The organism is Polaromonas sp. P1_G1 (genome assembly GCF_056405595.1).
The window spans coordinates 1-57,671 of record NZ_JBFUBU010000003.1 but is presented as its reverse complement, the minus strand read 5'-3'; the positions used below and the strand labels follow the sequence as shown (position 1 = coordinate 57,671).

Here is a 57,671-nt window from a genome sequence, read left to right as displayed (position 1 = left end):
GTCACCGCAGGCGTCGCGGCCGGCTGCACCGTCTTCGGCTACAGCCCGCCCGAAATGGGCCATGACGCGCCCGGTGCACTCAAGGCCAGCGGCGCGACACATGTTTTTACCGACATGGCCGACCTGGCGGCTTTACTGAGTTGATGGGCTGAGAATCTGTTTCAGGATTATTTTTAGCCGGCATGTCGATTCCGGCCCGCCCCGTTCGTCGTAGAGGTGTCAGCAAGCAAAAACCTCCATCACCGAAAGGAAACCCCATGAAATACCTCTGCCTCGCCAACTACAAACCCGCCGACATGGCTGCCCTGTCGCCGGCCGACCGCAAGGCGCTGGTCAGCCAGTGCCCCGCCAAGGATGCCGAACTCAAGGCCACCGGGCACCTGCGCCTGAGCGCTTCGCTGGACGGGCCCGCCATACGCCTGCAGCCGCGCGGCGGCAAGACCACGGTGGCCGACGGCCCCTTTGCCGAGGCAAAAGAGCTGGTCGGCGGCTTTTTCATCATCGAAGCCGACAGCCGGGACGAAGCCGTACGCATCGCCTCGCTGCACCCGGCCGCCACGCTGGGCGAAGACGTGGGCTGGAACATCGATATCCACCCCATCGGTTTTTTTGAGCAGTACGCCGGCAAGGCCTGAGCCTCGCTGCCGGAACGGCCGGACGGCCTGCTACAGGCTTCGCCCGTTGCCGGGGCCTGCCGGACGCCGCAGGCCCCGCATCGAGGCCGTATCCACCAATCTGAGCGGCTGCGCTAAAGCGACTCAAGGCGTCAGGTGATGGAAAGAGGCTTCACCTGGATCTCTTCCTGCGCAGTCCGTCCACATGCTGAATATTCATCAAGGACTCTCGCAGCGCGAGGGGCCTGGTTTTCAAGCAGGCGCTCGCCATCAGCACGCAAAGTCGATGCCCCCGTGATCGAGACCGCGCTCGGCCGCGCATCGAATCCTTTTGCATTCTGACTATCCAGCATCACAGGCAGCGCAGATGTGGACATCCGGTCACAACATTGTCCGCGTGCGGAATGTGTTTGTGCGAAAGGTCGGGAGCACACAGTTTTAGGCCCAAGAATGGCCCCAGAGAGGCAGAACCGCATCGCACAACTGCCCGCCGCTCTGGGATCCATGTTCTTAATCTCAAAGGTTTTTATGAAGCGCTCTCTCCAACAAAAGGGTTTCACCTTGATCGAGCTGATGATCGTCGTGGCGATCATTGGCATTCTGGCTGCGGTGGCCTTGCCGGCTTATCAGGACTATATGGTCAAGGCTCGTGTATCCGAAGGCTTGGTCCTTGCATCCGACGCGAAGCTCGTCGTCGCCGAAAACGCATCAAACGGCTCGCCGTTCGCGACAGGGTTTGTTGCGCCCACCGCGACCAACAATGTTACGGGTATAGCCATCGGAGCGACCGGCGCTATTACGATCACTTATGCGGCAAGGGCTGGCAACGGCACAATACTTCTGATTCCTTTCACGGGAACTGTGGCCGCACCCGTCGCGCTGACGTCGGGCACGATCCCGCCAACCCAAGTCAACTGGATATGTAAGGCGGCAGGGGCCGCCGTTTTTCTGGGAACCAATCCTGGTACGGTGATGGCGAGACATGCGCCGGCCGACTGCCGGGTGTAAATCGAACACGGGCGTTCGGCGCCCTGCTCCCAGAGGCGCCAAGGGCGCCTCTTTTTATTTGCAGACACGCGTCTAAAGAGAAGGCAGTCATTTGTGGCGCAACAGGTCCGGTAAGCCGGGTTTTAAACTCGTGGCGGCCGTGTTGCACCTACGCGGCGCATTGGAGTCCGGGACGAGGCCTGAGGGGTTCCACCTTAGAAGTCGTTGCGGCATTGTCAAAAAATCTCATCCTGCTAAGCTGGCTCCCCCGACTTTTCAACAAAGATTGCGAGACAACCATGCCCGGACTCCTTCCCAACGTTGACCCCGACGGCCTGCTCGAATTCTCCGTCGTCTACACCGACCGCGCGCTCAACCACATGTCGCGCAGCTTCCAGGGCGTGATGAGCGACATCTCCGCCATCCTCAAAGAGGTCTACCACGCGCATTCGGTCGCGCTGGTGCCCGGCAGCGGCACCTACGGCATGGAGGCCGTCGCCCGCCAGTTCGCCGCCGGCAAACATGTCATGGTGGTGCGAAACGGCTGGTTCAGCTACCGCTGGACGCAGATTTTTGAGATGGGCAACATCCCCGCCTCGCACACCGTGCTCAAGGCCCGCAAGACAGCCGCCGGCGCCCAGGCGCCATGGGTGCCCGCACCGGTGGCAGACGTCGTTGCCGCCATCGCCAAAGAAAAGCCCGCCCTGGTCTTTGCCCCGCACGTCGAAACCGCCTCCGGCATGATGCTGCCCGACAGCTACCTCCAAGCCGTCGCCGCCGCCGTGCATGCGGTGGGCGGTCTGTTTGTGCTCGACTGCATCGCCTCCGGCGCCATGTGGGTCGACATGAAAGCCACCGGCGTCGACGTGCTGATCTCCGCCCCGCAAAAAGGCTGGAGCAGCTCACCCTGCTGCGCCATGGTCATGCTCAGCGAACGCGCCCGCACCGTGATTGAAACCACCCAGAGCTCGAGCTTCGCCTGCGACCTGAAGAAGTGGCTCCAAATCATGGAAACCTACGAAAACGGCGGCCACGCCTATCACGCGACGCTGCCGACAGACGCCCTCACACGCCTGCGCGCCACCATGAAGGAGACGCAAGCGTATGGTTTTGCGAAAGTGAAAGCCGARCAGCAGGAACTGGGCAGCAAGGTGCGCGCCCTGTTCGAAAGCCGCGGCCTGCCCAGCGTAGCCGCCGAGGGCTTCAAGGCGCCAGGCGTGGTCGTCAGCTACACCACCGATCCCGACATCCAGTCAGGCAAGAAGTTTTTGAATGAGGGGCTGCAAACCGCCGCCGGCGTACCGTTGCAGTGCGACGAGGGCGCGGACTTCAAGACTTTCCGCGTGGGGCTGTTTGGGCTGGAGAAGTGGCATAACGTGGATCGGACCGTGGCGAGTTTGGCGGGGGCTTTGGAGCGGATTGGGGTGAGTTCGGTTGTGGCTGAGACCGTTGCGGGCTGATCATTTCATGGAAAAATTTAAATATAAGTATGACGATCTTTTTAATCCAGTACTTCAAGCTCTGCATCAATTAGATGGTTCCGGTTCGAACGATGAAATCGAAGAAAAACTCGTATCGATCCTCAATTTGAATAACGATCAAATAGAGGACATTCACAGGGGTAATACGACAAAGCTCTCGTACCGTGCTGCCTGGGCTAGAAATTATTTAAAACGTCTCGGCCTAATTGAGAACTCTGCTCGCGCCGTTTGGGTCTTAACGCCAGAGGGTCGTAGAACTAAGAATATTGATCGTGCGGAAGCAAAGCGAATAGTTCGAACTCTTTCAGGCGCTCGAAAACTGGACGACGTTGATCAGCGCGATGGTGCTGATGTCACTGGTGAAATCGCCGAAATTAGCTGGGCCGATGAGCTCGTCGAGGTGTTAAAGAAGTTGGAGCCCGCTGCATTTGAGCGACTCAGCCAACGTCTCTTACGAGAGTTGGGTTTTAACAATGTTGAAGTTACCGGAAAGAGCGGGGATGGTGGAATAGACGGGGTCGGCGTCATCAAACTTGGTGGAGTTCTTTCTTTTCACGTTGTCTTCCAATGCAAGCGCTATGCCGGTACTGTTTCTTCTGCTGCAATTAGAGATTTTCGAGGGGCCATGATTGGACGCGCAGACAAAGGCTTGTTGATCACGACAGGAACGTTTTCTCGGGACGCTAGACAAGAGGCGCAAAGGGATGGAGCCCCTCCGATTGATCTAATAGACGGTAACTCTATGGCGGAGAATCTGAAAAACCTAGGATTGGGCGTAAAAATCGAGCTGATTGAGAACGTCACTGTTAATCATGAGTGGTTCATCGGCATCTGAATGTCCTCAGGCAATCTATTGCTGAAAAAATTCTTGTAGCTTCGCACCTTTAGGCATACTTGTTTAAAAGTGCCGAACGAGCGCGAACCTCTGGAGCGATTGTGTACAAGATATTCTCAGTACCTGAAGATGCTGCGGAACTCCCTGAGCAGCTTGGAACGAAGTACAAATTTTGGTTTCATGACCCTCACTTTGAGCCCAATCACGGATTGACCCTCTTTAAAGAAGGGCGACCCGAGACGGGAGAAAACTGGGCAGAGAAAGTGGCCTGCGAACTCGCGGAGTTAATAGGAGTTCCACGCGCACAATATGAGTTTGCTACCTTTAAGAGCATGCAGGGCGTTCTTTCAAGAGCCTTAATTGATTTCACAACCGGTGCGCGCTTGATTCACGGCAATGAGGTTTTGTCGTCTTACTCAACTGGATATGGGACACATGAGGTCAAGCCCTATCAGCGGCGGGAGCACACTCTGCGGCGAGTTCTTGGATACTTCAGAGCCAGTGCGGAGTCCGTCGGCATTCCATTTGGATTTGCGAAGGACGGATCTATTCAGACATCTTTGGATGTGTTTATTGGGTATGTCATGTTTGATGCATGGATAGCCAATCAGGATAGACATGATCAAAACTGGGGGCTTCTGAGAACAGCGGATGGTAATAACTTCCTGGCACCGACCTACGATCATGGTTCAAGCATGGGAAGGAATGAACGAGATGAAAAGCGCTCACTCATGTTAAACACAAGGGATAGGGGGCAGCATATAAGTCACTATGTGACTACTGCGAGGTCTTCCTTTTATCCTCATACGTCAACGGGCAAGATAAGGTCTCTTTCTACTTTGGATGCATTTATTCAAGCTGCGAGGCAAAACCCGACGGCAGCGAATGGTTGGCGACATCGTCTTTCCAATGTAAAGCCGGATGACATTGTTGGAATATTTGAAAGAATCCCAGAACATTTGATGACACGCGTGGCACGAGAATTTACGATTGAATTGCTGAATTTGAATCAGCATCGAATCCTGAAAAGTGAGATTTAGAAATGGATAGTTTGTACGTGGGCTGGCAAAACGAGGACACCCGTGAGTGGGTGCCGGTCGCCAAACTTAGCAAGAGTGAAGATGCATACACCTTGCAGTACACGCGCGGAGCCAAACGATCTAAGAGTTTTGTCGGTCTTGGGCGTATGGGCGATCTTGATAAAACATACTTATCCAAGGAGTTATTTCCTTTCTTTAAAAACAGGTTAATTAGCAGGTCGCGACCTGAATATTCAGACTATCTGCGGTGGCTCGGTCTGCAAAGTTTGGATGATGATCCGATGACTATGCTTGCGGTAACGGGGGGGGTGCGTGCGACCGATTCGCTAGAACTGATTCCTTCACCAAGACAGGACGGCGATAGGTTGGTGATGGACTTCTTTCCTAGAGGTGTTAATTATTTGCCTGGGGATGTCCTAAAGATCATTGATCGCTTGGCCGCTGGCACACGGCTGTATCTGATGAAGGATGTTCAGAATGAGCATGATCTCAACGCGTTCGCTTTGAGAATTGACGAGCCAAGGGTAATGATTGGATACTTCGCGCGCTATTACTGCCGTGGGCTTAGTCGATTGCTTGAGCAGCACGGCAGCGATGTGCGGGTTCACATTAAGCAGGTAAACGAGGACGCCCCGACGGGAATGCGATTCTTATGTACGCTATCTGCCAGCTCGAGTGTCGCTTCTTTTTTTCTGGAAGCCGAAGATGATTTCTTGCCTTGGAGTGCCGATGACGTGGATAGTGCGAATAAGTCGGCAATTAGGCGCGCGGTTCAGGCACTAAAGGATAGTTAATTACCCATCCGCTACTGCAGGGGCGGTGAATGCTCCATTTTTTCTTACTTTCAAGGCTGTCGTATCCCAGAATCCTTAGGAAGAATCGCCGGTCTTCTTTCAAGAACGGAGCGGAAGGCGATCCTATTCGACGAACTGCTTTCAAATCGAAATTTCCACTGCTCGAGGGCCAAAGCCGGTCCCGGGATGCGGCGTGATATCCAATTCGAGGGTGGTATACCGCTTGGGAACACGCTTGACTTTTTCGGGGGCTGGGCAATCGTCGCGTTTAGCTGGAATCAACGAGCTAATAAGTGGAGTGTCGATACCGTAAAACTGACGACGGATCTGGTTGCCGATTATTTCTCCCAAGACGGGGGGTACCGCGTTACCTATTTGTGTCTGTAAGTCCCTGTAGTTTCCCTCCCATATGTGCCCAGCGGGAAAAGTCTGAAGCGCCGCAAGCTCTGCTATTGAAAGCCGCCGATTGGCCCAATGGAATGGGCCGGTTGCTGGGCCTGGGCTTGCTTGAATAGTCCATGATGGGAGGTTCTTTGCCAGTTTCAGAAGAAAAGTCCAATAGCGTCTTCGCCAGCCGAACAGTGCTTGCCCGCCTCCTCTTTCTGTGTGCCAAAGATAGTTATTTCCCTCTGGAATCGAAGGAAGTAATCCGGCCCACTTGCCAGTCATGTCGAGTGCTGGCGCATACGCAGCATCCGCAAGGTGACCGATAGCATCCCATGCTGTGCGCCAAGTTGTATCGTTTGAAGTTGCAATGTCAGGGGAGAAATGAGTGGGCGTCGGTTGCTTGAAGTTTTTCCCGCTTCGCTCGGCAATCAAGAATATTCTCTCTCTGCTCTGTGGTGCGCCGAAGTCGACCGCGTTTATGCGAATGATGTTGGGTCGATACTTAGCTCCGCTCTGCGCATTGATTTCCTTAAGTCGTCGTTGTACAAAAGAAGCTCCCGCATAGCGTCCCTTTGTTGCGAAACCTACAACGTTCTCTAATACGAAAACCTCCGGGAGAAAATGTTCTACTGCATCAAGCATTGCATGCAATGTGCGAGCACGCGGATCCCGCAGTCGTAAACTTTTCCCATCGTTCCATAGTGCGGCTTTTGAGAAGGGCTGGCAGGGAGGGCCACCAAACAACAAGCCAACATCTCCTTCATCCAGGCCAGATTGCTCAGAGATTTCTGTCATTGACAACGAGTGAATGTCAGCTGGCTCTGCCAATATCACCGCAGGTTGATTTAGGCGGAGCGTATGTCTCGCAGTCGTGTCGAGCTCGATGCAAAGCTTTGATCGAAATCCAGCTTGATTTAAGCCGATATCCAGCCCCCCAGCTCCAGTGAACAGTGAAAGTGAGGGGATCCAGGGCTTGGCCTTCTTATTTGTTTTAATTTCCACCAATTCAATGTCCTACTGATGCGAGGCTCGTTACCTGCCTTGGGGCGTAAATAGTTAATTTGTGACCTTCAATCTCGAAGGTACTGAGCACCTCACTGCACAGCTCTCGAAGAGACTTCCATAGCATCGCAGATTGATAGTTTTCTAGATCTGCCGGCACGTTATCCAGCAGTGACTTTGCACAAACGACTATGAGGCGTTCTTGTGTGCGGGAAAAGGCCACGTTTGCTCGGTTCAAGTCTAGGATAAACGAAGCATGTCGGGTTATGGAGGATGTGTCGCTCGCAGTGGCGGAAACGATGACAATTGGGCATTCACCCCCTTGCATTTTTTCCACCGTATCAATTCTCCTGATCTCGGGTCTGTTTGCTAGTCTAGTTCGCAACAAGCCTCGCTGGGCTCTGTGAGGTGTCATGACGACGACACTGTCGTCAGCGAACTCCTGCCTACTATCTAAAATCTGTTCAATGATCTCCACCTCCAGCGGATTCGCCTTGGCCGAGCTATCTTCATTGTGAACCACAAGGTGTAGCCGCGCATCGCCGGACCAGATGGCGTTCCACGGGGAGTGGTCATTTTTTTGATCTGATTGAACCAGTCGACCACCACCACCCTGTAAAGAAATCTTGTCTTTTGCATAGACTGGACTGATCAGATGTCTAACGATATCGGGTAGGCGAAACGTGAAGTTAAGTGATGACATAGTGACTTGAGAGTCCGAAGTTGGTCTCCCTTCTTTTATGCTTCGCACCGCCTCATATGCGCTTACGTAGGGTTGGTAGACAGTCACTGGATAACGATCCTCCTCCTCCCAATTGTGAGAAACAATCGGAGCTAGCTGCCGGTGATCTCCCGATAGCATAATTTGTCCAAGCGGGCTAACGACGGTGGTTAGTGAGAGAAAGTGTGCGAGCACCATCATGCTCGCTTCATCCACCACGAGGAGGCGGCATTGAAATGCGCCGACTGTTCTTCCGAAGGCTGCACTCTCATCCAAATTCTTCGCAAGTTTTAGTATGGCCGTAGTAGTCCCGCCCAAAATGACCACACCTTGTTTCCGAGCTGCACCAAGAAGCCGAACTGCGCTTCCCGAATTTAGAGGGGTAATACCTGGGCTTGATTCCTCCTGCGGATCTACGCGAAACTGCGAAATTTTGCTAACTCGCTTGCCGACCTCCCCGAAACTTTTTGCTAGAACGGGCTGAAGACTTTTAATGCGCTCCATAAGTTCATCTACCGCTGTGTGAGTCTGAGCTGCGACTATTACGATGTCTTCAGTTTTGAGTTGAGTCCAGCAACGAGAAAGAATACTTATAGCGGTGGTTTGGGTTTTTCCTGTGCCTGGGGGGCCTTGAAGCAATTGAACTCGCGCGCCCCTTCCTGCTGAAATTGCGCGTTTCTGATCGGACGCAAGTTCATTCCCATCTGCCGTACGAAATGCACCGAGAATAGTTGCTAGATTTTGAGTTTCTACTGGATCCAGAGATGCGAAAGGCACCACTCTGGGGTTTGTAGTATCAAACCATTGGTAGGTATGGTGGGCCGGTATTTGGGTAAGCCTCGCATCAACTCTAGGGGCAACAAAATCTGTCACGCTGTCGTCTAGTGTCGCGAAGTCGAAGTAAAGGTCTCTCGCGGGACGACTCCCAACTACATACCTGCTCGCCTGGCCAGGGATTGGGCTTAGCCGCACCGTCCCGTTTTCCCAATCAATCTCCTCAACCCTACAAGTCGAACCACCACGTAGGAGTTGGGCTATGGTTTGCCCTTGTTCTGCATCGCCAGAGTGCGGTGAGAGGCGAACAAAGTCTGACCCGTTGTAAACATTTCTAAGATTATCTAGATCGGTCGAGTATGTGTTGGTATCAATCACGGCATTTAGTTTGGTTCCGTCATGATTCGCGTGAACGTTACGTAGGGGCAATGTCGTACCTTTGGAAACTCGATCTGCTGCGGGTACAAGGTGTGTAGCAAGCCATTCTGCTAGTTTGATGTGATAGTCCAATCGGAGAAAATCTAAAGCTGCCTCCGCAGGTGTAGTGATGCCTAAGGTGAACTGGCGCAGTTTGCCAATATCCAATTTTGGCTTGTTGATCTCGGGGTTTTCTGGAATAAACCACTCGATCCATCTCATCGCGTGAACGCGGGCTGAGAGCAGATTCTCTAGGTAATTTGGTTGAGCGGTCTCGTAATACCGTTGCAATTGATTCCGCTGCTGTGCATCTAACCCAGGTGTATCTGCAGGCGTTAACGTTCTCCAAGCTGCTCGCCAATAAGGTGCACTCAACGAATCGAAAAAGCGGCTTCGAATTTCGAAAGAGTGAGTGGATGCTGTGGTTTTTTTGTCTTTTGCCCATCCACCAGAAGCGTCTAAGTCGAGCTTAGTTTTAAAGTCAAAAATATCCTGCCGGAATAACCAGTCGAGCGGGACAGGTTCACGGTTGACGACTCTCGTCCAATGAAATCGCTGACCAAACCAAGTCAGGGAAGTAACAACCGAGAGGCCTCGGCCTGTCCATCCCAACGCCATACTTCTGTCGACATCTTCTCCCACGCTTGAGAAAATTAGCTGATCTATGGGCTCTCTGCATCCCATCAATTCTTGTAGGCTCCGCAGCATGCGCGTGTCAGCGCGTAGACATGCTTCCACAAGCTGCGACATCTCTGAGCGTGACCATACATAAATATGTATGGAGGCGCTTTTTCCGGGAGAGATTTCGGCGACCGCGTTTATGAGTGCATCAAAAAAACTTTGCAGCAGCTCGCCTTCTTGACCGGTTGCAACCTCGTGATTTGAGGACCATGGCGCGCCTCGAGTCCTAATTACGTCTCTGTAGTCTTGAAGTGGCCGCTGCTCATAGACTGGGCGTCCTGTTCCATCCACCTGATCGGTTTTTCTTCGCTCTGCAAGACCCGCTTCAGGGCGCCACCTGCCCTCGATTTCTGTGAATGGCGTTAGTAATTGCCAATCGCTTATCGTCACATGTGCAGCGAGAGAACCTATCCGGTTCTCTACGTAGTCGTAGTGCACGCCTAAGTACACGCGCACCAACTGATCGCCGTCAATTTCATACGCTGGGGCTTGACTGCGTACCTTCCACGGGAGTCGAGTAACCGGATAATCATCGGGATTTGCAGGACCTCCGGGCAATGTCGTAACTCTGGTACGGGCTAAAGCCTGCAATAAGCTTAGGTTTGCCGAGAACCCTAATGTGTTTCGGATATCTAGAGCTTGCTGAGAGTCGAGGCTTAGTTGCTCAAGGGCATACAGATCGTCGATTCCGTTTGCGCGAAGCACGCGAGCGGTTGATGGTTCGACACCAATAAGTTCCAAAGCTCTCGTTCTTCCCGCCTCTGGTAAGCAAACGACATTGAATTTGCAATGGTCGCACTTCGACTCTATGGCGTAAGAGAGCCTTTCGAGCTTGGCATCCAAGATGCCAGCAATTTGTCCGCCCGTTGCAAGTAGCCGGCGTACATCCGAGAACTCGACTTCTAACTCCAACGCGGGTAGCGAACGTACCGGCTGGATCTCCTCAGTTCCTTCGTCGATTCTTGCAACGACGGCTTCTAGCGAATATTCGTTAAGCTCGTGTCCGCCAACGACAATCTTGGCATTTGTTAGCCATTCGAACGCCAAGAGTAAGTAGGTCGCTGCTTGTATTCGTTGGTATGTCTTGTCTCTACGAGATGCTTTGCACTCCACAAACCTTAGACGAGGCTTTCCGTCGATCCATTCCAAGATTAAAAAGTCGATTCTGCCTATTACTTGAAAAGCGCCCAAGACACCGCTGATCTCAACTTCTCGCGCAAATATGGGTTGTTCTGGGGAAACGTCTTTCAAGGCGTTTAGGAACTCTGACCACGGCGTTTGAGGTTTTGTGGTGCCGGCGTCCCTTCTGCTTCTGAAGTCGGTTAAGTCAGCGAGGCCTGCTTGAACAAGATCCTGGTCTACTTCGTCTTCTCGCTGAGCGCCAGCAGCACGTAACACAGGATCAAGGGGGTTAAATAGTCGGGAGTAAAAAGGTAACGTACGTCTCAATGCCTGTTCGTCTTGTCCCAGCTTAAGGCGACGCGCACAAGAGTGATGGCGAACATATTCGCCAATATCGGTAACTCGTAGAGTGCGATTTGCGTTGTCCGACACCTTGTTCTCCCTGTTGTAGACGAACCATCCCGGGCGAAACAAGATGTTACGGCATCGCTGAGCTTAGCGGTGGGTACAAATGCCCGAACTGGCGCGGCGGCAAGGGAGCACACAAGTGATTAAGAAGGAGTGTGAATAGGGTGTTCAGCGCGCTAGCTCCCGTGCGCCGATGTGCGAAATTCCGACGGCGACAGGTCTACCCACTCCCTGAACGCCCCTGTAAAACCCTTCTCATTCCGAAACCCCGCAGCCTCAGCCACCTGCTTGATCGGCTTCGTCGTCCGCAGCAACAAGTCCTTGGCCTTCTCAAACCGCATCTCCTCCTTGAGCTGCTGCAGCGAAGCCCCTTCCTCCTAAAACTGTCGGTGCAGGACGTGTGGCGACATGTTCAGCACCTGTCGCACCCGCCACGCCTTTGTGTACCCACACCCCCTGTTGCTATCCCTTGCCCGGCCGCATATCCGGTGCCGGCGTGGTGGGGATGCCTTGGTCCAGCGCGGCCTGGTGCTGCGCCTGCAGGGCGCGCTGGAATGCCGGGCGTTGCTCCAGCTGCCGGTGGTAACGGCGGACCGCATCCGGGAATTGCGTTGCCAGGCCAAGGTGGCCGGCCAGCATGAGGGCGTAGTGGACGGACACATCGGCTGCGGTGAAGCGGCCGGCGCAGAGAAATTCCTGCTGTTGTTGCTGCAGGGCGGCGTCCATGGCTTTGAGCCGGGCGAGGAACCAGCGGCTGTAGTCTTCCGCGACCTGGGGCTGTTTGCGCTCTTCGGGTTCGAAGTGGGTGTAGCGCAGCACCAGGGTTTGCGGAAAGGTCAGGGTGGCTTCGCCCATGTGCAGCCAGTTCAGGTAAGCGCCGTGGGCCGGGTCTGCCGGCGGAACATCCAGCCGGCCGGGGCTGTGCCGTGCCGCAAGGTATTGGCATATCGCCGCGGATTCGGTCATGCGGGTGTCGCCGTCCACCAGCAGCGGCACGGTGCCCAGGGGGTTGTCCGCCAGGAATTCGCGGGCCAGCGCGCGCGGCGGAAAAGGCAGCATGCGCAGCGTGTAGGGCAAGCCCAGCTCTTCGAGCATCCACAAGGGGCGGAAGGAGCGGGCGCTGACGCAGTGGTGAAGGGTGATCATGCGCACAGTCTAGGATGCTACGCGTCACAAGTCCTGCCACGAAGGGGGCAAATCAGGCCAGTGGTGGCGGTTTTCCTTGCCGAAACTCCGCGGGTGACTGGCCGCTCCACTCCTTAAACGCCCGAATAAAACTCTTCTCGTTCCGGAACCCCGAAGCTTCGGCCACCTGCTTGATCGGCTTGGTCGTCCGCAGCAACAAGTCCTTGGCCTTCTCAAAGCGCACCTCGTCCTTGAGCTGCTGCAGCGAAGCCCCTTCCTCCTGAAGCTGGCGGTGCAGGGAGCGCGGCGACATGTTCAAGGCCGCCGCCAGGGTCTCCGCGGTATGGGAGGCGACGGCCGGGTTCGCCAGCGCCTGCCGCACCTGCTCCACCAGCAAACGATCCCGCCGGTACTGCAAGACCGTCAAGGGCAAGGCCCGCTGCAGCATCTGCTGCAAGGCTTTTTCATCACGCCGCAAAGGCAAAGCCAGGTAGCGCGCATCAAACCTTATCTCGGCCTGCGCGGCCTTGAACTGCAGGCCCGGGCCGGGGAACATCAGTGCATAGGCGTCCGCATGGGCCGGCGCTTCAAACGGGAAGCGCGCGCCCTGCAAGGGAATGCGTGAATCCACATACCAGCAGGCCAGGCCGTGGATATTGCGCAGCACGTGGACCAGGCCAAACTCGCCAACCTGACCGGGCCGCTTTTCTTCGACCGTGATCGCGGCCGTGTCGCCGCTGGTCGTTAAATGCAGGGTGATGTCATCGGCAATCAGCGCATGGTGGCGGCACCAGCGTTTGAGCGCCACGCCCAGATTCGGCGAGCTGATGGAGGCGCGGGCCAGCATGCCGTAGCTGCCCCAGGGCAGTTTGCGGCTGAAGGCGCCCAGGCCTTCGTCGTCGAGTTCCTGCATGGCGGCGCCTGAGAGCAACTCCATCTGGCGGGCGGTGATGTGGGCTGTGAGGTGTTTAAGCTGGCTTGGCGTGATCTGTGCCAGTTTCAGGGCCTGGTCCGGGCTTTGGCCGTGGCGTTTGTAGGCCGCGGCTATGCTTCTGGCAAAGGCCATGGGCGTGGCGGCGACGGGCGGGTTGGCGGGGCTGCGGGAGGGCATAGTGCGATTCTCGGTGCCGTTGGCAGGATTTGCAACCTYGTTGGCGGCCTGCCGGGGGCGGGTTTTCGCTAAGCTGGCTGTTTGGCGCTAAGGTAGGGCCGGTACGCCCGCCGGCGTCCTTTCAGCGCCCCCATCAGGAAAAAATCCATGTCCGCTCTTGAGACCCAGCTCAACGCCCGTTCCGCCGACTTCCAGGCCAATGCCGCCGCCATGCGCGCGCTGGTCGACGACCTCGGCGCCAAAGTCGCCAAGGCCGCCCACGGCGGCGGCGACACCGCGCGTGCGCGGCACACGGCGCGCGGCAAGCTGCTGCCGCGCGACAGGGTGCAGATGCTGCTGGACCCGGGCACGCCTTTCCTCGAACTCTCGCCGCTGGCCGCCTATGCGATGTACCCGGATCGCGACGGCACCGACAGCGCGCCCTGCGCGGGCGTGATCGCCGGCATAGGCCGCATCAGCGGCGTGGACTGCATGGTGGTCTGCAATGACGCGACGGTGAAGGGCGGCACCTATTACCCGATGACGGTCAAAAAGCATTTGCGCGCGCAAGAGATCGCGCAGCAGAACAACCTGCCTTGCGTCTATTTAGTCGATTCGGGCGGCGCCAACCTGCCCAACCAGGACGAGGTCTTCCCGGACCGCGACCATTTCGGCCGCATCTTTTTTAACCAGGCCAATATGAGCGCCGCGGGCATCGCGCAGATCGCGGTGGTCATGGGCAGCTGCACGGCGGGCGGCGCCTATGTGCCGGCCATGAGCGACGAGACCATCATCGTCAAGAACCAGGGCACCATCTTCCTGGGCGGCCCGCCGCTGGTGAAGGCKGCCATCGGCGAGATCGTCTCGGCCGAAGACCTGGGCGGTGGCGACGTGCACACACGGCTGTCGGGCGTGGCCGACCACCTGGCGCAGAACGACCCGCATGCGCTGGCCCTGGCGCGCCGCGCCGTGGCCAACCTCAATCGCCAGAAGCAGCCCCAGCAGGTGCTGCGCACGCCCGCACCGCCGCTCTACAGCCCTGAAGAGCTCTATGGCGTGATCCCGACCGACACACGCAAGCCCTATGACGTGCGCGAAATCATCGCGCGCATCGTCGACGGCAGCGAGTTCGCCGAGTTCAAGGCGCGCTACGGCACCACGCTGGTCTGCGGTTTTGCGCATGTCGAAGGCATGCCGGTGGGCATCATCGCCAACAACGGCATTTTGTTCAGCGAGTCGGCGCAGAAAGGCGCGCATTTCATCGAGCTGTGCTGCCAGCGCAAGATCCCGCTGGTGTTCCTGCAGAACATCACGGGCTTTATGGTCGGCAAAAAATACGAGGCCGAGGGCATCGCGCGCCACGGCGCCAAGATGGTGATGGCGGTGGCCACGGCCCAGGTGCCCAAGTTCACCATCATCATCGGCGGCAGTTACGGCGCCGGCAACTACGGCATGTGCGGCCGGGCCTATTCGCCGCGCTTTTTGTGGATGTGGCCGAATGCGCGCATCTGCGTGATGGGCGGCGAGCAGGCCGCCGGGGTGCTGGCCACGGTGAAGCGCGACGCGATCGAAGCCAAGGGCGGCCGGTGGAGCGCCGAGGAAGAGGCCGCCTTCAAGCAGCCGGTGCTGGACCAGTTCGGTCACCAGTCGCACCCCTATTACTCGAGTGCGYGGCTCTGGGATGACGGCGTGATAGACCCGGCGGATACGCGGCGCGTGCTGGCGCTGGGGCTCTCGGCCACCTTGAACCAGCCGATTCCGGATACGAAGTTCGGCGTGTTCCGCATGTAAATCCGGGTAAGCCACAAAGCCCGCCATGGACAACATCTACATCACCCCCGAGCACGAACTGCTGCGCGACCAGGTCGCGCGCTTCATCGCGCGCGAGGTTGAGCCCTATGCCGCTGCCTGGGAAGAAGAGGGCTGCGTGCCGCGCGAAGTGCTGCGCAAGATGGGCGATGCCGGCCTGCTGGGCCTGATGTATGAAGCGGAGTACGGCGGCGCCGAGGCCGACGCGCTGACCAACCTGGTGTTTGCCGAGGCGCTGTCACAGTCGACCTTTGGCGGCTTCATCATCACGGTGCTGGTGCACACCGACATGGCCAGCCCGCATTTGTTCCACGCGGGCAATGCGGCGCAGAAGGCGCGCTACATGCCGGACGTGATTGCGGGCCGGACGATCACCGCGGTCGGTATCACCGAACCCGGCGCGGGCTCGGACGTGGCCGGCATGCGCATGACGGCAAAGCGAGATGGCGATGACTGGGTGCTCAACGGCACCAAGATGTTCATCACCAACGGCGTACACGCCAACCTGTATTTCATCGCGGCCAAGACCGGCACGGCGCGCCACGATGTGTCTATGTTCATTGTCGAAAAAGGCACGCCGGGTTTTACGGTGGGCCGTGCACTCAAGAAGACCGGCTGGCTGTCCTCCGACACGGCCGAACTCGTCTTTGAGAACGTGCGCATCCCGGCCGGCAACCTGCTGGGCGAAGAGGGCAAGGGTTTTTATTCGGTCATGAAAAACTTCCAGACCGAACGCATCGCACTGGCGGCCATGGCGGTCGGCCATTGCACTCAGGCGCTGAAGATGACGCTGGACTACGTGCGCCAGCGCCAGGCCTTTGGTGCCACGCTGTGGGACAAACAGACCATACGTCAGCGCATCGCCATGCTGGACGCCAAGACCCGCGCGGCGCGCCAGTTCATGTACCACTGCGCCTGGGCCGTGACGCAGGGCCGCGACATCGTGCAGGAGGTCTCCATGTTGAAAGCGCTGACCGGCGAACTGGTCAACGAGGTATTACAGACCTGCCAGCAGTTCCACGGCGGCATGGGCTTTATCCGCGAGACAGCGATTGAGCGCCTGTGGCGCGACGCGCGCGTGCTGGGTATAGGCGGCGGCGCGACCGAAGTGATGCTCGAAGAAGTGGCCAAACGATATGACTGATACACACCGTTTTTCTCGAACCTTGTGGGCATCGGCCCTGCTGGGGATGCTGCTGTGCGCCGGCCTGGCTCCCGCGAGCGCGCAGGAGCCGGAACTCAGCGCTGCCCTGAATGAGTCTGTGTTCATGGTGTCCAAAAAAGCCATCATCGGCAGTACCGAACTGGAAACCACGCTCTACAAACCCGACGGCCCCGGGCCTTTCCCGGTGGTGGTCATCAACCACGGCAAGGCAATGGGGGACCCGCGCTTTCAGTCGCGATACCGGCCGGCCATCGCCGCGCGTTATTTTTTGCAGCGCGGTTACATGGTACTGGTGCCCATGCGTCAGGGTTTCTCCAAATCCAGCGGGGGCTACATAGGCGGCGGCTGCAATGTGGAGAGCAACGGCCGCGTCCAGGCCGAGGACGTCAAGGCGGTGCTCGACTACGCGCTGGCGCAGCCTGAGGCCGACAAAACCCGAATCCTGGTGATGGGCCAGTCGCATGGCGGCTGGACCACGCTGGCTTTCGGCACACTCAACTACCCCGGCGTCAAAGGCCTGGTCAACTTCGCGGGCGGCCTGCGGCAGGAAAGCTGCGCGGGCTGGCAGGCCAACCTGGCCCGAGCCGCGGGCACCTATGCGGCCGAAACCAAACTGCCTTCCTTATGGTTCTACGGCGACAACGACAGTTATTTTTCGCCATCCACCTGGCAGGACATGGCGGCACGCTACAACAGCGGCGGCGAGAAGGCGCGTATGGTCGCTTTCGGGACCTTCAGCAGCGATTCACACAGCATGTTCGGCTCCACCAAGGGCCAGGGCATCTGGCAACCTGAAGTCACGCGTTTCCTCGAAAGCATAGGCCTGCCCAGCCAGCCCGCGCCGGCGTTTGCGCGCTTTGCGCCCGCGGGCAAGAAAACCGAGGCGCCGCCCAAAACCGATTTTGCGGCCATCACCGAGGAGCCCGCGCTGCCTTTCCTGTCGGCTTCCGGCAAGGCGGGGTACAAGGCCTTCCTGTCCAAGGAGGTGCCGCGCGCCTTTGCCGTCGGGCCCACGGGCGGCTGGGGCTGGGCGGAGGGCGGTGACGACCCCATCAAGCGTGCGCTCGACAGCTGCAACCGCCACGCCTCCGGAAAATGCAAACTTTATGCCGTCGATAACGACGTTGTCTGGACCACACCATGAATCACCTGACCCTGCATGTCGAGGCGCTGGTCGCCACCGTCACCCTGAACCGCCCCGAGGTGCGCAACGCCTTCAACCAGGAGGTGATCGCCGAGCTGACCCAGGCCTTTGTCGAGCTGAGCCTGCGTGACGACGTGCGCTGCGTGGTGCTGGCGGCCAACGGCCCGGCCTTCTGCGCCGGTGCGGACCTGAACTGGATGCGCAGCATGGCCGACTACAGCTATGAGCAGAACCTCGAAGACGCGGGCCGCCTCGCCACCATGCTGCAGGCGGTGTATGAATGCCCCCGGCCCGTCATTGCCCGCATACAGGGGGATGTGTACGCGGGCGGAACGGGACTGGTGGCGGCCTGCGACATCGCCGTGTCCGCCGACACGGCCGGCTACTGCCTTAGCGAGGTCAAGCTGGGCCTGATCCCGGCGACCATCAGTCCTTATGTGGTCCGCGCCATGGGCGCGCGGGCCGCGCATCGCTACTTTTTGACGGCCGAGCGTTTTGATGCGGCCGAGGCCTTGCGCATCGGCTTTGTGCACGAGGTCGTGGCGGCTGAAGCGCTGGACGCCAAGGTGGCCGAACTCGTGAAAGCCCTGGTCAGCGCCGGCCCCGAAGCCGTGAAGCTCTGCAAGCAACTCGTGCAGGACGTGGCCGGGCAGGCCATCACACCGGAACTCACGCAGATGACGGTCCAGGGCATTGCCGACGTGCGCGTGAGCCCTGAAGGCCGTGAGGGCGTGCAGTCTTTCCTGCAAAAGCGCAAGCCAAATTGGCTGCCTTCCAAACCGGCGTGAAGCCATAGCCATGACCACCCTCGACACCACACAACTGATCGCCCTGGCCGGCGCGCTGGGCTGGGCCAGCGGCGTGCGCCTCTACCTGGTGGTGCTGCTGACCGGCCTGGCGGGCTTTATGGGCTGGGTGCAACTGCCGGCCGGCTTGCAACTGCTGGCCCACCCGGTGGTGCTCGGTGTCAGCGGCTTCATGGTGTTCATTGAATTTTTCGCCGACAAGATTCCGGGGCTCGATTCGCTGTGGGATGTGGTGCATGGCGTGATCCGCATCCCGGCCGGCGCGGCGCTGGCGGCCGCGGTCTTTGGCGGTGACAACGGCCTGGGCGCGCTGCTTGCCGCGCTGCTGGGCGGCACCTTGGCCGCCACCAGCTTTGCCGCCAAGGCCACCAGCCGCGCGGCCATCAACACCTCGCCCGAGCCCTTCAGCAATATTGGCGCCTCGCTGCTCGAAGACGGGCTGGTGCCGCTGGGCCTGTGGCTGGCGATTGCGCATCCTTTGATTTTTGTGGTGCTGCTGGCCATCGTGCTGGCGCTCAGCGTCTGGCTGATACGGGTGTGTTGGCGATTTTTGCGCCAGCTGTTTATCCGCGTGGCGCGAATTTTCAGCGGCAGGCCGGACCCGGGCACGGTCGCCGCTTTTACCTTGAAGTCTCCTTTCTCCAAACAGAACGACCACCATGTTTAAAAAAATCCTGATTGCCAATCGCGGTGAAATAGCTTGCCGGGTAGCTGCTACCGCAAGACGCATGGCCATCCAGTCCGTCGCGGTGTATTCCGACGCCGATGCGGGCGCCAAGCATGTGGGCTTTTGCGACGAGGCCGTGCACATAGGCGGCAGCGCGCCCAAGGACAGCTATTTGCGCTGGGAACGCATCATCGAAGCCGCGAAGGCCACGGGCGCCGAGGCCATCCACCCGGGCTACGGCTTCCTGAGCGAGAACGAGGAATTCGCCCAGGCCTGCGCGGCCGCCGGCCTGGTCTTCATCGGCCCGCCGGCATCCGCCATCAAGGCCATGGGCCTGAAGGCCGAGTCCAAGCAGCTGATGGAAAAAGCCGGCGTGCCGCTGGTGCCCGGCTACCACGGCAGCGACCAGGATCCGGCCTTGCTGAAACGCGAGGCCGACCGCATCGGCTACCCGGTGCTGATCAAGGCCAGCGCGGGCGGCGGCGGCAAGGGCATGCGCGCGGTCGAGAAGAGCGAAGACTTCGAAGCCGCGCTGGCCTCCTGCAAGCGCGAGGCGATCAACAGCTTTGGCGACGACGCGGTGCTGGTGGAGAAATACGCGCAGCGCCCGCGCCACATCGAGATCCAGGTGTTCGGCGACACGCACGGCAATTACGTCTACCTGTTCGAGCGCGACTGCTCGGTGCAGCGCCGCCACCAGAAGGTGCTGGAAGAAGCGCCGGCCCCCGGCATGACGGAAGCCATGCGCAAGCAGATGGGCGAAGCCGCCGTGGCCGCGGCGCGCGCCGTGAACTACGTCGGTGCCGGCACCGTCGAGTTCATCGTCGAGCAGCGTGCCGACGGCAGCATGAACTTCTTCTTCATGGAGATGAACACGCGCCTGCAGGTGGAGCACCCGGTGACCGAAGCCATCACCGGCCTGGATCTGGTCGAGTGGCAGCTGCGTGTGGCCTCGGGCGAAAAGCTGCCGCTGGCGCAGGACCAGCTGCGCATACATGGCCATGCCATCGAGGCGCGCATCTGCGCCGAGACGCCGGACAACAACTTCCTGCCGGCCACCGGCACGCTGCACGTCTACAAAAAGCCGGTGCACACGGCGTTTGAAAGAGGGCAAGTGCGCGTCGACGACGGTGTGCGCGAAGGCGATGCGATCTCGCCGTATTACGACTCCATGGTGGCCAAGCTCATCGTGCACGGCGCGACGCGCGAAGAGGCGCTGGCCCGGCTTGACGATGCGCTGGCGCAGACCCGCATCGTGGGCCTGAGCACCAATGTGCAGTTTTTGCGTTATGTGGTGCGCAGCCCGTCGTTCGCCAAGGCCAACCTCGACACCGCGCTGATCCAGCGCGAAGAAGCCGTGCTCTTCAAGCAGGAGCCCGTGGGCCTGGCCATGGCCGCCGCCGCGGCGGTGGCCAAGCAGTTGCTCGACGAGCGCGCCCTGGAGGGCGCCGACCCCTTCAGCCGTCGCGACGGATGGCGCTCGCATGGCGTGGTGCAGCGGCGTTTTGCGTTTGAATTCCATGGCACGCCGGCCACGGCCGTGCTGAGCTATGGGCATGACGGGGCGCTGCAGCTGGCGCTGGTGGATGGAGAGGTGCAGGTGGCGGGGCCTTTGGTATTTGCCGAAAGCGCGCAGGGCCTGGACATCCAGTTCGCGGGCCAGAGCATGACGGCAGCGGTGTATGCGCAGGGCGAGCTCGACCATGTGTTCAGCGCGCGCGGCGCGACGCAAATCCTGTCGATAGACCTGCTGGCCCACGCGGGCGAGGCCCAGGCCGAGGGCGGGCGCCTGACCGCGCCCATGCCGGGCAAGGTGGTGTCCTTCGCCGTCAAGGCCGGCGACAAGGTCAGCAAGGGCCAGCCGCTGGCCGTGATGGAAGCCATGAAAATGGAGCACACCATCGCCGCGCCGGCCGACGGCACGGTGCAGGAATTGTTGTACGCGCCGGGCGACCAGGTCAGCGAGGGCGCGGAATTGTTGAAAATAGCCGTTTGATTTTGCTTTCGACTTCAAACGGGATTTTTCATGCGCATCAGTTTTTGCTGTTCCGACACCAAACCCCAGCCCTGGGTGGACGGCCTCAAGGCCGCCTTCCCCGATGCCGATGTGGCGCTGTGGTCCACAGGGGCGGAGCAGGCCGACTACGCGGTGGTCTGGCAGCCGCCCCAGCAATTCTTTGACGAGCAGCAACAGCTCAAGGGCATCTTCAACATAGGCGCGGGTGTCGATGCGCTCATGAAGCTGCGGCTGCCGGCCGGCGTGCCGGTGGTGCGGCTGGACGATGCCGGCATGTCGGCGCAGATGGCCGAGTATGTGTGCCATGCGGTGATACGCCATTTCCGCGAGCTCGATGCTTATGAGGCCGACATTGCCGAGGGCAAATGGTCTTACCGCAAGCCGCGCCTGCGTACCGACTATCCCATCGGCGTGATGGGCCTGGGCGTGCTCGGCGAACGTGTGAGCCGGGCGCTTGCGCAGTTCGACTTTCCGGTCAAGGGCTGGAGCCGTTCGGCCAAGGTGATCGAGGGTGTGCAATGCTTTTCAGGCGAGGTGGGCAGCGCGGGTTTCCAGGATTTCCTGGCGGCCAGCCGCATCCTGGTATGCCTGCTGCCGCTGACGCCGGACACCCTGGGCATCATGAACCGTGACACGCTGTCGCGGCTGCGGCCGGGCGGCTATGTCATCAATGTGGCGCGCGGCAGCCACCTGGTCGACGAAGACCTGGTCACGCTGATCGATAACGGCCAGCTGGCCGGCGCGACGCTGGACGTGTTCCGCACCGAGCCGCTGCCGTCGGACCACCCGTTCTGGAAACACCCCAAGGTCACGGTCACGCCGCATACCTCGGCGCGCACGCTGCGCGAGGAGAGCATTGCCCAGATCGCGGAAAAAATACGCAGCCTGGCCGGCGGCGCACCGATAAGTACCCTCGCCGGTGTGGTTGACCCGAAAAAGGGATACTGATGCCCCCACGGTCGCTCACTGCGTGTAGCTCCCTGCCCCCCGAGGGGGCCGCTGCGCCTGCGGCCCGGCAAAGCCGGTTCCGCGGCCCCTGCTTGCATAAGAGAGCTGATGCCCGTACCTCTTGAAAGATCCCCATGAAACTACCTTCCAGAGTCAAGCTTGTTGATGTCGGCCCCCGCGACGGGCTGCAGAACGAAAAAGCCCAGGTGCCGGCCGCGGTGAAGATCGAACTCGTGCACCGGCTTCAGGACGCGGGCCTGACCGAGATCGAGGTCACCAGCTACGTCTCGCCCAAGTGGGTGCCGCAGATGGCCGACAACGCCGAGGTGATGGCGGGCATCCAACGCAAGCCTGGTGTGCGCTATTCGGTGCTGACGCCGAACATGAAGGGCTTTGAGGCCGCCATCGCGCCGCCGCGCGAACTGTGGCCCGACGAGATCGTGGTTTTTGGCGCGGCCAGCGAGGCCTTYAGCCAGAAGAACATCAACTGCTCGATTGCCGAGAGCATGGAGCGCTTCCGTCCTGTGGTCGAAGCCGCGCGCGAGAAAGGCATTTATGTGCGCGGCGCGATCTCCTGCGCTGTGGGCTGCCCTTACGAAGGACACGTTCCCGCTTCAAGTGTGGGCTATGTCGCCAAGCTGATGAAAAGCATTGGTGTGCAACATATCGGTGTGGCTGACACCATTGGCGTGGGCACCCCAATTCAGGTGCAGCGCGCATTGGATGCTGCTTTTACGCACTACTCGGTGGACGACGTGTCTGGGCACTATCACGACACTTACGGTCAAGCGCTCGGCAACACCTTGGCTTCGCTTGAGATGGGCGTCTGGCAATACGACACCTCCTCGGCCGGCCTGGGCGGTTGCCCTTTTGCCAAGGGCGCCACCGGCAATGTGGCCACTGAAGACGTGGTCTACATGCTGCATGGCATGGGCATTGAAACGGGCATAGACCTGGACAAGCTGATCGATGCTGGAAAATTCATCAGCGATTTCCTGGGCCGCAAGCCAAATTCCCGCGCCGCGACGGCGCTTCTGAACAAACGAGCGAATTGATATGTGTGGTGCTGAACTGAAGAGCTTGCCCGAAGGGGTTCAACGTGTGGTGGCGGTTCTGCAGCAAAGCGGCCACCCGCATATGCCCGTCATGCTCGACGACGCGGCGCGTACCGCGCAGCAGGCAGCCGATGCGCTGGGTGTGCGCCTGGGGCAGATCGCCAAGAGCATCATCTTTCGCCGCAAGTCGGATGATGCCGCTGTGCTGGTCGTGACCTCGGGTGACAGGCGGGTCGACGAACGCAAGGTCGAGGCCCTGGTCTGCACGGACGGCAAACGCGTGGGCCGGGCCGATGCGGATTTCGTAAAAAGCAAAACCGGTTTTTCCATAGGGGGCGTGTCTCCCGTGGGGCACATCACCGAGGCGGTTGTGCTGGTGGACCTGAGCCTGATGCGCTTTGAGGAAATCTGGGCCGCGGCCGGCCATCCGCATGCGGTGTTCAAGCTGATGCCGCAGGAGCTGGAGCTGCTGACCGGTGCACCGGTGGTCGACGTGGCCGTGGACCTGGACGAGGAAAGCATCGCGCGCGAGCAGGCGGTCGCGCAGGTGACGGCGCGTGGCCGCACGGTAGAGGCCGCTGGCGACGACGTGCCATCGCCCTGCATTTCGGTGTGCCGCGTGAGCGCCGACACCGGCCTCTGCGAAGGCTGCTTCCGCACGCTGGGCGAGATCTCGGCCTGGGCGCGCTCCGGCCCCGAGGCGCAACGCGAACTCTGGCGCACCATAGGCCAGCGCATGGCGGCCGTGCGGGCATAAACAAACACAGCGACCCACATCGCGGAGAGCCTCATGAAGCACATCAATTTTTACTTCGACTTCATTTCGCCCTACGCCTACCTCGCTTTCGAGCACCTGCCCGAAGCGCTCAAGGGCCTGAGCTACAGCGTGAGCTACCGGCCGGTGCTGTTTGCCGCGATGCTCAAGCACCATGGCCAGCTCGGCCCGGCGGAAATCGCGCCCAAGCGCGACTGGACTTACCGGCAGGTGCTGTGGCATGCGCACAGCAAGGGCATCGCCATGCAGATACCGGCAAGCCATCCTTTCAACCCCTTGCCCCTGCTGCGGCTGGCCAGCGCCTGCGGCACGCCCGCGGACCCGGCAGGCCCGAACCGCTATGTGTGCGAAACCATTTTTCGCCATGTCTGGCAGGGCGGCGCCGAGGCGGCGGATGAACAGCGGCTGGCCGCGCTCAGCGCGCTGCTTGCGCCGCAGCAGCACCTGACGGCCGATGAAGCGAAAGCGCAGCTGAAAAAAAACACCGACGAAGCCATCGCACTGAACATGTTCGGCGTGCCCGCGATGGAAGTCGACGGCAAAATTTTCTGGGGCTTCGACGCCTTGCCCATGCTGCGCGACTACCTGTCGGGCGATGCCTGGTTTGAAGGCGATGGCTGGAATGGCGTGAGCAAAATTTCCGTGGGCATTTCGCGCAAGGCGTGATGCGGGTGTGGACGTAAGCACGCGTATGGCCGTGTAAGCGACTTTGACGCGTGGTGTAAAAAGGTTCTACGCGTTTTCCCGGAGCAGCTTCGCATGCTGAAAAGTTTCTCAAGGGTTTCCCCTTGAGTTGTCAGCCACGCATAAGTTTCACGCAAGCTCCTGTTAGTTTCACGTCAGAGCTAGGTCAGGGACTCCAAAAATAATCAGGGTAGCTTCCATACCGGAGGCCCTCACTATTTGGAGACACACATCATGGCAACAGCCGTCGACAACAGACCCATGACCGCCGAGCAGAAGAAGGTGATCTTCGCCTCTTCGCTCGGCACGGTATTCGAGTGGTACGACTTCTACCTCTACGGTTCATTGGCCGCCATCATCGCCAAGCAGTTCTTCAGCGGACTGGATGCGGGCTCGGCCTTCATCTTCGCGCTGCTGGCGTTTGCCGCCGGCTTCATCGTGCGCCCCTTCGGCGCACTGGTGTTCGGCCGCCTGGGCGACATGATCGGCCGCAAGTACACCTTCCTGGTCACCATCGTGATCATGGGCCTGTCGACCTTCATCGTGGGCCTCTTGCCCAACTACGCCTCCATCGGCGTGGCCGCACCGGTGATCCTGATCGCCCTGCGCATGCTGCAAGGCCTGGCGCTGGGCGGTGAGTACGGCGGCGCAGCCGTCTACGTGGCAGAGCACTCGCCCCAGGGCAAGCGCGGCGCCTACACCTCCTGGATCCAGACCACGGCAACGCTGGGCCTGTTCCTGAGCCTGCTGGTGATCCTGGGCGTGCGTACCGCCATGGGCGAGGCCGCTTTCGCCGACTGGGGCTGGCGCATTCCGTTCATCGTTTCCATCCTGCTGCTGGCCGTGTCGGTCTACATCCGTTTGTCGATGAACGAATCTCCCGCCTTCCAGAAAATGAAGGCTGAAGGCAAGACTTCCAAGGCGCCGTTGTCCGAGTCCTTCGGCCAGTGGAAGAACCTGAAGATCGTGATCCTGGCGCTGGTCGGCCTGACCGCCGGCCAGGCCGTGGTCTGGTATTCGGGCCAGTTCTACGCGCTGTTCTTCCTGACGCAGGCGCTCAAGGTGGACGGCCCCACGGCCAACATCCTGGTGGCCTACTCGCTGATCCTGGGCACGCCTTTCTTCGTGATCTTCGGCACGCTGTCGGACAAGATCGGCCGCAAGCCCATCATCATGGCCGGCTGCCTGCTGGCCGTGCTCACCTACTTCCCGGTGTTCACCGCGCTGACCAAGGCCGCCAATCCCGACCTCGCCGCCGCGCAAGCCAAGAACAAGGTGATCGTGACCGCCGACCCGAAAGAGTGCTCGTTCCAGTTCAACCCGACCGGCACCGTCAAGTTCACCAGCTCGTGCGACATCGCCAAGCAGGTGCTGGCAGGCGCTTCGGTGAGCTATGACAACGTCGCCGCACCCGCCGGCACGGTGGCCACCATCAAGATCGGCGAAACCGCCATTTCCAGCTACAYCGCCAAGGGCCTGAGCGCCGACGACGCCAAGAAGAAGGACGCCGAGTTCAAGAAGCTCGTGGCTGACGACCTGAAGACCGCCGGTTATCCCGCCAAGGCCGACCCGGCCAAGGTCGACAAGGTGATGGTCACGCTGATCCTGTTCTACCTGGTGGTGCTGGTGACCATGGTCTACGGCCCGATCGCCGCGATGCTGGTGGAACTGTTCCCGACCCGCATCCGCTACACCTCGATGAGCCTGCCGTACCACATCGGCAACGGCTGGTTCGGCGGCCTGCTGCCGACCACCGCCTTCGCCATCGTGGCGCAGACCGGCAATATGTACAACGGCCTCTGGTATCCGATCATCGTCGCCGGCATGACGCTGGTGGTGGGCACCTTGTTCATCAAGGAAACCAAGGACGTGGACATTTACGCCAACGACTGATTGGTGTGATCGCCGGGGCGGGCCCGATGGCCCGTGCCGGTTTCTTCAGGCTGAAGAGCCTGGTGATATTTGCAGGCCCTCGTCATCCATGTGCCGGGGGCTTTTTTTTGGCTGTTTTTTTGGAGAAGAGAAAGATGTGGAAACTTGTACTCGGATTTATCGTGATCGCAGGCCTGGCCCTGTTCCTGTTGAACAAGGGCGGCGACATAGACCTCGGCGGTGAAAAACACGGCGCCTTGCAGGCGCCCCTCGCGGCCCGCGCTTGAGCGTGAGCTAATGCAGCGAATGCGTTTCCAGTTGAAGGACATCGCCGCGCCCGTGCCCGAAACAGGTGCATTGGCGGCAAAAATGGGGTAAATTGAATCAGAGGCGACAAAAAAGTACTAACACCTGTCTCTGCGCCATGCACAAATGTCTGTGCCCCACGGCGTTTTTACTGGAGAACAGCTGATGATTTACACCAAGACGGAATTAGGCCAATCCGCACTGCAGGACCGTTCCATCCCGATGACGCCGCGGCAGCGCTCCGCCTTCATCATGTTTGACGGCAAGCGCAGCATGGAGGAGGTGGTCAAGGCCACCACGGGCCTGGGCGTCACGGCGGAAGACATCGCCCACCTGTTGACCCTGGGCCTGCTGGCGCCGGCCGCGGTGCAGCCGCCAACCGTGGCCGCAGCCCCGGCGGCCCCGGTGTCCGCGCACAACTCCGACGGCTCGCCCACGCTGACCGCGCAAGAACACTATTCAAGGGCTTACCCGATCGCGACCCGGCTCACGGCCGGCCTGGGCTTGCGGGGTTTTCGGCTCAACCTCGCGGTGGAAGCCGCGGGCGACATCGACAAGCTCAAGGAACTGGCGCCCAAGATCAAGGAAGCCGTCGGCCCCGAGAAGTTCAAGGAACTCGAAAACGCGCTCTACTTCTGAGTAAACCCGTACCGCTTGGCGCCGCGGGTTGCGAATCCACAAGCAGGGGCCGCGATCCGGCTTTGCCGGGCGCAAGGCGCCTGTCCCCCTGGGGGGAGGTGACGCTACACGAAGTGAGCGTCGGCAGGGGGGAGCTATCTACCTCTTGAACTTCCCGTCGGTGCCGATGATGGACAGGTCGGCGAAGTCCAGGCCGGTGTGGTCTTCGGGGCTGTAGCTCACCTCAAGCCCGCCCAGGTCGTACTTGCGCATGCCTTCAAGTGCCGCCTGCAATTTTTCACGCGTGGGTTTGGCGCCGGCCCGGCGCAAGCCCTCCACCAGCACCTTGGCCGCGGCGAAGCCTTCCAGCATGGCGGGACTCACCTCGCTCTGGCCCTTGGCCTTGGCCAGCTCCTGGGCTTCCTTGACCATGGGAAAGGCGATGGAGCGCTCATACGGAAAGACCTGGGTCACGATGACGCCGCGGGCGTTGTCCCCCAGGCTCTTCACAAAACCGCCCGAGGCATTGTTCGACAGCGTGACGATCTGCGCCGTGGAGCCGGCGGCGCGGAAGGCCTTGACGCCGTCGACCACGGCCTGGCCCGAGGCCACCATGATGACGGCCTGCGCGTTCGACTGGTAGACCTTGGGTGCGATGGGCCCGAAGTCGGGCTTGCTGCGGTCGAATTTTTCGAGCACGGCCGGCTGCAGCTTGGCCGTGGCCAGGCCTTTCTGCGCGCCCATGACACCGTCGGCGCCGAAGCTGTCGTCGGCATGGACGATGCCGATGCGGGTGATGCCCATGGAGTGCAGATGGGTGACCGCTTTTTCGGCTTCGCGCTGGTAGGTGGCGCGCACGTTGAATACATGCTTCTTGACCGGCTGGTGCAGCACCATGGCGCCGGTGGACGGGCCTACCAGCGGTATGCCGTATTTTTCGAGCAGGGGAAGAATGGCCTCGGTGTGCGGCGTGCCGCGCGTGAGGAACAGGGCGACCACGTTCTGCTCTTCGACCAGCTTGCGCGCGTTCTCGGCCGCGAGCTTGGGCTCGAACTTGTCGTCGAGCGAGACCAGCTCGATCTTCTGCCCGTTCACGCCGCCCTTGGCGTTGACGGCGTCGATGTAGAGTTTGGCGCCCTCGGTGGTTTCCTTGACGCCGGCGCCCACGGGGCCGCTGAAGCCGGCGGTCTGCCCGACCAGGATTTGCGCCTGGCCCAGCTGGCTCAGGACGGCCATCGCGAGGGCCGCGCACCAGCGCTTGCTTGTTGACATGGTGTGTCTCCTTGATGAATCGATCCCAGACCGCCAAAGTTAAACATGAAAGTGCAAAAACCGTCAGCAGGAAAACCAGAATGCGCCCTAATTGCCGGCGGCAAAAGTGCACAAAAGGGGCATTAATCCTCACGCCCCGCACGGCCGGATGCTTTGCCTAGAATGTTTGACCTCTTCAGGAAAGACCGCACTCATGTCCCAGGGAACCATCCGCATCCGCGGCGCGCGCCAGCACAACCTCAAAAACATCGACCTCGACATCCGCACCGGTGAAATGACGGTGGTGACCGGGCCCAGCGGCTCGGGAAAATCCTCTCTGGTGTTCGACACCCTGTTCGCCGAAGGCCAGCGCCGTTACGTGGAGACTTTCTCGGCCTATGCGCGCCAGTTCCTGGACCGCATGGACAAGCCGGCCGTCGACAAGGTGGAGGGCGTGCCGCCTGCCATCGCCATCGACCAGACCAACCCGGTGCGCAGCTCGCGTTCCACCGTGGGCACCATGACGGAGCTCAACGACCACCTGAAGCTGCTCTACGCGCGCGCCGCGCAACTGTTCGACAAGCAGACCGCGCAGAACGTGCGCCACGACACGCCAGAATCGATTTACGCCGAACTGATGGCGCGCACCCGGGAAGGCGACCCGCGCGTGGTGCTGACCTTCCCGGTCGAGCTGCCGGGCAATACCAGCGCCGAACAAGTCGAGCAGTGGCTGTCGGTCAGCGGCTTCACGCGCGTGCATGCGCAGCGCGACGTCGCCACCCCGGCCGGGCCGCACAAGCTGCTCGACGTGGTGGCCGACCGCTTTCGCACGCACGCGGTGGAAAAAGCCCGCGTGGTCGAGGCCATCGAGACGGCGCTCAAGCGCGGCGGCCGGCTGAATGTCTACGTGCAGCATGCGGAAGATGGCCAGCCGGATGTGATGTGGCGCTTCTCGACCGGCCTGCATTGCCCCGACAGCGACCTGCGCTACACCAACCCCACGCCCTCGCTGTTTTCTTTCAACTCGGCCATGGGTGCCTGCGAAACCTGCCGCGGCTTCGGCCGCGTGATCGGCGTGGACTATGGCCTGGTGATTCCCAACGACAAGCTGACCCTGCGCGCCGGCGCCATCAAGACCATACAGACCCCGGCCTGGAAAGAAGCGCAGGACGACCTGATGCGCCACGCCGAGGCGGCGGGTATTCCGCGCGACACGCCCTGGTACAAGCTCACGCCGGCGCAACAGGGCTGGGTCATCAACGGCATGCCGGGTTACAAGGACGGCAGCTGGAAAAAGCAGTGGTACGGCATCAAGCGCTTTTTCGAATACCTTGAAAGCAAAGCCTACAAGATGCATATCCGCGTGCTGCTGTCCAAGTACCGCAGTTACACGCCTTGCGAGACCTGCGGCGGCGCGCGCCTCAAGCTCGAATCACTGCTGTGGCGCCTGGGCTCCAAGGAAGCGGCCGACGCGGTGCTGCCGCCCAGCCAGCGCTTCATGCCGGTGGGCGTGCACTGGAGCCGCGAGCAGCTCGAGGCCCTGCCGGGCCTGGCGCTGCACGACCTGATGCGACTGCCTATCGATCGGCTGCGCGACTTCTTCAACGGCCTCTCGCTGAACGTGATGGGCGACGACGCCGAGATCCAGGCGCTCAAATCGCTGTTCGAGGAAATCCAGACGCGCGTGAAATACCTGTGCGATGTCGGCATCGGCTACCTCACGCTGGACCGGCAAAGCCGCACGCTGTCGGGCGGCGAGGTGCAGCGCATCAACCTGACGACGGCGCTGGGCACCTCGCTGGTCAATACGCTGTTTGTGCTCGACGAGCCTTCCATCGGCCTGCACCCGCGCGACATGAACCGCATCACACAGGCCATGCACCGCCTGCGCGACGCCGGCAACACGCTGGTGGTGGTCGAGCACGACCCGGCCGTGATGCTGGCCGCCGACCGCATGATCGACATGGGCCCCGGCCCCGGCGAGAAGGGCGGGCAGATCGTGTTCGACGGAACGCCCGAGGACCTCAAGCATGCCGACACGCTGACGGGCGCCTACCTGGGCTCGCGCAAGCAGGTGGGCATGGGCTTCAAGCGCGCGGTGACCGACAACACGCCGCGCCTGATCCTTGAAGGCGCGCGCGACCACAACCTGAAGAACCTGACGGTGGACTTCCCGCTGCAGCGCCTGGTCTGCGTGACCGGTGTCAGCGGCTCCGGCAAGTCCACGCTGATGCAGGACATCCTGGCGCCGGCGCTGCTGCGCCAGTTCGGCAAGGCGACGGAGACGCCGGGCCTGCACGACCGCCTCATGGGCGCGGACCACTTGACCGACGTGGTGTTTGTCGACCAGTCGCCCATCGGCAAGACGGCGCGCTCCAACCCGGCCAGCTATGTGGGCGCCTGGGACGCGGTGCGCGACCTGTTCGCGCTGGCGCCGCTGGCCAAACAGCGCAGCTACACCGCCACCAAGTTCAGCTTCAACAACGGCGACGGCCGCTGCCCGACCTGCGGCGGCTCGGGCTTCGAGCACGTCGAGATGCAATTCCTGAGCGACGTCTACCTGCGCTGCCCCGACTGCGACGGCAAACGCTACCGCGCCGAGATCCTCGAAGTGACGATAGAGCGCAAGGCCATCGGCGACCTCAAGCCGCGCCTGCTCAATGTGTCCGATGTGCTGAATCTGACGGTCAGCGAGGCCATCGCGCTGTTCGCGCAGGACCGCGAGGTGGTGCGATCGCTGCAGCCCATCGTGGACGTGGGCCTGGAGTACGTGAAGCTGGGCCAGCCCGTGCCCACGCTGTCGGGCGGCGAGGCGCAGCGACTGAAGCTGGCGGGTTTCCTGGCCAATGCCAGCAAGACCACCAGCGCCAGCAAGCAAGCATTGGCGCTCAGGCAACCCGGGCGCGGCACGCTGTTTTTGTTCGACGAGCCGACCACCGGCCTGCACTTCGACGACATCGCCAAGCTGATGCGCGCGCTGCGCAAGCTGCTGGAAGCCGGCCACTCGCTGATCGTGATCGAGCACAACCTCGACGTGATTCGCTCGGCCGACTGGCTGATTGACCTCGGGCCCGAAGGCGGCGAGGCCGGCGGCCTGCTGGTGGCCCAGGGCACGCCCGAGGAGGTGCGCCAGCACCCGACCTCTCACACCGCACTCGCGCTGCGCGAATACGAGCAGGCCATGGGCAAGGTGCACGGCGTGGAAGAGTCGCGGCCCAAGGTGTGGGCCACGCGGCCGGCCTTCTCCAACCTGATCCAGATCGTCAACGCCAAAGAGAACAACCTCAAGAGCCTGTCGGTCGACATTCCGCGCGGCAAGTTCAATGTGGTGACGGGGGTGTCGGGCTCCGGCAAGTCCACGCTGGCCTTCGACATTTTGTTCAACGAAGGGCAGCGCCGCTACCTGGAGTCGCTGAACGCCTATGCGCGCAGCATCGTGCAGCCGGCGGGCCGGCCCGAGGTCGACGCCGTGTACGGCATCCCGCCCACCGTGGCGATCGAGCAGCGGCTCTCGCGCGGCGGGCGCAAGTCCACGGTGGGAACCACCACCGAGGTCTGGCATTTCCTGCGCCTGCTGTATGTGAAGCTGGGCGTGCAGCATTGCACCAAGGAAGGCGCGGCCGTGATGCCGCAAAGCCCCGAAAGCATCGCGGCGCAGCTGCTCAAGACCTACCGCGGCCAGCACATAGGCCTGCTGGCGCCGCTGGTGATCGCGCGCAAGGGTGTTTACACCGAACTGGCCGACTGGGCGCGCCCGCGCGGCTACACGCACCTGCGCATCGACGGCGAGTTCTTGCCGACAACGGGCTTCCCGCGCATAGACCGCTTCAAGGAACACACGGTGGAGTTGCCGATCGCCGATATCCGCGTGTCGCCCGAGAACGAAGCCGCGCTGCGTGCCGCGCTGGCCACCGCGCTGGAACACGGCAAGGGCGTGGTCCACGTGCTGGCGCCGCTCGATGGTTTGCGCGGTGCGATGATGGCCGGCGCCAGCGCCAAAAACATCGGCAAGCTGATCGCGTTTTCAACCAAACGCGCCTGCCCGGTCTGCGCGACCTCGTATGCCGAGCTCGACCCGCGCCTCTTCAGCTACAACAGCAAGCACGGCTGGTGCCCGGATTGCGTGGGCACGGGCGTCAAGCTCACCAAGGAGCAGCGCAAGGTGTTCGACGACTCGGTGATGGACGATGACAACAAGGGCCGTGAACAGAGTTTTGCCGAGCCCGAGGTGGAAGACCTGGCCGGCACCGCCTGCCCTGGTTGCGCGGGCACGCGCCTGAATGCGACGGCGCGCGCGGTGAAGTTCGCCGGCGTCGGCATTGCCGACATCGCGGCGCTGTCGGTGACCGACGTGCGGCGCTGGGTCGAAACACTCGCGCTGCTGGGCCGCGAGGCCGGCATCGCGCGCGACCTGATCCCCGAGATCAAGAGCCGCCTTGAATTCCTCGAGGACGTGGGCCTGGGCTACCTCACGCTGGACCGCGGCGCGCCCACGCTTTCGGGCGGCGAGGCGCAGCGCATACGCCTGGCGGCGCAGCTGGGCTCCAACCTGCAGGGCGTCTGCTATGTGCTGGACGAACCGACGATCGGCCTGCACCCGCGCGACAACCAGATCCTGCTGGGCGCGCTGGGCAAGCTTAGCGACCGCGGCAACACCCTGGTGGTGGTCGAGCATGACGAGGACACGATTCGCCGCGCCGACAACATCATCGACATTGGCCCCGGTGCGGGCAAGCGCGGCGGCACGCTGGTGGGGCAGGGCACGGCGGCCCAGCTGTCGGCCATCCCCGAATCGCTGACGGGCCGCTACCTGGCGAACCCGCTGATCCACCCGCTGCATGCGCGTCGCGAAACGCGCAAGGGCGCGGCGCCGGCGGCCGTGGTGGAGGTGGCCGTCACCGACGCCAACGCCAAGCCCGTGAGCAAGCAGAAGGCGGCTTTGCTCAAGGCCGCGGCACTCAAAGCCGCCGCGGCCAATGCCAGCGCGCTGCACAACGCGGCGCCCGCCGCGGCCAGCAAGTTCACCTCCTGGCTCACGGTGGTCAATGCCGACCTGCACAACCTCAAGGACGTGTCGGTCACGGTGCCGCTGTACCGCCTGGTGGCAGTGACGGGTGTCTCGGGTTCCGGCAAGTCCACGCTGGCGCGCGACGTGCTGCTGACCAATGTGCACGCCGGCGTGATGCAGCGCTCCACCAAGTCCGGGCGCGATGCCGACGACAGGGGCAAGACGCCCGACTGGACCGGCTGCGAACGCATCGAAGGCTATGCGGCCGTGGACCGCGTGCTGGAAGTCGACCAGACGCCGATCGGCAAGACGCCGCGCTCCTGCCCGGCCACCTACATCGGCTTCTGGGACACGATTCGCAAGCTGTTTGCCGACACGCTGGAAGCGCGCGCGCGCGGCTACAGCGCCGGGCGCTTTTCGTTCAACACCGGCGAGGGCCGCTGCCCGACTTGCGAAGGCGCGGGCGTGCGCACCATCGGCATGAGCTTTTTGCCCGACGTGAAGGTGCTGTGCGAAACCTGCCACGGCGCGCGCTTCAATCCCGAAACCCAGGCAGTGACCTGGCGCGGCAAGAACATCGGCGACGTGCTCAAGATGGAGGTGGACGAGGCGGTGGACTTCTTCTCCTCCATGCCCAACATCAGCCACCCGCTGCAACTGCTGAAAGACGTGGGCCTGGGCTACCTGACGCTGGGCCAGCCCTCACCGACGCTTTCGGGCGGCGAGGCGCAGCGCATCAAGCTGGTGACCGAACTCAGCAAGGTGCGCGACGACATCACGCGCCGCGGCCAGAAGGCGCCGCACACGCTCTACGTGCTGGACGAGCCCACGGTGGGCCTGCACATGGCCGACGTCGAAAAGCTGATCCACGTGCTGCATCGGCTGGTCAACGGCGGCCACAGCGTGGTGGTGATCGAACACGACCTCGACGTGATCGCCGAAGCCGACTGGGTGATCGACCTGGGCCCGGATGGCGGGAATGCGGGTGGGCGTGTGGTGGCCTCGGCGCCGCCCGAGGCGGTGGTCAAGCAGGGGACGCACACGGGCAAGGCCTTGAAGAGCGTGCTCGAGCGGACCGCCGGATAGCCGGGGCCTTACGGCTTTTTGCGTGCGGTGATGGCGCCGGCCGACAGGCCGGCCGCAGGCTGCACACCGATGGCCGGCGTGCCGGCAACGACGCCGCCACCGGCCGGTTTGGCGGAAGCAGGCGCTCCGAGACCGGCGGAATAGGCGCCGGCGCCGCCGGCTTTCTGGATGGCGTCCGCAACAGCCTTGTTTTCAGCCGCCTTCTGGGCGGCAGCCGCCTCGGCCTGCGCTTTTTTGGCCTTTTCCTCTTCCGCCTTTTTCTTCGCTGCCTCCGCGCTCAGGGCCGGCGCCATGGCGCCATAGACCAGGGAAGCGCGCTTCATTTGCGAATTGGCAGGCGGTGGCTTGATCAGGTAGGCCGCCTTTTCGCCGATGTGGACCTTCTTTTTGCCGCTGCCAAGGTCTGTTTCGATCGTGAAACCGCCCTGGCTGTCTGAAAACATTTCCCAGAGGCTGCCTTCACTGATAAACGCGGCCACGTATTGCGACGATTCATAACCGCCGCCACCGCCCTGTCCGGCGCCACCGCCGCCGGCACAGCCTTCGCCGTCGTTGTTGCAGCCATGCTGTTTTTCGTAAGCGGTCAGTGCCCACGACTGGCCGGCCATCATCAATGCGGCCAGGATAGCGAGATGTTTGAGTTTCATATAAATCCTTAAAAGTCCTGAATGGAGTGTTGATAAATGCGCTTTGCGTTTTGCGCTGTGGCGCACATCAGTCGCAAATGAATCCCAAATGGTTCAAGCAACTTTTCGCGCCGGCGCATGGACTTTTCACAATCCGTGCCACGGAAAAAACCCAGTCAAATCAACATCTTTTAAATTGAGGGTCAAGCGGAGGCGTCGGCATAGGCCGACAGGCGTCTTCAGCCCCGTCAAAATATCCAGCAAATTCAAGAGCCTGTTTCGTCGGCAAGCGCCGACAGATTTCCGGGCGGCGAATGCGATGGAGGCCTGTTTCGAGGCGAGCAGGACCCCGACCCGGTATTCAGGTGTTGCCCTGATGCGCCAAGGCCCATCGCCGGGCATGATGGCCGCTATTCCCAAAACACGGAGACATGTCCATGCAACGCCGCCCCTTTCTGCACACTGCCGCCGCCCTGGCCCTGATCGCCGCAGCGGCGATGCCGGCCCAGGCGCAGACCTTTCCCGTCAAGCCGATCAAGCTGGTGATCGCCTTCCCGGCCGGCGGGCCGACCGACATCACCATGCGTTCATTGGCCGACAACGCCGGCAAGATCCTGGGCCAGCCGGTCATCGTCGAGAACAAGCCCGGCGCGGGCGGCACCCTGCCGGCGCAGCAGCTGCAGAGCGCGCAGCCTGACGGCTACACGCTGGCGCAGATTCCCCTGGGCGTGTTCCGCCTGGGCTACACGACCAAAATCAACTGGGACCCGGTCAAGGACATCAGCTATGTGATCAACGTGACGGGCTATGCCTTCGGCATCGTGGTGCCGGCCGACAGCCCGTTCAAGACCTGGGCCGACTTTGTGGCCTATGCCAAGGCCAATCCCGGCAAGCTGACCTACGGCTCCACCGGCACGCTGACCAGCCCGCACCTGACGACCGAACTCATTGCGCAAAAAGCCGGCATCGAGCTGCAGCACGTGCCCTACAAGGGCAGCTCTGATTTGATGCTGGCGCTGGTCAGCGGCCAGCTGATGGCGGGCGCCGACAGCACCGGCTTTGCGCCGCAGGTGGAGGCCGGCAAGCTGCGCGTGTTGAACACCTGGGGCGAAAAGCGGCTGGACAAATTCCCGAATGCGCCCACGCTCAAGGAGCTGGGCTATGACATCGTGCAGAACTCGCCCTTCGGCATAGGCGCGCCCAAGGGCACGCCGCCCGAGGTGGTCAGGCGTTTGCACGATGCCTTCAAGAAGGCGATGGAGGAGCCCAGCTACGTGGCAGCCCTGGCCCGCTACGACATGCTGCCCAACTACCTGAGTTCGGCCGACTACACGAAGTTCGCGCAGGACACGGTGGTCCGTGAGAAGGCGTTGATCGACAAGCTTGGCTTGAATAAATAAGCACACCCCTATCGGGGCTCACTGCGTGTAGCCTCTTTTCCCCTTGCAGGGGACGAGGCTAGCGGCCCGGCGAAGCCGGTTCCGCGGCCTCTGCTTGCTTTTCGTTTATTTACTGACGGGGTTGGCCAACACGAACAGCTCGTCGGCGAGCTGGTCGGCCAGGGCGGGTTCTACGCCGGCGCCAAAAATCAGCCGGTAAATGATGGGGGCCATCATGTGATCCAGCACCTGCTGCACCGTGGGGGTGGTCTCGCCGCGGGCCTGGGCGCGCTTGACCAGCACGGTGGCTTCGTTGCGGCGGTTTTTCAGGCAATTGGTTTCTTCCGAGCCGGCCAGCGCGGCGGCCGCCTTCAGCATCGAGGCATTGCCCGGCTTGTTGAGGTGGGTGATAAGTTCCCTGGCCCAGGCCGCGAGTTCGGCTTTCAGGTCGCCCGTCTCTGGCAGGGGACGGTTCGGGTCCAGCCGCTGCGTGGCGGTTTCGCCCAGCAGGCCGTTCACGTCGCCCCAGCGCCGGTAAATGCTGGAGGCGCTGACGCCGGCGCGCTCGGCCACGGCCGGCACGGTGACCTTGTCGCGGCCTTCCTGGGCAATCAGTTCTTCGAGCGCCTTGCGCACCACGGCCTGGACCTGGGCGCTGCGGCCACCGGGGCGTTTGGCCTGGTTGGTGAGAGGGGTGTTCATGGGCTGAGTTTATCTTAAAGCAACGATGTTTGCGTTAATTTAAAAGTCGGCGTAGAATTCACAAACGCAAACAAATTTGCTTTAAGAGTTTCAAGAAAGTTGAGCGTTTCCCATGACCGCACCCGCCCCCTCTGTGCAAGCCCCATCTTCCGCCACGGGCGCCCGCTGGCAACTGCCACCCGCCGCCGCTTTCCCGCTGCTGGCCGTCCTGCTGTTCGCGTTCTTCGTGGCGGGCAGCGCGCCTTCGCCGCTGTTTGTCGTGTTCCAGCAGCAGTGGGGCTTTTCGCCGGCATTGTTGACGGTGGCGTTCGCGATCTACGCGATCGCGCTGCTGGCCTCCTTGCTGGTGGCCGGCTCGCTGTCTGACCACATAGGCCGGCGCCCCGTGGTGTTTACCGCCTTGTTGCTGCAGGCCGGCGCGATGCTGACCTTTCTGCTGGCTGAGAGCATCAACGGCATCATCGCGGCGCGTGTCGTGCAGGGTATCGCGACCGGCATGGTCAGCGGCGCGCTGACGGCGGCGGTGGTGGAAGCGGCCCCTGCCGCGCAAAAACGCCTGGGCGCGATGATAGGCAGCGTCTCGCCGCTGGCGGGCCTGGCCGTGGGTGCTCTGCTGACCGGCATCGCCGTGCAGTTCGCGCTGCACCCGGTGCCGCTGGTGTTCGGCGTGCTGGCCGCCATTTGTATTACGGGTGCGGTGGCGACGCTGTTCCTGCCCGAAAGTGCGACGCCGCGCCCCGGTGCGCTGGCTTCGCTGGTACCGCGTATTTCGATACCCGTGCAGGCGCGCGCCGAGTTTGTGCGCGGCGTGCCGACGATGCTGGCCGTCTGGTCCTTCGCGGGCCTCTACCTCTCATTGGTGCCTTCGATGCTGCAGCAGATCTTCGGCATCCACAACGGCATCGTCAACGGGCTGGCCATTTCGACTTTTTTCGGCCTGGGCGCCGTGTCGCCGACTTTGCTCCGCCGCCTGTCGCCCGTGCGCATGAGCGCCCTGGGCATGGCTTTGCTGGCCGTGGGCGCCGGCGGGGTGGCCGTGTCGCTGGCCACGCATTCGGTGGCGCTGTTTTTCGCGGGCACGGCCTTGGCCGGTTTCGGCGGCGGCTCGGCTTTCTCGGCCCAGGTCCAGACATTGGCCCCGCTGGCACAGCCGCAGCAACGCGCCGAACTGTTCGCCGCGCTGTACGCCACCAGCTACCTGGCGTTCAGCGTGCCCGCCATGCTGGCCGGCCGGCTGATCGCGCCGCTGGGCCTGCCGGCCACGGCCGAGGGCTATGCGGGCCTGGTGCTGGCCGTGGCCGCGCTGGGCGCCTGGCTGCGCTGGACTTCGCTGCGCCGCGCGGGCGCGCCAGCCGCTAACTAATCCAGCAGGGCTCGGGCTACTTCGGTGAAGCCTGCGCCGCGCTCGCCGCGCGTCACATAGCGCGGCAGGTGCGCCAGCTGCGGCACAAAACGCGCGATGTTGGCCACACCGACGCTGTTGGCAAAGGTCTTGAACATCAGCTGGTCGTTGGTGGAGTCGCCCACATAAACCCATTGATCCAGTTCGGCATCCAGGTCGCGCTGCCAGAGCTGGCGAACAATCCAGCGCGCGCCTTCGAGCTTGTTGTGGCTGCCGTACCAGCCGTTGATGTGGATGCTGCTCACCGTGGCATGCATGCCCTCGCTTTTCATGAGCGCCACGACGGCGGCGATCTGCGCGTCGCTGAGTTGCGTGAATTCGCTGTGGTCGATGGCAATGTCGGTCTCGCGGCCCGGTGAATCGGTGGCGCGTTGCACGCCCGGCAGTTCGCGTTCTATGCGCGCCAGCACGGCCTGCATGCGGCTGAAGTTGGCGCTGCGTGTGGCCGCATCCTGCTGGTAGATTTTGGCCAGCGGCCGAGGCGTGGCGCTTGCCGCATCGGGCAGCAGGGCCACCGCGCCGTTCTCCGCCACGATGGCATCGACGGGCCAGCGCGCCGCGAAGGGTTCGCTCCAGCCGACCGGGCGGCCGGTGATGGCCACGATCTTGAACCCGGCGGCTTTCAGTTCACCCAAAGCTTCCAGCGCATCGGGGGTGATCTCGCCCTCGGTGGTCAGTGTGTCGTCGATATCGGTGAAGACGCCTGTAATGCGGCGGCGCTCTGTAACAGGCCAGCGGGAAAATTCTTGCATGGTGAAATTTTCGCACGGCTCTTGCTCGCGGCTTTCAAAGGCTGAGCGGGCCCCGGGGCGGTAATTCCGTTTTCCATTCGAAGCGAGAGTAGGCGCGCCGCCGCAGACAGTGCTACAGCACGGCAAGGCGGTGCAACGACCTATCGCTTTGAATTGGAAATGGAATTACAATCGTGGCTTCCTGAGGAGCGTTGCAAGCCACACCACGTGGACCAGGCTCAGGACTTCATTGCAACCACGCTCACCCGCATGTGCTCTCTCAAGCCGGGTGAATGACTGAATTCCCCCTTTCTTGAAGCCGCATGCCCGTGGCGATTTTGCCCAGTTACTACGTCTGATTATTGGAGAACCGTATGAGCGCCGTCCTGAAACCTTCCACCGACCACATCATTGCCGACATCTCGCTTGCCGCCTGGGGCCGCAAGGAACTGAACATCGCCCAGACCGAGATGCCCGGCCTGATGGCCATCCGCGAAGAGTTCGCGAAGGCGCAGCCGCTGAAGGGCGCGCGCATCACCGGTTCCCTGCACATGACGATCCAGACCGGCGTGCTGATCGAAACCCTGCAGGCCCTGGGCGCCGACGTGCGCTGGGCTTCGTGCAACATCTTCTCGACGCAGGACCACGCCGCCGCCGCGATCGCCGCCGCCGGCACGCCGGTGTTCGCCATCAAGGGCGAAACCCTGGCCGACTACTGGGACTACACCCACCGCATCTTTGAATTCAGCGGCGCCAAAGGCACGCCTGAAGAAGGCCCCAACATGATCCTGGACGACGGCGGCGACGCGACGCTGCTGATGCACCTGGGCACCAAGGCCGAGAAAGACGCGAGCCTGATCTCCAAGCCGACCAGCGAAGAAGAGATCTGCCTGTTCAACTCAATCAAGGCCAAGCTCGCGCAAGACCCGACCTGGTACAGCCGCCGCCTGAAGAACATCATCGGCGTGACCGAAGAAACCACCACGGGCGTGCTGCGCCTCAATGAAATGTCGGCCAAGGGCACGCTGGCCCTGCGCGCCATCAACGTCAACGACTCGGTGACCAAGTCCAAGTTCGACAACCTCTACGGCTGCCGCGAATCCCTGGTCGACGCGATCAAGCGCGCCACCGACGTGATGGTGGCCGGCAAGGTCGCCCTGGTGGCCGGCTACGGCGACGTGGGCAAGGGTTCGGCCCAGGCCCTGCGCGCACTGAGCGCACAAGTGTGGGTGACCGAGATCGACCCGATCAACGCCTTGCAGGCCGCAATGGAAGGCTACAAGGTCGTGACCATGGAATACGCCGCCGACAAGGCCGACATTTTTGTGTCCGCCACCGGCAACAAGAACGTGATCACCTACGACCACATGGCGAAGATGAAAGACCAGGCCATCGTCTGCAACATCGGCCATTTCGACAACGAAATCGACGTCGCCGCGCTCGAGAAATGCACCTGGGAAGAGATCAAGCCGCAAGTCGACCACGTGATCTTCCCCGACGGCAAGCGCATCATCCTGCTGGCCAAGGGCCGTCTCGTGAACCTCGGCTGCGGCACCGGCCACCCGAGCTTCGTGATGTCGTCCAGCTTCGCCAACCAGACGATCGCCCAGATCGAGCTGTTCACCAAGCAGGCCGACTATGAAGTGGGCAAGGTTTACGTGCTGCCCAAGCACCTCGACGAAAAGGTCGCGCGCCTGCACCTGAAGAAGGTCGGCGCGGTGCTGACCGAGCTGAGCGATGAGCAGGCGGCCTATATCGGTGTCAGCAAGGCCGGCCCGTACAAGGCCAACACCTACCGCTATTAATTAGTGGCGGCGGTATTCCTCCCTCTCCCCTGGGAGAGGGCAGGGGTGAGGGCCGACGGCGTTTATTTGCCCTCAAGGATTTTTTGAGGCCGCTGGCCCTCACCCCAACCCTCTCCCAAAGGGAGAGGGAGTAGAAGACGCCTATTCCATGGAGCTACATGCGCGCTGACCTCTTCCTCGTCGACCACGGCCATGCCGCCACCCGCTCGCAGGCCCAGCGCCTGATTGCATCGGGCGTGCAGTGGCGTGCGGAGGCGGAGGCGCCCTGGAAAAAAGTCGCCAAGAACGGCGACGAGATTCCGGAAGGCGCGGAGCTTCAGCTGCTGGACACCACGGAAGCCAAATACATTTCGCGCGGCGGGCTCAAGCTCGAAGGCACGCTCAAGGCCACGGGCCTGTCCGTGGCCGGCCTGCGCTGCCTGGACATCGGCCAGTCGACCGGCGGCTTCACCGACTGCCTGCTGCAGCACGGCGCCGTGCAGGTGGTGGGGGTGGACGTGGGCCACGGCCAGCTGCATGCCAGCCTGCGCGAAGACCCGCGCGTGGTCTGCATCGAAGGCGTCAATGCGCGTTCCATGACGGCCGCCGACCTGGTGGCCGGCCATGCGGGCGATAGCGGCGACATGGATTTTTCGGATGACTTCGATGCTGGCGACGAAGGCGACGAAACGCCGACCATCGAAGCCGACTTCGACTTCCTGACCGGCGACCTGTCCTTTATCTCGCTGACGCTGGTGCTGCCCGCGGTGGTGCGCCTGCTCAAGCCCGGCGGCGACCTGCTGATGCTGGTCAAGCCGCAATTTGAATTGCAGCCCGGCCAGATCGGCAAGGGTGGCATCGTGCGCGACCCTGCCCACTTCGAGTTCGTGGAAAAGCGTTTGCGTGATGCTTGCGCGGCGCTGGGGCTTGAAGTGAAAGCCTGGCTGGCCTCGCCGATTGAAGGCGGTGACGGCAACCGCGAATTTTTCATCCAGGCCGTCAAAGGCGATGAGGTCGCGGGTGAAGACCAGCCGCTGCCGGCCGCGCCGCAGCGCAAGGTCGCCAAGCGAGTGCCGCGCGCCGAAATGCGCGCCTCCCGCGCGCCGCACGAAGACTCCGAACTCGCGCATGCAGGCCAGCCCGGCCCCGCGCGCGGCAAACGGCGCGACAAAAAAACCGACAACGAGTGAGAGATACGTGATGAACCTGCCCCTCAGCTTTGAATTCTTCCCGCCCAAGACGCCCGAAGGCGCGGCGAAACTCCGCGTGGCGCGCCAGGCGCTGTATGCGCACAAGCCCGAGTTCTGCTCGGTCACCTTCGGCGCCGGTGGCTCCACGCAGGATGGCACCTTCGGCACCGTGAAGGAAATCCTCGACGAAGGCGTGGCCGCGGCCTGCCATTTCTCGTGCGTGGGCGCGACCAAGGCCACGGTGCGCGTACAACTGGCCACGCTGCGGGCCATGGGCGTCAAGCGCCTGGTGGCGCTGCGCGGCGACCTGCCCAGCGGCTACGGCGCCGGCGGCGAGTTCCATTACGCGAGCGACCTGGTGGCCTTTATCCGTGAGGAAACCGGCGACGCTTTCCACATCGAGGTGGCGGCCTACCCCGAGGTCCATCCCCAGGCCCGATCGGCCGACGCCGACCTGCAGGCCTTCGTCAAAAAGGTCAAGGCCGGTGCCGACTCGGCCATCACGCAGTATTTCTTCAATGCCGACGCCTACTTCCGCTTCGTCGACGACGCGCAGGCCCTGGGCGTGGACGTGCCTGTGGTGCCCGGCATCATGCCCATCATCAGTTCCACGCAGCTGATGCGCTTTTCCGACGCCTGCGGCGCCGAGATCCCGCGCTGGATACGCCTGCGCCTGCAGGGCTTTGGCGACGACACCGCGTCCATCAAGAGCTTCGGCCTGGACGTGATCACCGGCCTGTGCGAGCAGCTGTATGCCGCGGGCGTGCCCGGCATCCACTTCTACACGATGAACCAGGCCGCGGCGACGACCGAAATCATCGGGCGGCTGCAGCAACGGGCCTGAGCCCGGGCCACCCCATGCGCCAGGGTGTGATGCGTTTTGCCGGTGCCGCCGGCGCGGCAGCCTTGCTGGCGCTGCTGGCGGCTTGCACAACGGCGCCGGCCACATCCCCCGCTTCGCGCACGGCAACGCCCCGGCCCGCCGCGGCGCAGCAGCACGACGCGCCCGGCCAGGCCGTTGATGACGTAGCGGCGCCTGTCCCTCTCAGCGAACGGCCGCGCCCCGAACTGTTGGGTGGCGAAGTACCGCGCGAGTTCCAGCGCGGCACGGCTTCCTGGTACGGCCCGCGCTTCAACGGCCGGCGCACTGCCAGCGGCGAGCGCTTTGACATGCGCGAATTCACCGCCGCCCACCGCAGCTTGCCCTTCGGCACCCTGGTGCGCGTGCACAGCCTGGTCAACGGCCGCGACGTGGACGTGCGCATCACCGACCGCGGCCCCTATGCCGGCAACCGCATCATCGACCTGAGCCGCGCGGCGGCCGAGGAGCTGGGCATGCTGGGCCTGGGCTTCAAGGAAGTGGTGTTGCTGGTGCCGGAGTCCACCCCTGAGGTGGCGGTGACGCCGCCGGCCGCCAGGAAGCGCCCGCCTGTACGGCGGCGCCCCGCCGCGCCCCGCACTTCACGCTAAAACGCTGCTGGCTGCGGGCGCGCCCGCTCAGTTGCTCAATTCACGAAGGTCACGTCGTCTCTGGGCTGCGGCGGGATCTTGATGGCAAGCGCCTTGACGGGCCCGCTGGTCACCAGCGTACCGCCGTGTGCCGTGCCTTTGGGAATGATGATCAGCGTGCCCGGCTTGAACTCCTTGCGTTCGCCGCCCAGCCACATCGCGCCGCTGCCTTCGATGATGTACTGGATCTCGTCGGTTTTCGGGTGAATGTGTTTTGCCACGTTGCCGGATTGAATGCCGATGGTGGCGTTGTCGGTGATGACCAGTCCCCTGGCGTTCATTTCGGGGTTTGGGGTGGGGGGAATCTCGCTGTGCTTGAGCGCAGCAAGGTCAATCATCGCCGGCGCCAGGGGCACGGCTTGCGCATGCGCATCGGGCAAGGCGCGTTGGGCCAGCGGTGACAACGCGATTCCGGCCACAAAGGCCAGTGTGACGGCAAAGCCGAGGGCGGTGGTGGTGTGGCGCATGGAATCCTTTTTGAGGTGTTGTGGTTTGGGCGGGCCAGTATGACCATATTGCGCCCGGCTTGCTTGGCTGAATTCAATCCGCAATGTGCCCGGCGCATCCGACAGCCGCGCAGGGTCAATCAGCACTGACTGGCGCAAACTGTTTCAATTTATTAGAATTTCAGTAATTCCTGAAAATTCAATAAACCAAAGAGGCCCGGCGCCATGAACCTGCCCCCCTTAACCCAGCGTTTTGTCCTGCATTTCGGTGAAATGGGCAGCCGCTGGGGCATCAACCGCACCGTGGGGCAGATTTATGCCCTTTTATATGTGTCGCCGCGCGCCCTCAATGCCGACGAAATCGGCGAGGCGCTGGCGTTCTCGCGTTCCAACGTCAGCATGGGGCTCAAGGAGCTTCAGTCCTGGAACCTGGTGCGCTTGCAGCACCTGCCCAATGACAGGCGCGAGTATTTCCAGGCGCCTGAAGACGTCTGGGCCATCTTCCGCACGCTGGCCGAAGAGCGCCGCAAGCGGGAGATCGACCCGACGCTGTCCATGCTGCGCGATGCGCTGATGGAGCACCCCTCGCATGCGGACGACATTCACGCCCAGGCGCGCATGAAGCAGATGCACGACCTGATCGAGCTCATGACGGGCTGGCTGGCCGACGTGCAGAAAATGGATTCGGCGACCCTGATGAGCCTCATGAAGATGGGCGCCAAGGTGCAGAAGCTGCTGGAGATGAAGGACAAGGTCGCCAGCACCATGAAGGCCGGTTTGACAGGCCGCGCGCCATCCACCACAGTGGCGGCTCAGCCTTCCGAAGCGCCCGCATCACCCGCAGCGCTGCCTGCCAACCTTCCCGATGACACCAGGAGTTGACGATGGACGGACTTGACGCATTCCTGTTGGCCCGCATCCAGTTCGCGGCCAACATCACCTTCCACATCCTGTTCCCGACCATCAGCATCTCGCTGGGCTGGGTGCTGCTGTACTTCAAGCTACGCTTCGTCAAAAGCCAGGACCAATTCTGGATGGACGCCTACCAGTTCTGGGTGAAGATTTTCGCGCTGACCTTCGCGCTGGGCGTGGTCAGCGGCATCACCATGAGCTTCCAGTTCGGCACCAACTGGCCGGGCTATATGCAGAAGGTCGGCAACATCGCCGGCCCGTTGCTGGCCTATGAGGTGCTGACGGCTTTCTTCCTGGAGGCCACCATGCTGGGCGTGATGCTGTTCGCGCGCGAACGCGTCAGCGAGACCATGCACACCGTGGCCACCCTGCTGGTGGCGGGCGGCACCACGCTGTCGGCCTTCTGGATCCTGGCGCTCAACTCCTGGATGCAGACGCCCGCCGGGTTTGAAATGATCAACGGCCAGGCGCATGTGACGAGCTGGGTTGAAGTCATCTTCAACCCCTCCTTCCCGTACCGGCTCACGCACATGCTGCTGGCTTCCGGACTCACGGTGGCCTTTCTGGTGGCCGGAATTTCGGCCTACCGCTGGCTGCGCAACGACCGCGGGGCCGAAGTGATGGCCGGCCTGAAGACCGGTATCTACATGGCCGCGATGTTGATTCCGCTGCAGATTGTCGCGGGCGACCAGCACGGCCTCAACACGCTGGAGCACCAGCCGGCCAAGCTGGCGGCGATGGAGGGCATCTGGAAAACCGAAAAAGGCGTGCCCGCGATTCTGTTCGCCTTGCCGGACGAAAAGGCCAAGGCCAACCGCTATGAAATCGCGATCCCCAAGCTGGCCTCGCTCTACCTCACGCACTCGATGGACGGCGAGGTCAAGGGCCTGGACCAGTTCGAGGGCAAGCACCCGCCCGTGGCGCCGGTGTTCTGGGCCTTCCGCATCATGGTCGGTGTGGGCGTGCTGATGCTGCTGGTCAGCTGGGCCAGCGTGCTGCAGCTGGCACCGTGGAAGAAAGACCCGGCGCGCACCTTGACGGTGTGGCATGCCCGCCTGCTGGTGGCCATGACTTTCGCGGGCTGGATCGCGCTGGTCGCCGGCTGGTACGTGACCGAAATCGGCCGGCAACCCTGGCTGGTGACTGGTGTGCTGACGGCGGCCGACGCGGCCTCGAAGGTACCGGCGCCGCGCATCGCGCTGACTTTGTCGCTGTATCTCGCGCTGTACGCGGTGCTGCTGGCGTCTTATGTGTCGGTGGTCTTCTACCTCGCGCGGCACAGAAAGCATGCGGACAAGCCTTTCGGTGATGACGACAACACCGCGGGCGAAACCGAAAAAGAACTCAACGTCGTGAACTATCCCGAAAAGGAAGGAGCATCCCATGCTTGATCTTGCCCCCGACCTGACGCAAGCCGCCGGCTGGATGCCGATCGTTTTCCTGGTGGTGATGGGGCTGGCGATGCTGGCCTATGTGATCCTGGACGGTTACGACCTCGGCGTGGGCGTGCTGATGCGCCGAGCCAGCGACGAGGACAAGGACACCATGATCGCCAGCATMGGCCCGTTYTGGGATGCSAACGARACCTGGCTGGTGCTGGGCGTTGGCATCCTGCTCACGGTGTTTCCGCTGGCGCACGGCGTGATCCTGGGCGCGCTCTACCTGCCGGTGGCTTTCATGCTGATAGGCCTGACCTTGCGCGGCGTGGCCTTCGACTTCCGGGTGAAGGCGCGCGCCAGCCACAAGCCGCTGTGGAACCGCATGTTCTACACCGGCTCGCTGCTGGCGAGCTGGTCACAGGGCTATATGCTGGGCTCGCTGGTCACCGGTTTTGCCAGCAACTGGTGGACCATCGTGTTCAACGCGGTGATCGGCCTGTCCCTGGTGGCGGCCTACTGCCTGATGGGCGCGGGCTGGCTCATCATCAAGTCCGAGGGCGAGCTGCAACTGCGCGCGGTGCGCTGGGCGCGTGCCAGCCTGTGGTTCACCATGGCCGGGGTGGCTGCGATCTCCATTGCCACGCCGCTGGTCAGCCACAGTATTTTTAACAAGTGGTTCTCCTTTCCCAACATCGTGCTGCTGCTGCCGATCCCGGCCGCCACGCTGGTGCTGTTCGGTGTGATCTTCCGCAGCCTGCAGCGCCTGCCGGTGCGGCTGGCGCAGGGCAATGAATACGGCGCCTGGGTGCCCTTCGGCGCGACGGTAGGTGTGTTCATGCTGGCCTTCTACGGCCTGGCCTACAGCCTGTTTCCCTGGCTGGTGATCGACAGCCTGGACATCTGGAAAGCCGCCGCCGCGCCCGAAGCCATGGGCGTGATCCTGGCCGGGGCGGCGGTGGTGCTGCCGATGATCATCGGCTACACGGTCTTTGCGTATCGTGTGTTTTGGGGCAAGAGCACTGCCCTCAAATACTAGCGCTACAAACTGATTTCTGGCGCGGGCGCCACGGCTTCCAGTTCCAGCAAAAACGCCTCGGCCGATTCATAGCGCTGCTCGGGCCTTTTGGCCATCAGCTTGTTGACGATGCCTTGCAGGTCCGCATGCGGGGCCGGCAATGCGGGGGTCTCGGCGTTCAGGTGCTTGGCCAGCAGAAGCTCAAGTGACTCGGCGATGTAAGGCCTGCGATGGGCCAGCATCTCGAACAGCATCACGCCCAGGCTGTAGAGGTCGGACAGCGCCGTCACCTTGCGGCCGGTGGCTTGCTCGGGGCTCATGTAATAGGGCGTGCCGACCACATCGCCGTGGTGAGTCTGCGTCAGGCCCATGTTCTGCGATTGCAGCATGGACTTGGCGATGCCGAAGTCGGCCAGCGCCACGCTGCCGTCGGCGCGCAGCATGACGTTTTCGGGTTTGATGTCGCGGTGCACGATGCCGTGCGCGTGGATGGCCGACAGGGCCTGGGCGATTTCGCGCGCGACCATCAGCGCCTGCGGCCGCGCCAGGCTGGGACCGAACAGGCCGCGCAGGTCGCCGCGCTCGAAGTACTCCATCGCGATGTAGGCATGCTCGTCGGTGAAGCCCTGGTCATAGATCTTGATGACGTGCGGATGGTCTATCTTGCACAGCAGGGCGTATTCCTGGATGAAGCGCACCAGGTGTTCGGAGGCTTCCTTGCCGCGCGAGTCCAGCACCTTGAGCACGATGGGCAGGCCGTCGGACTCGCGCTCGCTGAGGTAGACCTCGGTCATGCCGCCCGCGCCTATCTTGCGCGTGATGCGGTAGCCCTTGAGCCGCACCGGCTCGGTGCTGGCGTCGAAGCGCAGATCCTTGAGGGCCGAGAGCTTGGAGTCCAGCGCGCCCTTGACGGCGCGCGCGGTGATGTCGGAATTGGCGCGCACCGCGTCGCTGATCTCCTTGGCGCGCTCGGTCAGGCTGGCCATGCCGTGGATCTTGTCCTCCATGGTGGTGACCAGGCCGATCACTTCCACCACGTCGATGGCGAGGTTCTTGCCCGGCACCACCAGCGAGGTGTGGACGCCGGTCTGTATGCCGGTGCCGGCCAGGCCCAGGGCCTCTTCGCTGGCCATGACCGTCCAGCCCATTTCCTCGGACGCGCTTTCCAGTCGCGCGGCCAGGGTCACGGTTTCGCCGACGGGGGTGACTTCCTTGTTCTGCTGCGTGCCGAGCTGGCACAGCGTGACGGCGCCGCTGTGGATTCCCACGCCCATGGCAAAGGGCGGCAGCGCGCGCGCGCTGAAGCGTTCATCCAGCCAGTCGCGGAATTCATGCGTGGCCAGCGCCATGGCCAGGGCGGCGGAAATCGCCCGGCGCGGAGCCGGCAGCGGCGAGCCCGTCATGGTGTCCGAAAACACCGCCATCAGGCCGTCGCCGATGAACTTGATGTGGCGGCCGCTGTTCTTCAGCACGGGTTCGGAGACGCGTTCGAAGTATTCGGTGAGCAATTGCGAAACTTCGGCGGCGCTGAGTTTTTCGGCGATGGACGTGAAATTGCGGATGCTGGCAACCAGCACCGTGGCGCTGGAAATTTCTTCGGTCTGCGCCGTGGCGGGAATGTCCACGGGGACCGAGTCGGGCCGGTCGCCGCTGATGCGGTTGGAGAAGGCCGCGCGCAGGCGCTGTTCGCCGGCGGCCACTTCCGAATCAATGGCTTCGCGCACCCGCGCTTTTTTCTTGAGCTGGGCATTGACGGCGTCCAGCAGCTCGGCACGGCTGAAGGGCTTGGACAGGTAGTCGTCGGCGCCGGAAGTCATGCCGCGGCGCATGCTGTCGCGATCGTCCAGCGCCGTGAGCAGCATGAAGGGGGTGTTGGCCATGTCGCGGTCGGCGCGCAGGGTGGCCAGCAGCTCGAAGCCGTTCATGCCGGGCATGCCGACGTCGGAGATGATCAGGTCCGGCTTGCTGGCGCGGGCCAGCGCCAGGCCTTGCACGCCGTCGGATGCGGCGGCGGTCTCAAAACCCTCGAGCTTGAGCAGGCGCACGATGTTGCTGCGGATGGCGTCGTCGTCTTCAACGATCAGAATCAGTGTCATGTTTGTCCCCGGGAGATGGGCAGGCTGACCGTGAACCGGGTGCCTGCGCCTGGCGTGCTCGCCACTTCGATTTTGCCGTGGTGCAGGTCGACGGCGTGTTTCACGATGGCCAGGCCCAGGCCCGAGCCCTGGCGGTTGCCGACGTTGGAGCCGCGGTGAAAGCTCTCGAACAGCCGCGGCAGGTCGGCGGTCGGGATGCCAATGCCTTCGTCGCTGACCTGCAGGACCAGCTCGTCCTTGCCGCCGCCCAGCGTCAGCACCACCACGCTGCCCGGGGCGGAATACTTGCAGGCGTTGGTCAACAGGTTGCTGGTGATGTGGCGTATCAGCCGCTCATCGAGCATGACCAGCTGCGAAAAAGCGTCGTGGCCGACCGGCGCCTCGAACTCGATGGCATGCTGGCCGGCGTCGCTGGTGTGCACCTCGGKCACGAGTTTGCGGCACAGCGCCGCGATGTCCACCGGCCGCAGGTTGAGCCTGAGCTTGCCGGCATCGGCCTGGCCGACGGTCAGCATGTCTTCGAGCATGCCCTGCATGCGCTTCACCGCGACCACCAGGTCGGCCATGATGTCCTGGCGCTCGCGATGCGTGATTTTTTCGCCGTAGTGCTCTATCAGTTCGGCCGAGGACAGAATGGTTGCCAGCGGCGTGCGGAATTCGTGCGAAGCCATGGAGACAAAGCGAGTCTTGAGCTCGCCCAGTTCGCGCTCACGCACCAAAGCGCGCCGGGTTTCCTCGTCGGCTTCCTTGCGGCGCGTGATGTCCACGTAGGTCCAGACCGAGCCGTCCTCGGGCCGGCTGCGGTCCAGCGCCGAGCCGTCCAGCTGCACCCAGATCAGTTCGCCGTTCTTGCGGCGCATGCGGGCTTCGGCCGAGAACAGGCCGGTCTGCGTGATCTGCGCGTAGGCCAGCGCGCCCAGGCGCTCGAACTCTTCGTCGTCGGGATAGTGCACCCGGGTTTCCTGGCCCAGCAGCTCGGCCGGGCTGTAGCCCAGCATGGCGGCCAGCGTGCGGTTCAGCCACTGGTGGCGCCGCGCCTTCAGGAAGGTCACGCCGACGGCGGTGGTCTCCAGGATGGCCTCGCGCTGCACCAGCGCGCTCTTGAGTTCCTGGTCGAGCCGGCGGCGTTCGCTGATGTCGGACATGAGCACCAGCAGGGCCGGCTCGCCGTCCCATTCGATGCGCGTGCCGTAGATGCTGGCCCAGCCGGTGCGCAGCGATTGCGCCATGGCTTCGCGCGGCGGCGTGATGAAACGGGCCTCATAGGCGCTGACCATGGTGCCCGACTGCATGAGTTCGCGGCGCTGCTGCACGATGGGCCGGTCGTCGGGATGTATCAGGTGCAGCGAAGGCAGGCCGATGAGCGCGCAGCCGAACAGCTCCTGCGCGCTGGCATTGGCAAAACGGACGATGCCTTTTTGCACCACGAGGATGGTGTCGTTGACGTTTTCCACGACCGCCCGGTAGCGCTCGGCGGCGGACTGGGTCAGGGCCTCCAGCCTTTTGCGTTCGGTGACGTCCTTCAGGAAAAACAGGTCCGCGGGTGCGCCCTCCCAGTCCACCAGCACGCCGTTGATTTCCACCCAGGAAACCGTGCCGTCGTCGCGCTGGAATCGCGCTTCAAAGGCTGGGACGACATTGCCGGCGGCGCGCAACTGGTGCTTGCCGGAGACAAACTCGCGATCGTCCGGATGGATGAACTCGATCATGAGCCGGTCGGCCATGGTGCCGGCCTGCGTACCCAGCAAGGCCAGGCAGGGCGGATTGGCGAAACGGAGCAGGCCGCCCTGGCCCACGCAGATGTTCTCGGTCGCCAGGTCGACCATGGTCTGGTAGCGCGCCAGCGAGGCGCCCAGCTCGCGCGTGCGCAGCGCGACCTGCCGCGCGATTTCGGCTTCCATGGATTCCTCGTCCGCCGAAGCCGCGTAGTCAACGCCCGAGCCGCTGCCGGGTGTGCCGGGCAGGGCAGGGGAGGTCGGATGTGCCTGAACGGGCATGAGGGTCGTAAAAACGCCGGTGAAAGATCAGAAGAGTGGGGGCTGCGGGTGCGGGAAAGGTGACAGGCAACCTTGCCACAACTCACCGCGGCGGTAAAGACAGGAAAACATGCGCGCGCGGCGCTGCAAACCCGCTAGCCTCGGCGCCGCAAGGCGCTTGCCCCGTGCGCTTCAGCCGCCGTGTTCGAGCGTGAAGCCCGCGTTTCGGTCCTGGCCCAGCAACGCCACCATCTGCGGCAGGGCCGCTTGCAGCTCCGCTTTGAGCGTGTGGGGCGGGTTGATGACGAACATGCCGCTTGCGGGAAGCCCGGGGCGAATCACTTCGCCGCTTGTATCTGTCGTTAACTTGCTCGATTTCACCGTTAAAGCCGCATTCAGCCAGCTGCGACCGCTTTTGACGGCCAGGGTTTTGAGTTTTCGTGGTAAATCGTGCGCTTCGGGGCGCGGAATGATGGGGTACCAGACCACATAGGTGCCAGTGGCAAAACGCTTGAGGGCGTCGGCCATGCAGGTGGCCACGCGGCCGTAGTCGCTCTTCATTTCGTAGCTGGGATCGCAGAGCACCATGGCCCGTCGGGCCGGCGGGGGCAAAAAGGTTTTGAGCGCTTCAAAGCCGTCTTCGCGGGCAACCGCCACCTGGCGGCCTACGCCCAGCTGCTCGATGTTGCCGGAAAGCGACTTGAAATCGGTGGGGTGCAACTCGAACAGCTTGAGCTTGTCGCGCCCGCTCAGGAATTGCTGCTCGATGAAGGGCGAGCCCGGGTAAATCTTGAGGTGGGCGAGGTCGCCGGTTTCGGCGAACTGCGGGTTCAGGCCGCGCAGCAGGTCAATGTAGTCCTGCAGCGCCGGCGCCCAGGCCGGGGCAGCGGCGGGTTTGGCCGCGCCGGCTGCTGCGGTTTTGCTAGCAGCCGGCGCTTTTTTGGCGGGGGCTGCAGCCACTTTGGGCTCGGACAGCAGGCGAAAAATGCCTTCTTGGGCCTCGCCGCTGGTTTCGGTGTAATCACCGTCCAGCCGGTACAGGCCCGCGCCGGCGTGCGTGTCGATCACGGTCAGCGCCGTGTCTTTCTGGGTCAGGTACTTCATCAACGCGATCAGCGTGGTGTGCTTGAGCACGTCGGCGTGGTTGCCTGCGTGGAAGGCGTGGCGATAGGAAAACATGGGCCTATCCTACCTTCTTGCCGGGGGGAAATGCCTTAAAAGCAGCCGAATATTGACGCAAGTCCTTGATTTTTCATATAATCGTTGGCTCTGCAGCGCCTAGTGGTTCCGCGGCAGAGGCTAAACAATACTGCCTAAGAGGTTCTCATCAGAAGAACACCGACCGCAGAAAAGAACCCGACAAACCATTTTTTCGAAAGAAAACTCATGAAAACGTTCAGCGCAAAACCCGCTGACGTGACGCACGAGTGGTTTGTGATTGACGCGACCGACAAGGTCCTCGGACGAGTAGCCAGCGAAGTTGCTCTCCGTTTGCGCGGCAAACACAAGGCCATTTATACGCCTCACGTCGATACCGGTGACTTCATCGTCATCATCAACGCAGCCCAGCTGCGCGTCACCGGCGCCAAGTCGACCGACAAGATCTACTATCGCCATTCCGGATATCCAGGCGGCATCACTGCCACCAACTTCCGCGACATGCAAGCCAAGCACCCCGGCCGCGCTTTGGAAAAAGCCGTCAAGGGCATGCTGCCCAAGGGCCCGCTCGGCTACGCCATGATCAAGAAACTCAAGGTGTACGGTGGTGCAGAGCACCCGCATACCGCCCAACAGCCCAAAGTGCTGGACATCTAAGGAGCTATTGATGATTGGTGAATGGAACAATGGCACCGGCCGTCGCAAATCCAGCGTCGCCCGTGTGTTTATCAAAAAAGGCACCGGCAAGATCACGATCAATGACCGTGACATCCAGGTGTTCTTCGGTCGTGAAACCTCGATCATGATCTGCCGCCAACCCCTGTTTCTGACGAACCACGTCGAGACGTTTGACATCATGGTCAACGTCCACGGCGGCGGCGAGTCCGGCCAGGCCGGCGCGGTGCGCCACGGTATCACCCGTGCGCTGATCGATTACGACGCAACGCTGAAGCCGGCCCTGAGCCARGCTGGCTTYGTGACMCGCGATGCRCGTGAAGTCGAACGTAAAAAAGTCGGTTTCCGTTCTGCTCGCCGTCGCAAGCAGTTCAGCAAGCGCTAAATCCGCTTTGCTCCCCAAAAAAGCCGCCTGGTGCAAGCCTGGCGGCTTTTTTCATGGGCCGTCCGTCCGGCAAACCCGGATGCAAACCCTTACTGTGGCTTTACCGGTATTGTGGGGATTAATACCCTTTCTGGGCCTCGTCTGCGTGCACAATGCACGCTCCCCGAACCGAAAACAGCAGGGCCCTTTTTTGAAATTTCGCCTGTTTCGCCGTCGCCTGACCATCAGTTCCCCGCGCATGTCGGTGCGCAGCTCGCTCCCTTGGCCCTTGCGCTGGATCGCCGGCGCCCTGATGCTCGGCTTTTCCGGTGCCATCGCCTTGTGGGCCTTCGAGTTCGGCAAGGGCATCACCGGCACGGACACGGGCAGCAAGGAAGAACTGGTGCTGCTGCGGCAGGAATTGGCCAGCCTGCGCTCGGATCGCGACAAGGCGCAGTCCATCGCCAACACCTCAGGCAGCCTGTTGACCGCCGAAAAAGCCGCCCAGGAAAAAATGATGAGCCAGATCCGGCAGCTGGAAGCGGACAACCGAAGCCTGCGCGACGACCTGGGCTTTTTTGAAAAGCTGCTGCCGGCCGGTAGCGCCGAAGTGGCAACCATACGCAGCCTGCAGGCCGAAAGGCTGTCTGACACCCAGCTCAAGTGGCAGGTGCTGGTCATCCAGGCTGAAAAGGCCGCCCCGAATTTCAACGGAAAACTCGACCTGACCGTCCACGGAACCCAGGCCGGCAAGCCCTGGAGCATGACTTTGCCCGGAGGGCCGCAAACTTTACAGTTCAAACAGTACCGGCGTGTGGAGGGTGTCCTCGACTTGCCCCCCCAAGCCGTGGTACAAAGTGTTACAGCTAAGGTCATTGAGGGAACAGCGGTCAGATCTTCCCAGACCTTCAAGCTTTGAATGAATTTCCCCCAGCCATCCCGCCCATTGCACACCGACCCAGCACAGGAATTTTTGTATGTTTGGAAAAAAGAAACAGCCGCCCATCAAAAGCCTGATTGCCCAGGGCAGCTGTATTGAAGGCAACCTGAAGTTCACCGACGGCCTGCGCATAGACGGCGAGGTCATAGGCGACATCCGGGCCGCCGAAGGCAGCTCCAGCATCCTGGTGATCAGCGAGTCCGCCACCGTGACCGGCTATATCCACGCCGACCACGTCATCATCAACGGCCGCGTCATGGGGCCCGTGCATGCTTCCGAGCTGCTCGAGCTGCAGCCCAAGGCGAAGATCGAGGGCGACGTGTCCTACAAAGCGCTTGAAATGCACCAGGGCGCCGTCATCTTTGGACAGTTGCGTCCCACCACGCATCCGGAGCTGGAAGAAAAGCCCACGCTCAAGCTGGCGGCCAACAATATCTAAGCCTGCCGGGTGGATTTTGAGAGTAAGCGCTCACAAATAGATGGCTGCGCCTAACACGCATGGGCGTTATGGTTGATTGAATTGCTGTACTATTTGCCTATCAGTGCCGCCATAGCCTGCAGCCCCGAATCGCGGACGATGTTCGCTTGATGATGTATTGGAGTTCCCATGAGTGCCGTTGCCGAAAATATCCAGACCGAAATGCCCGCGCCTTTTGTCTTCACCGACAGCGCCGCCTCCAAGGTGGCTGAGCTGATCGCCGAAGAAGGCAATCCCGACCTGAAGCTGCGCGTGTTCGTCCAGGGCGGCGGCTGCTCCGGCTTCCAGTATGGTTTCACCTTTGATGAAATCACCAACGAAGACGACACCACCATGACCAAGAACGGCGTGTCCCTGCTGATCGACGCCATGAGCTACCAGTACCTGGTGGGCGCCGAGATCGACTACAAGGACGACCTTGAAGGCGCCCAGTTCGTCATCAAGAACCCTAACGCCACCAGCACCTGCGGCTGCGGTTCCAGCTTCTCGGCCTGAGGCGAATCCCGCACCCCGCTCAAAAAGCCGCCCTCGAGGCGGCTTTTTGCTGTCTGGTCCAATCTTTCATCTGTTCAATGCGCTGAACCAAGTTCGCCCTTTTTCATCTCTCATCCATGCAGGCAGAAGAAAAATCATTGCGTGTGCTGCTCTGGCTGGTGGCCATCGGCTTCTTCATGCAGACCCTGGACGCCACCATCGTCAACACCACCCTGCCGGCCATGGCCCGCAGTTTCGGCGAAAGCCCTTTGCGCATGCAGTCGGTGGTGGTGGCCTATTCCCTCACCATGGCCATGCTGATTCCCGCCTCCGGCTGGATCGCCGACCGCTTCGGCACGCGGCGCGTGTATGTGGGCGCGATCTCCTTGTTCGTCGTCGGCTCGATTGCCTGCGCGCTGTCCGGCAATTTGATGCAGCTGGTGGCGGCGCGCGTGGTGCAGGGCATGGGCGGGGCGCTGCTGCTGCCGGTGGGCCGGCTCGCCGTACTGCGTGCCTTTCCGCGCGAGCGTTTTTTGCAGGCCATGAGTTTCATCGCCATTCCCGGCCTGATCGGCCCGCTGATAGGCCCCACCCTGGGCGGCTGGCTGGTCGAGGTGGCCACCTGGCACTGGGTCTTCCTCATCAACATTCCGGTGGGGCTGCTGGGCGGGGTGGCGACGGTGTTCTATATGCAGGACAACCCGCGGATGCAGGTGCCGCGCTTTGACCTGCCGGGTTATCTGTTCCTGGCCTTCGGCATGGTGGCCGTCTCGCTCGCGGTGGACGGACTGTCGGGCCTGGGCCTGAAGCAGGCCAGCGTGCTGGTGCTGCTGGTGTTCGGCATGGCCAGCCTCACCGCCTACTGGCTACATGCGGCCAGGCGGCCCGACCCTCTGTTTTCACCCAAGCTGTTTTCGATTCCCACGCTCAGCATAGGCCTGCTCGGCAACCTGTTCTCGCGCCTGGGCAGCTCCTGCATGCCCTTCCTGGTGCCCTTGCTGTTGCAGGTCAGCCTGGACTATTCGCCGCTGCAGGCCGGCATGATGATGGTGCCGGTCGCCGTGGCCAGCATGCTGGTCAAGCGCGTCACCACGCCGTTGATCACGCGCTACGGCTACCGCCGGGTGCTGGTGACCAATACCGCGTTGGTGGGTTTCACCATGGCCAGTTTCGCGCTCGTCACGCCGGCCCAGCCGCTGTGGCTGCACATCCTGCAACTGGCCTGCTTCGGCGCGGTCAATTCCATGCAGTTCACCGCGATGAACACCGTCACCCTGCGCGACCTCGACAGCAGCATGGCCAGCAGCGGCAACAGCCTGCTGTCCATGGTCCAGATGCTGGCCATGAGCATGGGCGTGGCCGCCGCCGGCGCGGTGCTGGCCGCCTTCACGGGTTTCTTCGGCGCCGCCGAAGCGGTGCAGACGCTGCACTCCTTCCAGGCGACGTTTGCCGCGATGGGGTTGATCACGCTGGCCTCGGCGGGGATCTTCTGGCAGCTCTCGCCGGAGGTGAGGGTGGTGAAGAAGGCTGAGGTTACTGAGGCTTCAGGGCAAGGATAGGTTTTGCTTGTTCCGACGGCGGGTCCCTTCCTTAGGCCTGCTGGCCGGGGGTAGCCCGGCGGCTACTCACTTTTCTTTTGCTTCGCCAAAAGAAAAGTAAGCAAAAGAAAAGGCGACCCTGGTTGCTGCGTCCCTGCGCTTCGCTGCGGGCAACCTGCGGTGCTCGGTCCAGACGGGGTCTCGCTAA

Annotated in this window: 50 protein-coding genes and 1 riboswitch (1 of these 51 running past the window's edge); of the genes, 36 read left to right on the top strand and 14 right to left on the bottom strand. The window is 62.2% G+C overall.

What is annotated here, in order from left to right:
- Positions 1–144: the 3' portion of an HAD family hydrolase gene (locus AC1D1Y_RS01960; protein WP_477680874.1), read on the top strand. 519 nt of this gene lie to the left of the window's left edge; only the last 144 of its 663 coding nucleotides appear in the window; the start codon falls outside the window, past its left edge; the stop codon is at positions 142–144.
- A gap of 113 nt (positions 145–257) precedes the next feature.
- Positions 258–635, top strand: coding sequence for a YciI family protein (locus AC1D1Y_RS01955; RefSeq protein ID WP_477680873.1), 378 nt, complete (start codon positions 258–260; stop codon positions 633–635).
- A gap of 131 nt (positions 636–766) precedes the next feature.
- Here the strand turns inward: AC1D1Y_RS01955 and AC1D1Y_RS01950 are convergent, their stop codons facing one another.
- Complete coding sequence (locus tag AC1D1Y_RS01950; protein ID WP_477680872.1) at positions 767–967, bottom strand: hypothetical protein; 201 nt, start codon at positions 965–967, stop codon at positions 767–769.
- Positions 968–1,142: 175 nt separating this feature from the next.
- Here AC1D1Y_RS01950 and AC1D1Y_RS01945 point away from each other — a divergent pair, with 175 nt between their 5' ends.
- The 5 genes from AC1D1Y_RS01945 (at position 1,143) to AC1D1Y_RS01925 (ending at position 5,751) form a co-directional block, all read left to right on the top strand.
- Positions 1,143–1,622 carry a pilin gene (locus tag AC1D1Y_RS01945; RefSeq protein ID WP_477680871.1) on the top strand — a complete coding sequence of 160 codons (480 nt, stop codon included), beginning with the start codon at positions 1,143–1,145 and terminating at the stop codon, positions 1,620–1,622.
- Between the two features lie 278 nt (positions 1,623–1,900).
- Entirely contained in the window at positions 1,901–3,061 is a 1,161-nt protein-coding gene (locus AC1D1Y_RS01940; RefSeq protein ID WP_477680870.1) for an aminotransferase class V-fold PLP-dependent enzyme, read from the top strand.
- Positions 3,062–3,068: 7 nt separating this feature from the next.
- Positions 3,069–3,917 carry a restriction endonuclease gene (locus AC1D1Y_RS01935; protein ID WP_477680869.1) on the top strand — a complete coding sequence of 283 codons (849 nt, stop codon included), beginning with the start codon at positions 3,069–3,071 and terminating at the stop codon, positions 3,915–3,917.
- A 101-nt stretch (positions 3,918–4,018) separates the two neighbouring features.
- Entirely contained in the window at positions 4,019–4,957 is a 939-nt protein-coding gene (locus tag AC1D1Y_RS01930; protein ID WP_477680868.1) for a HipA domain-containing protein, read from the top strand.
- Between the two features lie 2 nt (positions 4,958–4,959).
- Entirely contained in the window at positions 4,960–5,751 is a 792-nt protein-coding gene (locus tag AC1D1Y_RS01925) for an HIRAN domain-containing protein (protein ID WP_477680867.1), read from the top strand.
- Between the two features lie 141 nt (positions 5,752–5,892).
- Here the strand turns inward: AC1D1Y_RS01925 and AC1D1Y_RS01920 are convergent, their stop codons facing one another.
- The 5 genes from AC1D1Y_RS01920 to AC1D1Y_RS01900 all read right to left on the bottom strand — a co-directional run bounded on the left by AC1D1Y_RS01920 (position 5,893) and on the right by AC1D1Y_RS01900 (position 13,499).
- Positions 5,893–7,140 (bottom strand): DNA cytosine methyltransferase, encoded by a 1,248-nt coding sequence (locus tag AC1D1Y_RS01920; RefSeq protein WP_477680866.1) that lies wholly within the window; start codon positions 7,138–7,140, stop codon positions 5,893–5,895.
- Positions 7,141–7,144: 4 nt separating this feature from the next.
- Entirely contained in the window at positions 7,145–11,287 is a 4,143-nt protein-coding gene (locus AC1D1Y_RS01915; protein ID WP_477680865.1) for an AAA domain-containing protein, read from the bottom strand.
- Positions 11,288–11,439: 152 nt separating this feature from the next.
- Positions 11,440–11,625, bottom strand: coding sequence for a helix-turn-helix domain-containing protein (locus tag AC1D1Y_RS01910; protein WP_477680950.1), 186 nt, complete (start codon positions 11,623–11,625; stop codon positions 11,440–11,442).
- Between the two features lie 100 nt (positions 11,626–11,725).
- Positions 11,726–12,409, bottom strand: a complete 684-nt coding sequence (locus tag AC1D1Y_RS01905; RefSeq protein ID WP_477680864.1) for a glutathione S-transferase family protein — start codon at positions 12,407–12,409, stop codon at positions 11,726–11,728.
- A gap of 52 nt (positions 12,410–12,461) precedes the next feature.
- A complete protein-coding gene (locus AC1D1Y_RS01900) occupies positions 12,462–13,499 on the bottom strand; it encodes an AraC family transcriptional regulator (protein WP_477680863.1) in 1,038 nt (345 codons plus the stop codon).
- Between the two features lie 147 nt (positions 13,500–13,646).
- On the opposite strand from AC1D1Y_RS01900, the gene AC1D1Y_RS01895 reads away from it, so the two are divergent.
- From AC1D1Y_RS01895 to AC1D1Y_RS01835, 13 genes are all read left to right on the top strand, one after another.
- Positions 13,647–15,269 (top strand): carboxyl transferase domain-containing protein, encoded by a 1,623-nt coding sequence (locus tag AC1D1Y_RS01895; RefSeq protein ID WP_477680862.1) that lies wholly within the window; start codon positions 13,647–13,649, stop codon positions 15,267–15,269.
- A 25-nt stretch (positions 15,270–15,294) separates the two neighbouring features.
- Positions 15,295–16,431 carry an acyl-CoA dehydrogenase family protein gene (locus tag AC1D1Y_RS01890; RefSeq protein WP_477680861.1) on the top strand — a complete coding sequence of 379 codons (1,137 nt, stop codon included), beginning with the start codon at positions 15,295–15,297 and terminating at the stop codon, positions 16,429–16,431.
- Positions 16,424–17,596 carry a dienelactone hydrolase family protein gene (locus AC1D1Y_RS01885; RefSeq protein ID WP_477680860.1) on the top strand — a complete coding sequence of 391 codons (1,173 nt, stop codon included), beginning with the start codon at positions 16,424–16,426 and terminating at the stop codon, positions 17,594–17,596. Before AC1D1Y_RS01890 ends, AC1D1Y_RS01885 begins: the two co-directional genes overlap by 8 nt.
- Complete coding sequence (locus tag AC1D1Y_RS01880) at positions 17,593–18,384, top strand: enoyl-CoA hydratase/isomerase family protein (protein ID WP_477680859.1); 792 nt, start codon at positions 17,593–17,595, stop codon at positions 18,382–18,384. Before AC1D1Y_RS01885 ends, AC1D1Y_RS01880 begins: the two co-directional genes overlap by 4 nt.
- Before the next feature lie 10 nt (positions 18,385–18,394).
- Positions 18,395–19,069, top strand: a complete 675-nt coding sequence (locus tag AC1D1Y_RS01875) for a DUF4126 domain-containing protein (RefSeq protein ID WP_477680858.1) — start codon at positions 18,395–18,397, stop codon at positions 19,067–19,069.
- Positions 19,062–21,065 (top strand): ATP-binding protein, encoded by a 2,004-nt coding sequence (locus AC1D1Y_RS01870; RefSeq protein ID WP_477680857.1) that lies wholly within the window; start codon positions 19,062–19,064, stop codon positions 21,063–21,065. Before AC1D1Y_RS01875 ends, AC1D1Y_RS01870 begins: the two co-directional genes overlap by 8 nt.
- Positions 21,066–21,095: 30 nt before the next feature.
- Positions 21,096–22,034, top strand: coding sequence for a 2-hydroxyacid dehydrogenase (locus tag AC1D1Y_RS01865; protein ID WP_477680856.1), 939 nt, complete (start codon positions 21,096–21,098; stop codon positions 22,032–22,034).
- Positions 22,035–22,168: 134 nt separating this feature from the next.
- Entirely contained in the window at positions 22,169–23,089 is a 921-nt protein-coding gene (locus AC1D1Y_RS01860) for a hydroxymethylglutaryl-CoA lyase (protein WP_477680855.1), read from the top strand.
- A 1-nt stretch (position 23,090) separates the two neighbouring features.
- A complete protein-coding gene (locus AC1D1Y_RS01855; RefSeq protein ID WP_477680854.1) occupies positions 23,091–23,846 on the top strand; it encodes a YbaK/EbsC family protein in 756 nt (251 codons plus the stop codon).
- A gap of 33 nt (positions 23,847–23,879) precedes the next feature.
- A complete protein-coding gene (locus AC1D1Y_RS01850) occupies positions 23,880–24,530 on the top strand; it encodes a 2-hydroxychromene-2-carboxylate isomerase (protein WP_477680853.1) in 651 nt (216 codons plus the stop codon).
- 252 nt (positions 24,531–24,782) lie between these two features.
- On the top strand, positions 24,783–26,441 hold the full coding sequence (locus AC1D1Y_RS01845) for an MFS transporter (protein WP_477680852.1): 1,659 nt from the start codon (positions 24,783–24,785) through the stop codon (positions 26,439–26,441).
- A 134-nt stretch (positions 26,442–26,575) separates the two neighbouring features.
- Positions 26,576–26,707, top strand: coding sequence for a hypothetical protein (locus tag AC1D1Y_RS01840; RefSeq protein ID WP_477680851.1), 132 nt, complete (start codon positions 26,576–26,578; stop codon positions 26,705–26,707).
- A gap of 184 nt (positions 26,708–26,891) precedes the next feature.
- On the top strand, positions 26,892–27,365 hold the full coding sequence (locus AC1D1Y_RS01835; protein WP_477680850.1) for a hypothetical protein: 474 nt from the start codon (positions 26,892–26,894) through the stop codon (positions 27,363–27,365).
- Between the two features lie 138 nt (positions 27,366–27,503).
- Here the strand turns inward: AC1D1Y_RS01835 and AC1D1Y_RS01830 are convergent, their stop codons facing one another.
- On the bottom strand, positions 27,504–28,616 hold the full coding sequence (locus AC1D1Y_RS01830; RefSeq protein WP_477680849.1) for an ABC transporter substrate-binding protein: 1,113 nt from the start codon (positions 28,614–28,616) through the stop codon (positions 27,504–27,506).
- Between the two features lie 193 nt (positions 28,617–28,809).
- Between AC1D1Y_RS01830 and uvrA the strand changes: the two genes are divergently transcribed.
- Complete coding sequence (uvrA, locus tag AC1D1Y_RS01825; RefSeq protein ID WP_477680848.1) at positions 28,810–34,689, top strand: excinuclease ABC subunit UvrA; 5,880 nt, start codon at positions 28,810–28,812, stop codon at positions 34,687–34,689.
- An 8-nt stretch (positions 34,690–34,697) separates the two neighbouring features.
- Here uvrA and AC1D1Y_RS01820 read toward each other — a convergent pair whose 3' ends face one another.
- Positions 34,698–35,336 (bottom strand): hypothetical protein, encoded by a 639-nt coding sequence (locus AC1D1Y_RS01820; RefSeq protein ID WP_477680847.1) that lies wholly within the window; start codon positions 35,334–35,336, stop codon positions 34,698–34,700.
- A gap of 416 nt (positions 35,337–35,752) precedes the next feature.
- Here AC1D1Y_RS01820 and AC1D1Y_RS01815 point away from each other — a divergent pair, with 416 nt between their 5' ends.
- Entirely contained in the window at positions 35,753–36,715 is a 963-nt protein-coding gene (locus tag AC1D1Y_RS01815; RefSeq protein WP_477680846.1) for a tripartite tricarboxylate transporter substrate binding protein, read from the top strand.
- A 105-nt stretch (positions 36,716–36,820) separates the two neighbouring features.
- Here the strand turns inward: AC1D1Y_RS01815 and AC1D1Y_RS01810 are convergent, their stop codons facing one another.
- A complete protein-coding gene (locus tag AC1D1Y_RS01810; protein WP_477680845.1) occupies positions 36,821–37,396 on the bottom strand; it encodes a TetR/AcrR family transcriptional regulator in 576 nt (191 codons plus the stop codon).
- 112 nt (positions 37,397–37,508) lie between these two features.
- On the opposite strand from AC1D1Y_RS01810, the gene AC1D1Y_RS01805 reads away from it, so the two are divergent.
- Positions 37,509–38,759 (top strand): MFS transporter, encoded by a 1,251-nt coding sequence (locus AC1D1Y_RS01805; protein WP_477680844.1) that lies wholly within the window; start codon positions 37,509–37,511, stop codon positions 38,757–38,759.
- On the opposite strand, the gene AC1D1Y_RS01800 is transcribed toward AC1D1Y_RS01805, so the two are convergent.
- Positions 38,756–39,550, bottom strand: coding sequence for an HAD family hydrolase (locus AC1D1Y_RS01800; RefSeq protein ID WP_477680843.1), 795 nt, complete (start codon positions 39,548–39,550; stop codon positions 38,756–38,758). The two genes, AC1D1Y_RS01805 and AC1D1Y_RS01800, sit on opposite strands and share 4 nt — an antisense overlap.
- A 177-nt stretch (positions 39,551–39,727) precedes the next feature.
- Positions 39,728–39,800, top strand: a riboswitch (S-adenosyl-L-homocysteine riboswitch).
- Positions 39,801–39,903: 103 nt separating this feature from the next.
- Here AC1D1Y_RS01800 and ahcY point away from each other — a divergent pair.
- The 4 genes from ahcY to AC1D1Y_RS01780 all read left to right on the top strand — a co-directional run bounded on the left by ahcY (position 39,904) and on the right by AC1D1Y_RS01780 (position 43,973).
- Entirely contained in the window at positions 39,904–41,334 is a 1,431-nt protein-coding gene (ahcY, locus tag AC1D1Y_RS01795; RefSeq protein ID WP_477655002.1) for an adenosylhomocysteinase, read from the top strand.
- 158 nt (positions 41,335–41,492) lie between these two features.
- On the top strand, positions 41,493–42,503 hold the full coding sequence (locus AC1D1Y_RS01790; protein ID WP_477680842.1) for a TlyA family RNA methyltransferase: 1,011 nt from the start codon (positions 41,493–41,495) through the stop codon (positions 42,501–42,503).
- A gap of 10 nt (positions 42,504–42,513) precedes the next feature.
- A complete protein-coding gene (gene metF, locus AC1D1Y_RS01785) occupies positions 42,514–43,347 on the top strand; it encodes a methylenetetrahydrofolate reductase [NAD(P)H] (protein ID WP_477655000.1) in 834 nt (277 codons plus the stop codon).
- 14 nt (positions 43,348–43,361) lie between these two features.
- Entirely contained in the window at positions 43,362–43,973 is a 612-nt protein-coding gene (locus AC1D1Y_RS01780) for a septal ring lytic transglycosylase RlpA family protein (RefSeq protein WP_477680841.1), read from the top strand.
- Positions 43,974–44,008: 35 nt separating this feature from the next.
- On the opposite strand, the gene AC1D1Y_RS01775 is transcribed toward AC1D1Y_RS01780, so the two are convergent.
- Complete coding sequence (locus tag AC1D1Y_RS01775) at positions 44,009–44,479, bottom strand: cupin domain-containing protein (protein ID WP_477654998.1); 471 nt, start codon at positions 44,477–44,479, stop codon at positions 44,009–44,011.
- A 204-nt stretch (positions 44,480–44,683) separates the two neighbouring features.
- On the opposite strand from AC1D1Y_RS01775, the gene AC1D1Y_RS01770 reads away from it, so the two are divergent.
- The 3 genes from AC1D1Y_RS01770 to AC1D1Y_RS01760 are packed head-to-tail and all read left to right on the top strand — an operon-like array spanning position 44,684 to position 47,785.
- Positions 44,684–45,340, top strand: coding sequence for a GbsR/MarR family transcriptional regulator (locus AC1D1Y_RS01770; protein ID WP_477680840.1), 657 nt, complete (start codon positions 44,684–44,686; stop codon positions 45,338–45,340).
- A gap of 2 nt (positions 45,341–45,342) precedes the next feature.
- Positions 45,343–46,761, top strand: coding sequence for a cytochrome ubiquinol oxidase subunit I (locus AC1D1Y_RS01765; protein ID WP_477680839.1), 1,419 nt, complete (start codon positions 45,343–45,345; stop codon positions 46,759–46,761).
- On the top strand, positions 46,754–47,785 hold the full coding sequence (locus AC1D1Y_RS01760) for a cytochrome d ubiquinol oxidase subunit II (RefSeq protein WP_477654995.1): 1,032 nt from the start codon (positions 46,754–46,756) through the stop codon (positions 47,783–47,785). Before AC1D1Y_RS01765 ends, AC1D1Y_RS01760 begins: the two co-directional genes overlap by 8 nt.
- 2 nt (positions 47,786–47,787) lie before the next feature.
- Here the strand turns inward: AC1D1Y_RS01760 and AC1D1Y_RS01755 are convergent, their stop codons facing one another.
- The 3 genes from AC1D1Y_RS01755 to AC1D1Y_RS01745 form a co-directional block, all read right to left on the bottom strand.
- Complete coding sequence (locus AC1D1Y_RS01755) at positions 47,788–49,860, bottom strand: protein kinase domain-containing protein (RefSeq protein ID WP_477680838.1); 2,073 nt, start codon at positions 49,858–49,860, stop codon at positions 47,788–47,790.
- On the bottom strand, positions 49,857–51,857 hold the full coding sequence (locus AC1D1Y_RS01750; protein WP_477680837.1) for a sensor histidine kinase: 2,001 nt from the start codon (positions 51,855–51,857) through the stop codon (positions 49,857–49,859). Before AC1D1Y_RS01750 ends, AC1D1Y_RS01755 begins: the two co-directional genes overlap by 4 nt.
- A gap of 171 nt (positions 51,858–52,028) precedes the next feature.
- On the bottom strand, positions 52,029–53,015 hold the full coding sequence (locus tag AC1D1Y_RS01745; protein ID WP_477680836.1) for a 23S rRNA (adenine(2030)-N(6))-methyltransferase RlmJ: 987 nt from the start codon (positions 53,013–53,015) through the stop codon (positions 52,029–52,031).
- Positions 53,016–53,222: 207 nt separating this feature from the next.
- Here AC1D1Y_RS01745 and rplM point away from each other — a divergent pair, with 207 nt between their 5' ends.
- From rplM to mdtD, 6 genes are all read left to right on the top strand, one after another.
- The gene (rplM, locus tag AC1D1Y_RS01740) at positions 53,223–53,651 is read left to right on the top strand and encodes a 50S ribosomal protein L13 (protein WP_007867557.1); all 429 of its coding nucleotides are present in this window, start codon (positions 53,223–53,225) and stop codon (positions 53,649–53,651) included.
- A 10-nt stretch (positions 53,652–53,661) separates the two neighbouring features.
- Complete coding sequence (gene rpsI, locus AC1D1Y_RS01735; RefSeq protein WP_007867568.1) at positions 53,662–54,054, top strand: 30S ribosomal protein S9; 393 nt, start codon at positions 53,662–53,664, stop codon at positions 54,052–54,054.
- Between the two features lie 190 nt (positions 54,055–54,244).
- A complete protein-coding gene (locus AC1D1Y_RS01730) occupies positions 54,245–54,952 on the top strand; it encodes a DUF6776 family protein (RefSeq protein WP_477680835.1) in 708 nt (235 codons plus the stop codon).
- Positions 54,953–55,010: 58 nt separating this feature from the next.
- Positions 55,011–55,412 carry a bactofilin family protein gene (locus AC1D1Y_RS01725; protein WP_436156070.1) on the top strand — a complete coding sequence of 134 codons (402 nt, stop codon included), beginning with the start codon at positions 55,011–55,013 and terminating at the stop codon, positions 55,410–55,412.
- A gap of 168 nt (positions 55,413–55,580) precedes the next feature.
- Positions 55,581–55,946 (top strand): iron-sulfur cluster insertion protein ErpA, encoded by a 366-nt coding sequence (erpA, locus tag AC1D1Y_RS01720; RefSeq protein WP_122955163.1) that lies wholly within the window; start codon positions 55,581–55,583, stop codon positions 55,944–55,946.
- Positions 55,947–56,062: 116 nt separating this feature from the next.
- Entirely contained in the window at positions 56,063–57,484 is a 1,422-nt protein-coding gene (gene mdtD / locus AC1D1Y_RS01715) for a multidrug transporter subunit MdtD (protein ID WP_477680834.1), read from the top strand.
- Positions 57,485–57,671: the final 187 nt, after the last annotated feature.

Coding starts and splice junctions, on each gene's coding strand:
- AC1D1Y_RS01955 (WP_477680873.1), top strand. CDS start 258: ATGAAATACCTCTGCCTCGCCAACTACAAACCCGCCGACATGGCTGCC.
- AC1D1Y_RS01950 (WP_477680872.1), bottom strand. CDS start 967: ATGCTGGATAGTCAGAATGCAAAAGGATTCGATGCGCGGCCGAGCGCG.
- AC1D1Y_RS01945 (WP_477680871.1), top strand. CDS start 1,143: ATGAAGCGCTCTCTCCAACAAAAGGGTTTCACCTTGATCGAGCTGATG.
- AC1D1Y_RS01935 (WP_477680869.1), top strand. CDS start 3,069: ATGGAAAAATTTAAATATAAGTATGACGATCTTTTTAATCCAGTACTT.
- AC1D1Y_RS01925 (WP_477680867.1), top strand. CDS start 4,960: ATGGATAGTTTGTACGTGGGCTGGCAAAACGAGGACACCCGTGAGTGG.
- AC1D1Y_RS01905 (WP_477680864.1), bottom strand. CDS start 12,409: ATGATCACCCTTCACCACTGCGTCAGCGCCCGCTCCTTCCGCCCCTTG.
- AC1D1Y_RS01900 (WP_477680863.1), bottom strand. CDS start 13,499: ATGCCCTCCCGCAGCCCCGCCAACCCGCCCGTCGCCGCCACGCCCATG.
- AC1D1Y_RS01890 (WP_477680861.1), top strand. CDS start 15,295: ATGGACAACATCTACATCACCCCCGAGCACGAACTGCTGCGCGACCAG.
- AC1D1Y_RS01885 (WP_477680860.1), top strand. CDS start 16,424: ATGACTGATACACACCGTTTTTCTCGAACCTTGTGGGCATCGGCCCTG.
- AC1D1Y_RS01880 (WP_477680859.1), top strand. CDS start 17,593: ATGAATCACCTGACCCTGCATGTCGAGGCGCTGGTCGCCACCGTCACC.
- AC1D1Y_RS01875 (WP_477680858.1), top strand. CDS start 18,395: ATGACCACCCTCGACACCACACAACTGATCGCCCTGGCCGGCGCGCTG.
- AC1D1Y_RS01870 (WP_477680857.1), top strand. CDS start 19,062: ATGTTTAAAAAAATCCTGATTGCCAATCGCGGTGAAATAGCTTGCCGG.
- AC1D1Y_RS01865 (WP_477680856.1), top strand. CDS start 21,096: ATGCGCATCAGTTTTTGCTGTTCCGACACCAAACCCCAGCCCTGGGTG.
- AC1D1Y_RS01855 (WP_477680854.1), top strand. CDS start 23,091: ATGTGTGGTGCTGAACTGAAGAGCTTGCCCGAAGGGGTTCAACGTGTG.
- AC1D1Y_RS01850 (WP_477680853.1), top strand. CDS start 23,880: ATGAAGCACATCAATTTTTACTTCGACTTCATTTCGCCCTACGCCTAC.
- AC1D1Y_RS01840 (WP_477680851.1), top strand. CDS start 26,576: ATGTGGAAACTTGTACTCGGATTTATCGTGATCGCAGGCCTGGCCCTG.
- AC1D1Y_RS01835 (WP_477680850.1), top strand. CDS start 26,892: ATGATTTACACCAAGACGGAATTAGGCCAATCCGCACTGCAGGACCGT.
- AC1D1Y_RS01830 (WP_477680849.1), bottom strand. CDS start 28,616: ATGTCAACAAGCAAGCGCTGGTGCGCGGCCCTCGCGATGGCCGTCCTG.
- uvrA (WP_477680848.1), top strand. CDS start 28,810: ATGTCCCAGGGAACCATCCGCATCCGCGGCGCGCGCCAGCACAACCTC.
- AC1D1Y_RS01820 (WP_477680847.1), bottom strand. CDS start 35,336: ATGAAACTCAAACATCTCGCTATCCTGGCCGCATTGATGATGGCCGGC.
- AC1D1Y_RS01815 (WP_477680846.1), top strand. CDS start 35,753: ATGCAACGCCGCCCCTTTCTGCACACTGCCGCCGCCCTGGCCCTGATC.
- AC1D1Y_RS01810 (WP_477680845.1), bottom strand. CDS start 37,396: ATGAACACCCCTCTCACCAACCAGGCCAAACGCCCCGGTGGCCGCAGC.
- AC1D1Y_RS01805 (WP_477680844.1), top strand. CDS start 37,509: ATGACCGCACCCGCCCCCTCTGTGCAAGCCCCATCTTCCGCCACGGGC.
- AC1D1Y_RS01800 (WP_477680843.1), bottom strand. CDS start 39,550: ATGCAAGAATTTTCCCGCTGGCCTGTTACAGAGCGCCGCCGCATTACA.
- ahcY (WP_477655002.1), top strand. CDS start 39,904: ATGAGCGCCGTCCTGAAACCTTCCACCGACCACATCATTGCCGACATC.
- AC1D1Y_RS01790 (WP_477680842.1), top strand. CDS start 41,493: ATGCGCGCTGACCTCTTCCTCGTCGACCACGGCCATGCCGCCACCCGC.
- metF (WP_477655000.1), top strand. CDS start 42,514: ATGAACCTGCCCCTCAGCTTTGAATTCTTCCCGCCCAAGACGCCCGAA.
- AC1D1Y_RS01780 (WP_477680841.1), top strand. CDS start 43,362: ATGCGCCAGGGTGTGATGCGTTTTGCCGGTGCCGCCGGCGCGGCAGCC.
- AC1D1Y_RS01775 (WP_477654998.1), bottom strand. CDS start 44,479: ATGCGCCACACCACCACCGCCCTCGGCTTTGCCGTCACACTGGCCTTT.
- AC1D1Y_RS01770 (WP_477680840.1), top strand. CDS start 44,684: ATGAACCTGCCCCCCTTAACCCAGCGTTTTGTCCTGCATTTCGGTGAA.
- AC1D1Y_RS01765 (WP_477680839.1), top strand. CDS start 45,343: ATGGACGGACTTGACGCATTCCTGTTGGCCCGCATCCAGTTCGCGGCC.
- AC1D1Y_RS01755 (WP_477680838.1), bottom strand. CDS start 49,860: ATGACACTGATTCTGATCGTTGAAGACGACGACGCCATCCGCAGCAAC.
- AC1D1Y_RS01745 (WP_477680836.1), bottom strand. CDS start 53,015: ATGTTTTCCTATCGCCACGCCTTCCACGCAGGCAACCACGCCGACGTG.
- rplM (WP_007867557.1), top strand. CDS start 53,223: ATGAAAACGTTCAGCGCAAAACCCGCTGACGTGACGCACGAGTGGTTT.
- AC1D1Y_RS01725 (WP_436156070.1), top strand. CDS start 55,011: ATGTTTGGAAAAAAGAAACAGCCGCCCATCAAAAGCCTGATTGCCCAG.
- erpA (WP_122955163.1), top strand. CDS start 55,581: ATGAGTGCCGTTGCCGAAAATATCCAGACCGAAATGCCCGCGCCTTTT.
- mdtD (WP_477680834.1), top strand. CDS start 56,063: ATGCAGGCAGAAGAAAAATCATTGCGTGTGCTGCTCTGGCTGGTGGCC.